Source organism: Amycolatopsis sp. NPDC004378 (assembly GCF_053602455.1).
The window spans coordinates 1-56737 of sequence record NZ_JBSGDR010000004.1 but is presented as its reverse complement, the minus strand read 5'-3'; the positions used below and the strand labels follow the sequence as shown (position 1 = coordinate 56737).

Below are 56737 nucleotides of genomic sequence, written 5' to 3'. Positions count from 1 at the left end.
CTCCCTGGTCAGGTCGGTCGCTCCTGACCACTGGGCGCTGCCGACGGCGTGCGCCGACTGGGACGTGCGCGCGGTGGTCAACCACCTGGCGCACGGAAACGCCAAGGTGGCGTTCTGGGCGGGCTCGGGCCCACCCGCCCCGGACGGCGACTACCTGGGCGCCTCCCCGGCGGCGGCCTTCACGGCTTCGGTGGCAGCGGCGCGTTCGGTGCTGGCCGCCCCGGACCTGTTTTCCCGCACGGTGACCACCCCGCTGGGCGAGGTACCGGGGGTGTTCCTGGTCCACATGCGCGTGAACGAATACGTGGTCCACGGCTGGGACGTCGCGGACGCCACGGGAGCGCCGACGGACCTGCTGCCGGAGCTGGCGACGCAGGCGTTGGAGCAGTGGCGCTCCCGGTTCGGTTCGACACCCCGGGCCCCGGGCGGCCCGTTCGGGCCGGAGCTGGAGGCACCCGAAGGCGCGACGGCGGCGGACCGGCTGGCGGCGTTCTTGGGCCGGAAGGCGGTGAGCGGCTGACGGGGTGAAACGGTGGAGCGTGATTCTGGCTGCGGCTGGCGGGGGTGAAACGGTGGAGCGTGATTCTGGCTGCGGCTGGCGGGATTGGACGGTGGACCGTGATTCTGGCTGCGGCCGGCGGGGGTGAACGGTGGAGCGTGATTCTGGCTGCGGCTGGCGGCTGTAGTCCCCTCGAGGCGGCCGTCTCCGGTGCTGCGCGCCCGCGTCAGCCTGCCCGGCGGACCGCGAACGCCGCGGCCAGGCCGGTCGCCGTCATCGCGAGCCCCGATGCCAGCAGCACCCACGAGCCCGCTCCCGGCACGATGCGGGCCGCCGGCTGGAGGCGGGTCACTCCGGGGAGCGTCACCACCAGGTGCCGCAGGACCACGCCCGTCACCACCAGGCCCGGGAGGCTCGCCATCGCCAGGGGCTCGTCCTGGCGGCGGGCGAACGTCAGGTACGCCAGCGTGGCCGCGATCAGGACCGCCGCCGCGCAGACCAGGCGCAGGCCGAGGTCCAGCTCGGGGTCCGGGGTGCCCGGCGGGAGGATGCCGGGGTAGTCCGCGGTCCGCAGGGTCAGCCCGGCGATCACGCCGACGCCGGCCAGGCCCACCAGCACGGCGCGCGGTCCCCGGAACCCCCGTCGCTGCTCCACCCCGGCCTCCCTGCGTCGCGGTCGACGTCGCCGTGGACGCAGCATAGGACGCCGGAAACGGCTTTCCGACCACGTTTCCGGCGCTGGGCCGTTCGGCGGATCCCGATCGGGCGACTCAGCCGGCGAACCAGCGCTGCGGTGCCGGGCGCAGGTTCTGGTAGATGTGCTTCGTCTCGGTGTACTCGGCCAGCCCGGTCGGGCCCAGCTCGCGGCCGAAGCCGGACTGCTTGTAGCCGCCCCACTCCGCCTGGGGCAGGTACGGGTGGAAGTCGTTGATCCACACCGTGCCGTGGCGCAGCCGCCCCGCCACCCGTTGCGCGCGCCCGGCGTCCTGCGTGAACACGGCCCCAGCGAGGCCGTAGTGCGTGTCGTTCGCGATGCGGACCGCGTCGTCCTCGTCGGTGAACGTCTCGACCGTCAGCACCGGCCCGAACGACTCCTCGACGACCGCCGACGAGCCCTGTTTCACCTGGTCCAGGATGGTCGGCAGGTAGTAGAAGCCGTCGGCCAGCGCGGGGTCGCCGGGCCGGCGGCCACCGGTCCGCAGCACCGCGCCCTCGGCCAGCGCCGCCGCCACGTACGCCTCGATCTTCGCCCGGTGCGCCGCCGAGATCAGCGGCCCGGTTTCGGCGTCCGGGTCGAACGGCCCGCCCAGCCGGATCCGCTCGGCGCGCCGCACCAGCTCGGCGACGAAGTCGTCGTGCCACTCCCGCTGCACGATCAGCCGCGCGCCCGCCGAGCACACCTGGCCGGAGTGCAGGAACACCGCGGTCAGCGCGTAGTCGACGGCCGTCTCGAAGTCGGCGTCGGCGAACACCACGTTCGGGTTCTTCCCGCCCAGCTCGAGGGCCACTTTCTTGACCGTCGCGGCCGCCGCGGCGGCGATCGCGCGACCGGTCGCCAGCCCGCCCGTGAACGACACGAGGTCGACGTCCGGGTGTGCCGCCAGCGGCGCGCCCACCTCGGCGCCCGCGCCGAGCACCAGGTTCGCTACCCCGGGCGGCAGGCCCGCCTCGGTGAGCAGCTTCAGGAACAGGATCGACGTGTGCGGGGTCAGCTCGCTGGGCTTGAGCACGAACGTGTTGCCCGCGGCCAGCGCCGGCGCGATCTTCCACACCGTCTGCAGCAGCGGGTAGTTCCACGGCGTGATCAGCCCGCAGACCCCGGCCGGCTCGTGCACGATCCGGCTGAACGCGTCCGGGTTGCCGGTGTCGACGACGCGGCCCGCGTCGTTCGCCGCGAGCTTGCCGAAGTAGCGCAGGCAGGCGGCGATGTCGGCCATGTCGTAGCGGCTTTCGACCAGGCGCTTGCCGGTGTCGAGCGACTCGGCCCGGGCGAACGCCTCCGCGTCGCGGTCCAGCAGGTCGGCGGTGCGCAGCAGCAGGTCGCCGCGCAGGTGCGCGGGCGTGCCGGGCCACGGTCCGCTGTCGAACGCCCGGCGCGCCGCCGCGATGGCGGCTTCGGTGTCCTTCGCGGTGCCCTCGGCGACCGTCGCGACCAGGGAACCGTCGGCCGGGCAGCGGATCTCCCGGCGGCCGCCGCCGATCGCGTCCACCCACTCGCCGCCGATGAAGAAGTCCGCCATGTGCCCCATTCTCGTGGCCACGCCGCGTGACCGCCACAGCACCGCGGGGAGACGAGGTTCACCTCAGGAGATGACGGGCCATCGCGCTCCGCCTGTGACGCCGGACGCGGCGGGCGGAAGGCCGGTCGCCGTGCTCCGTAGACTGGGCCGGACGCGGGGCGTGCCGAACGAGTGAGGTGGAGACGAGTGACGTTGCTGGAGTCCGTGAACGGACCGGCGGACCTGAAGCGCATGAGTGTCGAGGACCTCGGCGAACTGGCCGCGGAGATCCGGGACTTCCTCGTCGACAAGGTCCGCCGCGCCGGCGGGCACCTGGGGCCGAACCTCGGCGTCGTCGAGCTGACACTGGCGCTGCACCGCGTGTTCGACTCGCCGCGCGACGCGATCGTCTGGGACGTCGGGCACCAGGCCTACGTGCACAAGATCGTCACCGGCCGCGCGGGCGGCTTCGACCGGCTACGCCAGACCGGCGGCGTCACCGGTTACCCGTCGCGCGCGGAGAGTGACCACGACTGGGTGGAGAGCAGCCACGCGTCGTCCGGACTGTCCTATGTGGACGGCCTGGCGAAGGCGTTCCACTTGGACGGTGGCGGACGGCACGCGATCGCCGTCGTCGGCGACGGCGCGCTCACCGGCGGCATGTGCTGGGAGGCCCTCAACAACATCGCCGCGCACCGCGAGCGCCCGGTCGTCATCGTCATCAACGACAACGGCCGCTCCTACTCGCCGACCATCGGCGGCCTCGCCGACCACCTGGCCGCGCTGCGCCTGCAGCCGGGCTACGAGCGGCTGCTCGACGGCGGCCGCGAGATCCTCAAGCACACCCCGGTGGTCGGGAAACCGATCTACGCCGCGCTGCACGCCGCGAAGGCCGGGCTGAAGGACGCGCTGAGCCCGCAGGCGATGTTCTCCGACCTCGGCCTGAAGTACCTCGGCCCGGTCGACGGCCACGACCAGGTGGCGCTGGAGAAGGCCCTGCACAGCGCGAAGGCGTTCGGCGGCGCGGTGATCGTGCACGTGGTGACCGAGAAGGGCCACGGCTACGCGCCCGCGGTCAACCACCAGGCCGACCAGATGCACCAGACCGACCCGATCGACCCGGAGACCGGCCTGCCGCCGGTGAAGGGCCCGAGCTGGACCGGCGTGTTCGGCGACGAGCTGGCGAAGATCGGCGCCGAGCGCGAGGACGTCGTCGCGATCACGGCGGCGATGCTGCGCTCGACCGGCCTGGAGAAGTTCGCCGAGGCGTTCCCGGACCGCTGGTACGACGTCGGCATCGCCGAGCAGCACGCGGTCACCTCCGCCGCGGGGCTGGCGATGGGCGGGCTGCACCCGGTGGTCGCGATCTACTCGACGTTCCTCAACCGGGCGTTCGACCAGGTGCTGATGGACGTCGCGCTGCACCGCCAGCCGGTGACGCTGGTGCTGGACCGCGCGGGCATCACCGGCCCGGACGGCCCGAGCCACCACGGCATGTGGGACCTCTCGCTGCTCGGCATGGTCCCGGGCATGCGCGTGGCCGCGCCGCGCGACCCGGCGACGCTGCGGGAAGAGCTGCGCGAGGCCGTCGCGGTCTCCGACGGCCCGACCGCGCTGCGGTTCTCGAAGGGCAAGGTCGGCACGGACGTCGCCGCGGTCGAGCGCCTGGGCACGGTCGACGTGCTGCGCCGCCCGGTCGAAGGCGCGGACGTGCTGCTGGTGACGGTCGGCCCGTTCGCGACGCTGGGCCTGGCGGCGGCTGCCCGGCTGGCCGACCAGGGCATCGGCGTGACGGTGGTCGACCCGCGCTGGGTGCTGCCGGTCCCGGCGGAGCTGGTGGCGCTGGCGTCCCAGCACAAGCTGGTGGTGACGGTGGAGGACAGCGGCCGCCACGGCGGCTTCGGCTCGGCCTTGGCAGCGGTCTTCCGCGACGCCGAGTGCGACGTGCCGCTGCGGGACCTGGCGGTCCCGCAGACGTTCCACGACCTCGGCAGCCGTGACGAGGTGCTGGGCCGCATCGGCCTGACGGCGCAGGACGTGGCCCGCCGGGTGACGGAGTGGGCGTCCGGCCGGCTCGGGTCGGCTTCGGAAGCCGAGCACAAGGACGTCAACCGCCGCTGAGCGGGCCCGACATCGGTGGGCACCGAAACTGTCGGTGCCCACCGGTAAAGTGGAAAACGGGGGGCGCCCCCGGGCGAGGGGGCCGCGGTCAGGTTTCGGCGGGCACCGTGAGGACGGTCGCCGGGGCGGGCACCGAGCCGAAGACCTCGGGTGGCTCCGGGAACAGCTTCACCAGCGCCGGATAGGCCAACGCCGCCGTCAGCAACGTGACCAGCAGGCTGATGTCCACGCCGCCGGCGATGTCGCGCAACGGTCCCGCGATCATCGGCGTGTTCGCGCACAGCAGGCCCAGCGTCGTCGCCGGGATCCAGGCCGCCATCGCGCGCCAGTTGACGCCGCGGGCGAACCAGTACCGGCCGCCGCGGCGGCCTTCGTTGAACACCTGCAAGTCCGCCACGTCGTAGAAACCGCGGCGCTGGACGAAGCCGATCATCATGATCACCATCCACGGGGACGTGCACAGCACGATCAGCGTCGCGAACGCGTTGATGCTCGACACCATGTCCAGCACGAAGTTGCCGACGAAGATGAACGCCACGCTCAGCGTGCCGATCAGCACCGTCGCCTGCACCCGCGACAGGCGCGGGAAGATCGAGCTGAAGTCCAGGCCGGTGCCGTAGAGCGACGTCGTGCCGGTGGACAGGCCGCCGATCAGGGCCACCACGATCAGCGGGATCGCGTACCACAGCGGGGAAATCGCCGTCAGGCCGGTGATGTAGTCGGCCGGGTCCGCCACCAGCGTCGCCGTCGCGATGCCGAAGCCGAACGGCAGCAGCGTCGCCACCTGGGCCAGGAACGGCGCTGTGAGCAGAGAGCGCTTGCTGAACGACGACGGGATGTAGCGCGCCCAGTCGCCCAGGAACGCGCCGAAGCTGATCGGGTTGGCCAAGGCGGTCAGTGCGGCCAGGGTGAACGTCGGCCAGAACGTGCCCAGCGCGTACGTTCCCGTGCCCGCGTAGCCCGGGTCGAACGTGCCGCCGTAGGCCAGGACGCCCAGCAGCATGATCACCGTGCCCAGCACCACCGCGATCCGGTTCACCAGCAGCATGAACCGGTAGCCGTAGATGCACACGACCAGCGTCGCGATCGCGATGACGCCGTACGCGACACCGCGCAGCACCTCGCCGCCGTCGAAGCCGAACAACCTTTGCGCCGCGCCGGCCACCGCGTCGCCGCTGACCCAGACCGAAATCGCGAAGAACGTGATCGCCGTCAGCAGCGACAGGAACGACCCGACGCACCGGCCCACCACGCCGAAGTGCGCGCCGGACGACACCGCGTTGTTGGTGCGCGTCCGCGGCCCGAACAACGCCATCGGCGCCAGGACCAGGCCGCCGACGACGACGCCGAGCGCTGTCGCCAAGGCCGCGTCGCGGAAGCTCAGGCCGTACGCGATCGGCAGCGTGCCCAGGATGATCGTGGCGAACGTGTTCGCGCCGCCGAACGCCATCCGGAACAGGTCGCGCGGGCGTGACGTCTGCTCTTCCGGCGGGATCGGCGCGATGCCGTTGTGCTCGACCTCCGTCACGCGCGCGCTCATGCGAACCTCGTCATGACGTGCTTGACGCGCGTGTACTCGGCGAAGCTGTACCCCGAGAGGTCCTTGCCGTGCCCGGAGTGGCCGAACCCGCCGTGCGGCATCTCGGCGACCAGCGGCCCGTGCGTGTTGACCCACACGCAGCCGAAGTCCAGCCCGGCCGAGACCCGCGCGGCGATCGCCAGATCGCGAGTCCAGACCGACGACGCCAGTCCGTACGGGACGCCGTTGGCCAGGGCCACACCCGCGGCTTCGTCCGAAAAGGACTGGACGGTGACGACCGGGCCGAAGATCTCCTCCTGGACGATCTCGTCGTCCTGGCGCAGCCCCGAAACCACGGTGGGGGAGAAGTAGAACCCCTTCGCACCGAAGCGTGACCCGCCGGTCTCGACGCGGGCGTGCGCGGGCAGGCGCGAGATCAGGCCCTCGACGCGCGAGAACTGCGCCGCGCTGTTGAGCGGCCCGTAGTCGACGCCCGGCGTCTGTGCGGCAGCCGTCTTGGCCAGCGCGGCGACGAAGTCGTCGTGGATCGACTCGTGCACCAGCACGCGGCTGCCCGCCGTGCAGTCCTGACCCGCGTTGTAGAAAGCCGCGCCCACGATGCCCTCGGCGGTCGCGGCCAGGTCGACGTCCGGGAAGACCAGCAGGGGCGCATTGCCGCCCAGCTCCAGGTGGGTGCGCTTGAGGTCGGCCGCCGCCACGGTCGCGACGTCGATGCCCGCGCGCGTCGAGCCGGTGATCGAGACGAGGTCCGTGATCGGGTGCTTGACCAGCGCGCGGCCGGTGTCGCGGTCGCCGGTCAGCACGGTGAACGCGCCCTCCGGCAGGAACTCCGCCGCGACCTCGGCCAGCAGCACGGCCGTGGACGGCGTCGTCTCGGCCGGCTTGAGCACCACGGTGTTGCCCGCCGCCAGGGCCGGCGCGATCTTCCAGACGGCCATCATCAGCGGGTAGTTCCACGGCGCGATCTGCGCGCAGACACCGACCGGCTCACGGCGGATCACCGACGTGTGGCCCGCCGTGTACTCGCCGGCCGCGGTGCCCTCCAGCTGCCGCGCGGCGCCCGCGAAGAACCGCAGAGCGCTGACGCACTCCGGGATTTCCTCCTCCAGGACGACCGAACGGATCTTGCCGGTCTCGCGCACCTCCAGGTCGGCGAACTCGGCCGCCCGTGCTTCGAGCGCGTCGGCGATCTTCAGCAGGGCCAGCTGCCGCTGGGCGGGGGTGCTGCGCCGCCAGACGTCGAACGCCTTCGCGGCCGCTTCGAGCGCGGTGTCCACGTCGGCCTGCGAAGCGATTTCGCTGGTGCCGAACACTTCGCCGGTCGAGGGGTCGGTCAGGTCGAGCGTGCGGGTCATGCCTTCTCCAGGTGGGTCGGCGCGAACAGCTTCAACAGGGCAGGCAGGACGACCACGGACGGGCCCGGCGTGCGCAGTGCTTCGGCGAGGTCCTCGCCTACCGTGTCCAAAGTGGACAAGACTGCGGGGACGCCGAAGGAGGACGCCAAAGCCACGAAGTCGGGGCGAGTCAGCTCGGTCGCCGTCGTGTGGCCGAAGGCGTCGGTGAGGTACTCGCGCAGGACGCCGTAACCGCCATCGTCGACGACCAGCCACGTGACGTCCAGGCCGTGCTGGACCGCGGTGGCCAGCTCGGCGACGCCGTACATCGCGCCACCGTCCCCCGACACGGCGAGCGTCGGCCGCCCGGCGACGGCGCCGCCGAGCGCGCCCGGCAGGCCGTAGCCCAGCCCGCCCGCGCCCTGCGCGGTGTGGATCGGCGCGCCCTCGGGGTTCCACGCCGACCACGCCCAGTACGCCGCGATCGTCATGTCCCAGAACGTCTGCGTGCCCTCGGGCAGCGCGGCACGGATGTCGTCGATCAGCTTCCGCTCGACGGCCAGGTCCTGACCGTCCAACCGCGACTCGACCGCCGCCAGAAGAGAGGAAACCGCGGCCTCGGCCCGCCCGTCGGACGCCCGCATCGGCACCCACTCCAGCAGCGCCTGCAGCGCGAGCTTGACGTCGGCGTGGATGCCCAGGCCCGGGTAGTTCGACTCCAGCTTGCCGAGGTCGGCCTCGACCTGGATCACCTGGCCGCGCGGCGCGAACTCGCGGTAGTTGCTGGACAGCTCGCCGAGCCCGGACCCGAGCACCAGCAGCACGTCGGCGTCCGCCAGGAACTCCGTCGTGTGCCAGTCCTCCATCCACGAGCGCCCGGACAGCTCGTGGTCCCAGCCGAAGACACCCTTGCCGCCGAAGGTCGAGATCACGGGTGCGCGCAGCGCCTCGGCCAGCGCCTTCAGCTCGGCGTGCGCGCCGGACCGCACCGCGCCGCCACCGGCCAGGATCACCGGGTTCGCCGCCGCGGCCAGCAGCTCGGCCGCCGCGGTGACCAGCTCCGGCAACGGTTCCAGCACCGGGGGAGCGGCCGCCACCGACGTGATCGGCGGGACGCCGGCCGGGCCGAGCAGCACGTCCTGGGAGATCTCGACCCACACCGGGCCGTAGGGCGCGGTCGCCGCCGCCGTCCACGCTTCGCGCAGCGCCGAAGGGATCTGGCTCGCGCGCCGCACGACGTGCACCGACTTGACGACGTCGCGGAAGCTCGCCTGCTGGTCGGGCAGCTCGTGCAGGTAGCCGTGGCGGCCGCCGCCGAGCCCGGGCACCGGGACCTGGCTGGAGATCCCGAGCACGGGCACCGAAGCGGCGCGCGATTCCTGCAGGGAAGCCAAGGTGAGCAACGCACCCGGGCCGGTCGACACGACCAGGGGCGTCACCGGCACCGGGCCGTCGGGGTTCGCGGCGAGCCGCGCACGGGCGTACCCGTCGGCGGCGAACGCGAGGTTGTTCTCGACGCGCCCGCTGATCACGCGCACGTCCCCGGCCCGCCGGAGCGCTTCGAACACGCCCAGCGCGTGCTGGCCCGGCAGCCCGAACACCGTGTCGGCGCCGAGCGCCCGCAGGGTTTCGACGACGACGTCGCCGCCGATGCGGGTCATTCGCCCTTCCCCAAGGTCAGCAGGCTCACCAGGTCGTAGGCGACGTGGGAGGCCGCGATGGCCGTGATCTCGGCGTGATCGTAGGCCGGGGCGAGCTCGACGACGTCCGCGCCGACCAGGTTGAGGTCGCGCAGCCCGCGCAGGATCTCCAGCAGCTCGCGGCTGGTCATCCCGCCGGCCTCGGGTGTGCCGGTGCCGGGTGCGTGGGCCGGGTCGAGCACGTCGATGTCGACCGAGACGTACAGCGGCCGGTCGCCGATGCGCTGCCGCAGCGCGTCGACGGTCTCGGCGACGCCGCGGCGCAGGACGTCGCCCGAAGTCACGATGCCGAAGCCGAGCCGGCGGTCCTCTTCGAGGTCCCGCTTGCCGTACAGCGGGCCGCGGGTGCCGACGTGCGACAGCGCGCTCGTGTCGAGGATGCCCTCCTCGGACGCCCGCCGGAACGGCGTCCCGTGGGTGTACGGCTCGCCGAAGTAGGTGTCCCAGGTGTCGAGGTGCGCGTCGAAGTGCAGCAGCGCAACGGGTCCGTGCTTCTTCGCCGCGGCCCGCAGCAGCGGCAGCGCGATGGTGTGGTCGCCGCCGACGGTCACCAGCCGCGTCCCGGTCGCTTGCAGCGCTTCGGCTTCCTGCTGCAGCGTCTCGATGGCTTCGCCGATGTTGAACGGGTTGATCGCGATGTCCCCGGCGTCGACGACCTGCCGCTCCTCGAACGGTGAGACGTCCAGCTCCGGGTGGTACGGCCGCAGCAGGCGGCTCGCCTCGCGCACGGCTGCCGGGCCGAACCGCGCGCCGGGCCGGTAGGACACGCCGGAGTCGAACGGGACCCCGACGACGGCGACGTCGGCGCGCTCGACCTGGTCGATCCGCGGCAGCCGCGCGAAGGTCGCGAAACCGGCGAACCGGGGAACGCGCGACGAGTCGAGGGGTCCGAGGTTAGGCACTGCTGGGCTCCTGTTCGCGGGTCGGGATTTCGGTGTCTTCGCCGTTGAGCCGGCGGGTCCAGGTGGACAGGATCGAGTCGGCCGTCCGCGGGGTCGCGAAGCTGACGGCCAGGTAGACGACCAGGCTCGCGCCGAGGCCCCAGTAGATCGGGGAGTTGGCGTCGACGCCGTCGATGATCATGAAGGCGACCACGGACACGGTGCCGGCGATCATCGACGCGTACGCGCCCTGCCGGGTGCCGCGCTTCCAGAACAGCGCGCCGACGATCGCGACCAGGAGGCCGCCGACCAGGATGTCGTAGGCGATGGTGAGCGCGTTGACGACGTCGTCGACGACCATCGCGATGCCGATCGCGACCAGGCCGAGCACGAGCGTGGTGATCCGGTTGCGGCGGACCTCGCCGCCCTTCTTCAGGCCGATCTTGGTCAGCAGGTCGGACGTCGTGGTGGTGGAGCAGGCGATGAGCGCGCCGCTCGCCGTCGACATCATCGCCGAGAGCGCGGCGGCCAGCACCAGGCCGCGGACGCCGGTCGGCAGCAGGCGTTCGACGATCGTCGCGAAGGCGTCCTGCGCGCTGGCGAGGTCCGGGTACAGGGCGTGCGCCGCGGTGCCGATCAGGGCCCCGGCCAGGCCGTAGACCAGGCAGTAGACGCCGGAGGTGATGCCGCCGGACGTCGCGATCCCCGGCGTGCGGGCGGTGAACACGCGCTGCCAGATGTCCTGGCCGATGAGCAGGCCGAAGGTGTAGATGACGAAGTACGTGATGATCGTGTCGGTGCCGATCGAGGTGAAGCTGAAGAAGCTCGCGTCGAGCTTTTGGCTCATCCCGGAGAAGCCGCCCGCCGAGGTGATCGCGACCGGCAGCAGGATCAGCAGGATGCCGATGGTCTTGATGACGAACTGGGCGATGTCGGTGAGCGTGATCGACCACATGCCGCCGAGCACCGAGTAGAGCACGACGATCGAGCCGCCGATCGCGATGCCGGCCCAGTTCGGCAGGTCGAACAGCACCTTGAAGATGGAGGCGAAGGCCAGCGTCGAGGTGACCGTGAGCATCAGGGTGTAGCCCCACATGACGACGCCGGACACCGCGCTGGTGCGGCCGCCGTAGCGCAGGTCGAGCATCTCGCCGACGGTGTAGACCTTCAGCCGGACCAGCCGCCGCGCGAACAGCGCGTGCAGCACCAGGATGCCGACGCCGATGGTGACGACCAGCCACATGCCGGAGATGCCGTAGGTGTAGCCGAGCTTCACCCCGCCCACGGTGGACGCGCCGCCGAGGACGACGGCCGACATCGTGCCGGAGTACATGAACCAGCCCAGCCGCCGCCCGGCGACGAGGTAGTCGGACTTGGTCTTGGCGAGCCGGAGGCCGTACCAGCCGACCCCGAGCATGCCCGCGATGTACAACGCGATCACGGCGTAGTCCCCGGTCACGGTGTCCTCCTCACGTCGTTTCGGGTCACCGTAGGTTCGGCCGCCACCCTTCCGGCATGGGATGATTCATCCCCAAGTCGACTTGTTCGGGGATGTGATGACCCAAAACCTGGAATCGTTGTCCGCCGAAGTGAATGTCCCGTTACGGGACGTGGTCGGCAACCGGGAGCTCGCCCTGGAGGTCGTCCGCGAGACGCTGCGGCCGGGCGCGCTGGACCTGCCCGTGCGCTGGGCCCACGTCAGCGAGCTGCAGGACCCCGCGCCCTACCTGGTGGGCGGCGAGCTGATCCTCACCGCGGGGGTGAACCTCCCGGAGCGGATCGACCGGTACGTGCGCGGCCTGCGCGAAGCCGGGGTGACGGCGCTGGGGTTCGGGCTCACCCCGACGGTGTTCGAGACGCTGCCCGAGCCGTTGCGCCGGGCCTGCGCGCGGCACGGGCTGCCGTTGCTGGTGGTGCCCGCGCGGACGCCGTTCCTCGCGGTCAACCGGGCGGTGTCGGTCGCCCTGACCGAGGCCGGGCAGCGCGAGCAGCGGCGGATCACGGTGGCGCGGGAGGCGTTGACCCGCGCGGCCGGTGGCGGGCTGGGCGAGCTGACGTCGTCGCTGGCCGGGCAGCTGCGGTCGTGGGTCGCGCTGGTCGGGGCCGGAGACGTCCTGGCCTCGGCGCACGACGCGCCCACGCCGTTGCCGCCCGAGGTCCGCGAGCTGGTGGCGACCGTGCGGGCGGGCAGCGGCATCCGCAGCGCGACCACCGAGCTCGGTGCCGGGTTCGTGGTGGTCCAGCCGGTGTACCCGCAGGCGACGGCGTCGCACCTGGTGGTCGTCGGCCGGTCCCGGCGCTTCGACGGCGCCGAGCGGGCCATCCTCGCGGTCGGCGCGGCCCTGCTGGGCCTGGTGGGCCGGGCGGGGTCGGACGCGGCCGAGCTGGGCGCGGCGGCGACCGGGCTGCTGCTGGGCCGGGCGGCGCCCGGGGATGTCGCCCGCGCGCTGGTCGGCTCGGACGTCGTCCGGCTGGTCGCCGGGGTGGCCCACCGGCGGGGACCGGACGAGGCGGCCCAGCGACCCGACTGGCTGCGCGCGCGGCTCGACACGCCGCTGGTCTCGGTCCGGCCCGGCCGGTTCGTGGCGATCGCGGGGTCCGCGCCGCCGCTCCCGGCGCTGGAGGACCTGCGCGCCCACGGCTGGCTGGCGGCGGTGGGTTCCCCGGCACCGGCCGCACGGCTGTCCGAGAGCGAGGTCGACTTGCTGCTGGCGCGGGCGCAGGCGCTCGGCCGTCCGGTGGTCGCGGGGGACTCGCCCCTGGACTTCGACGCTTTGGTCACCCCGGGCGCCGCGGCGGGGTTCGCGGCGAAGGCCCTGGAACCGCTGGTGGCCTTGGACGCGGCGGGGGACCGGTTCTTGGTGCGCACCTTGCGGACGTGGCTGGCCCACCACGGCGGCTGGGAGCCGACGGCCGCGGAACTGGGCGTGCACCGCAACAGCGTCCGGCACCGGATCGCGCAGGTGGAGAAGGCGCTGGGAGTGGATTTGGCGGATCCCGAGGCCCGGATGCGGCTGTGGTTCGCCCTCCGGTGGGCTTCACCGGATCCACAAAGTCCTTAAAGGGCACTCTCAGGAAAATATGGGATTGTGGGCTCGTGCGAGTTTTGGTAGTCGAGGACGAAGAACCCCTGGCCGATGCGATCGCGCGCGGGCTGCGCCGGGAGGGCATGGCCGTGGACGTCGCGCTCACCGGGGACGACGGGCACGAGAAGGCCGCCGTCACGCGGTACGACGTCGTGTTGCTGGACCGGGACCTGCCCGGGATGTCCGGGGACGAGCTGTGCCGGGAGATCGTCGCGTCCGGGGAGCTGACCCGGGTGCTCATGCTCACCGCGAGCAGTTCGGTGTCCGACCGCGTCGACGGGCTGTCGCTCGGCGCCGACGACTACCTCGCGAAACCCTTCGCCTTCCCCGAGCTCGTCGCGCGGGTGCGGGCGCTGGGCCGCCGTGCCACGCCGGCCGCGCCGCCGCTGCTCACCGCCGGCGACGTCGAGCTCGACCCCGCCAAGCGCACCGTGCGCCGGGCGAGCGGGCCCGTCGAGCTGACGCGCAAGGAGTTCGGTGTGCTCGAGGTCCTCCTGCAGGCCGCCGGGTCCGTGGTCAGCAGCGAGGAACTGCTCGAACGCGTCTGGGACGAGAACGCCGACCCGTTCACCACGACGGTCCGGGTCACCGTCATGACGCTGCGCAAGAAGCTCGGCGAGCCGGGGATCATCGAGACCGTCGTCGGCTCCGGGTACCGGGTGCCGGAGCCCGGCGTACAACGCGCGTGAACCTGCCGGGCACCCGCAGCCTCCGCGCCCGGATCACCCTGCTGGCGACCGTGCTGGTCGCCGCCGTCAGCCTGCTGCTGCTGTGGCTGGCCTGGACGCTGGTGCGGGACTCGCTCGACGCGGTCCCGCAGATGCCGCCCGGCAGCGTGGTGGTCGTCGACGGCGTCCAGGTCGACGCGTCGACGCTGGCCGAGCACCTGCGCGTGCACGCCCGCGACCGGATGCTGCTGTTCGGCTCGATCGCGTTCCTGCTGGTGGTGGCGGCCGCGGCGATCCTCGCCTGGACGTTCACCTCGCGCGTCCTGCTGCCGCTGCGCGAGATCACCGGCACCGCGCGGCGGCTGTCGGTCGAGTCGCTCGGGGAGCGGATCGGCGAGGTGCGGTCGCGTGACGAGCTGGCGGAGCTGGCGAGCACGTTCGACGACATGCTCGACCGCCTCCAGGCCGCGTTCGACGCGCAACGCCACTTCGTCGCGAACGCGAGCCACGAGCTGCGGACGCCGCTGTCGGTGATCCGCACCGAGCTGGACGTCACCCTGGCCGACGACGCCGCCGACGAGGCCGAGCTGCGCCGGATGGGCGGCGTGGTCCGCGACGCGACCGAGCGCGCCGGGCAGCTGGTGAACTCGCTGCTGCTGCTGGCCCGCACCGACGGCGCCGGGCTCGGCGTTCGCGAGCCGGTCGACCTGGTGGTCGTCGTCGACCGGGCGTGGCGCGCGGTGCGGCTCGAGGCCGAGAAGCGCGGGATCCGGGCGTCGTTCGCGATGGCGCCGGCGCCCGCGTTCGGCGACCCGGCGCTGCTGGAGCGGATCGCGGGCAACCTGCTGGAGAACGCCGTCCGCCACAACGTCGAGGGTGGCTGGCTGGAGGTCGCGACCCAGGCCGGGCCGCAGTGGTCGACGCTGCGGGTCCGGTCGTCGGGCGGGCTCGTCGACCCGGCGGCGGTGGCCGAGCTGTTCGAGCCGTTCCGCCGGGCCGGGGTGGCCCGCACGGCCCGGCACGGCGCCGGGCTCGGGCTGTCGATCGTCCGCGCGGCCGTGGCGGCCCACGGCGGAAGCGTGGCGGCAGAACCGATCGTGGGCGGCGGCCTCGGCGTGACGGTCCACCTGCCCGTGCGCTAAGGGCCTGCCGCGGCTGTCCCTCACGACCGGCTGAGCGCGAGGCCGGCGCGGAGGACTCCGGCCGCGTGGAGCATCGCCGCGCGGGCGTCCGGGTCTACGCCAACGCGGTTCGCGAAGCCGTGTAGCTGGCCTTCGTGACGGCGGTGGACCACGGGAACTCCGGCTGCGGCGAGGCGGCGAGCGTAGGCCTCGCCTTCGTCGCGCAGCAGGTCGAAGCCGCACGTTGCCACGTACGTCGGCGGGAGGCCGGCCAGGGCGTCGTCGTAGAGGACCGAGGCTCGGGGGTCCTGGTAGGAACCGGGGTCGCGCAGGTACTGCGAGCGGTACCAAGCCCATTCGTCCCGGTCGAGGCGGAAGCCGGAGCCGAACCGGCGGTGGGACTCCGACGAGCCGAGCGCGTCCGTCGCCGGGGTCAGCAGCAGGCTGAACGCCGGGCGTGGCAGCTCGCCGCGGGCCGCCGCGTGGGCGACCACCGCCGCGAGGTTGCCGCCGCTGCTGTCGCCGCCCACCGCGAGCCGGGCCGGGTCCACGCCGTAGTCCTGAAAATGGGACGACACGTGGGAAAACGCCGCCACGGCGTCCGAAGCCGCCGCCGGGAACGGGTGTTCCGGCGCCAGCCGGTAGCCGATCGACAGCACCCGCACGCCGGCCTCCTCGGCCAGCAGCCGGCACGCGCCTTCGTGCGTGTCGAGACTGCCGAGCACGAACCCGCCGCCGTGGAAGTACACGATCGCCGGACCCGGCGACGGCAGCCCGGCCGGTTCGTACAGCCGCAGCGGCAGCGGCCCGCCCGGCCCGGGCCACGACGAGTCGCGCGTCCGGACGCCCGGGCAGATCCCGGCGCCGGCCAGCGCGCCCGCCAGGTTCAGCTCCGCCCGGGCCCGCGCGAGGCTGCCGTTCTGGTGCGGCGCGTCGAACGGCGCGAGCCGCGACACCCGCATCAGCACCCGGGCGGACAGCACCGGCGCCCGCCCGTCGACCACCACCGGGGGGCCGGCGACCACGCGCAGCACCGGCTCCGGCAGCCGCAGCAGGAGCCGCAGCCCGGTCATCACCGCCTGGACGAGCAGTCGTCTCACACCGAGTACATCGGACGGTCGACGCCGGGGGTTTCAGCGCACGTCGACGAAAACCGGGTTCGCGTACAGCCAGAGGTCCTCGAACGGGTTCGCCTGCCCGAGGACGTCCGGCGTCGGCTCGCCGGCACCGGACGTGCCGCGGACCCGCGCGTAGAACGGCGCCCGCACGTTCCGGAAGGTGTGGCGGTACACGACCTGCCGTCCGGGCGCCCACCGCGGCTCGAACGACTCGACGACCCGGGTGCCCGGTGCCGTCATCGTGTCGGGGTCGGCCACCGGGCCGGTGACGGGCCCCGCGATGACGTCCAGCCGGGCCAGCCGCGGGATCGAGCCGCCGCCGTTCGGCCGGGACGCCAGCCGCGCGGACACCACGAGCGTGACGTCCGAACCGCGCCGCACCCGCAGCCGGCCGCCCAGCGTCGCCGACGAGCCCCCGCCGTACACGCCGACCTGCAGGTCCTGCGCCAGACCGCCGTGCGTCAGCCAGATCCGCCCGGCCCGAAGGCCCTCGAGGACGCCTTCGAGGCTTCGCCGCGTGACGCCGACGTACGTGCGGCTGAACTCGCCGGGGTAGAAGTCGGCGTAAGGCGCGAGCAGCTGCGGCGAGCCGGTGTCGACCGGGTCCGGGAACTTCCCGTGCGTGTCGTACCAGTCGCCCGGCACGTCCGGCCGGACCAGCGTGTCGCCGCGGTTGTAGTGCGAGTCGGAGTTCGTGGTGATCCACCACGGCTTGCCCTCGGCGAGCATCGAGTCCCACAGGCCGCCGACCTTGGCCGTGGCCCAGTCCCAGCCGCCGAACGTCCGGTACGCCTCGGCCGGGAAGCCCGGCCACGAGTTCGGGCCCGGGCTGTTGGCGTAGCCGCCGCGGGCGCCGCCGTTGCCGAGCGGCTTCGGGAAGCCGTCGGCCTGCGCGCCGGGCGCGCCTTCCATGCCGATCACGATGTCCGGCGCGGCGTCGCGGTAGGCGCGCAGCTCGTGCGGCGCGACACGGCCGTTGCGCAGCGGGTGGTTGACCAGCACGACCGGCGCGTGGATCCGCCACGCGCGTTCCTCGTCGGAGAGCCAGCGCAACGCGCGCAGCGCCAGGGCCTCGTTCGCCGGGCTCGACGCCTCGGAGTTCGTCAGCCGCCAGTCGAAGGTCCGCTCGAACTCGCGCAGCTTGGCCGCCTGTGCCGGACCGGCCTGGAAGAACACCGTGGCGTGCTCGGCGCCCGGGACGTTCCACTCCATGCCGTGCCACAGCAGCAGGTCCGGGTACTTGCGCCGCGCGGCGAGGAAGTCCGCCTCGGTCGGCTCGACCGACACCTTCTCGTGCTCGGCGTGGCCGTGGTCGGTGAAGACGATCCAGTCGGCGCCGTGCGCGCGCCCGCCGCGGGCGATCTGGTCGATCCGGTACATCGCGTCGTACGAGTACTGGCTGTGCGTGTGGTGGTCGCCGACCAGCCACTGATAACGGCCGCACAGCCGGTCGAGATCGAGGTTTTCGGAGGCGGGGAGCGGAATGCCCGCGGCGGCGGCCGCGAGCCCGGCGCCCTTGAGGAACCGGCGTCTGTCGGAGGTCACGGCGGGACGCTAAGCCGTGCCGGTGAACGAAGGGTGTCCCGGCGGCCAACGTGTGCTGTGATCTTGGACGTGGACGACAAGCCCCTGGCCCGCGTGCTCGCGCCGGTGATCGCGCTGGCCCTGGCCGCCGGCGTCGGGCTGGCGTTCTTCGTCGCCGCGCTGAAGCGCCCGCCGGACCTGCCGGTCGACACGAACCCGGCGCCCCTGGCGGGCCATTCGCTGTGTGCGGCGGTCGTCCTGGTCTTCCCGACGGACGACGAGATGCGGGCGGCGGCCCGCTCCTTCCACGACGACCCGAAGGCGCGGCGGGTCTTCGTGGACCCGCCGTCGGTCTCGCTGCTCGCCGTCCCGGGCACCGACCTGAAGGCCTGGGCGCAGGAGCTGCACGCCCGCTTCCGGACCGCCGAGCGCGTCACGGTCATCGACGCGGACGCGACGGCGGCGCAGCTGAAGCTCAGTGCGCCGCCGCCGAAGTGCCCCCGCGAGGGCGAGTACTAGCTCGCCGGGACCGAAGCCACGCCCGGGGCGAGGAACGGCTTGCCGTTCACCCGCTCGGAGACGCCGGAGCGGTCCAGGTACGGCGTGATGCCGCCGTTCCAGAACGGCCAGCCCGCGCCGAGGATCAGGCACAGGTCGATGTCCTGCGCCTCCGCGACCACGCCCTCGTCGAGCATGATCCGGATCTCCTCGGCGATCGCCGCCAGGGCCCGCTCGCGCACCTGCTCCGAAGTGGACGGTTGGTCGCCCTGCGTCCACAGCTCGACGACCTCGGGGTCGGGGGACTGGTTGCCCTGGTCGTCCCAGACCCAGACGCCCTTCTTGCCCGCCTTGACGAACTTCGCGAGGTTCTCGGACACGGTGAACCGGTCCGGGAACGCCTCGTGCAGCGTCTCGCCGACGTGCAGCGCGATGGCCGGGCCGACGAGCTGCATCAGCGTCAGCGGCGACATCGGCAGGCCGAGCGGCTCGAGCGCGCCGTCGGCGACCTCGAACGGCGTGCCTTCGTCGACGGCCACCAGGACCTCGCCGAGGAAGCGCAGCAGGAGCCGGTTGACGACGAACGCCGACGCGTCCTTCACCAGCACGCTGGACTTCTTCAGCTGCTTGCCGACCGAGAACGCCGTCGCGAGCGACGCGTCGTCGGTCTTCTCACCGCGGACGATCTCCAGCAGCGGCAGCACGGCGACCGGGTTGAAGAAGTGGAAGCCGACGACCCGCTCGGGGTGCTGCAGCTTCGACGCCATCGCGGTGATCGACAGCGACGACGTGTTCGTCGCGAGGATCGCCTCGGGGGAGACGTGCTGCTCCAGCTCGGCGAACACCTGCTGCTTGACGCCCAGCTCCTCGAACACGGCCTCGATGACGAAGTCGGCGTCGGAGAACGCGGCCTTGTCGAGCGAGCCGGTCACCAGCGCCTTGAGCCGGTTCGCGCCGTCCGGCGAAAGCCGCTTCTTGGCCAGCAGCTTGTCGATCTCGGCGTGGACGTACCCGACACCCTTGTCGACGCGCTCCTGGTCGACGTCGGTCAGCACGACCGGCACCTTGAGGCGGCGCACGAACAGCAGCGCGAGCTGGCTGGCCATCAGGCCGGCGCCGACGATGCCGACCTTGTTCACCTTGCGGGCCAACGCCTTGTCCGGCGCGCCGGCCGGGCGCTTGGCGCGCTTGTTGACCAGGTTGAACGAGTACAGCCCGGCACGCAGGACGTCGGACAAGAGCAGCTCGGCGAGGCCGTCGGTCTCGGCCGCGTAACCGCGGTCGAGGTCGTTCTCGCGGGCCAGCTCCAGCAGCTCGACCGCCTTGGTCGCGCCCGGCGACGCGCCGTGCGTGCGACCGTCCACAAGGGACTTGGCGCGGGCGATGGCGGCGTCCCAGCCGGAGCTGCGGTCGATCTCGCGGCGGGCCGGGGTGATCTCGCCGTTGACCACCTTCGCCAGCCACAGCAGCGACTGCTCGAGGTAGTCGGCCGAGCCGAAGACCGCGTCGACGATGCCGAGCTCGGCCGTCTGCTTGACGTTCAGCATCTTGTTCTGCGCCAGGGCGTTCTCGATGATCACCGTGACGGCGGCGTCCGCGCCGATGAGGTTCGGCAGCAGCTGCGTGCCGCCCCAGCCCGGGAACAGGCCGAGGAAGACCTCGGGGAACGCGATGGCGGCGGTGTTCTCCGAGAGCGTCCGGTAGTGGCAGGACAGCGCCAGCTCCAGGCCGCCGCCCATGACCGCGCCGTTGATGAAGCCGAACGTCGGGATCTCGGTCTCGGTGAGGCGGCGGAAGACGTCGTGCCCGGTCTGGGCGATCTCGCGCGCCAGCTTCGGGTCGCTCACGGACTCGACGCCGGAGAGGTCAGCGCCGACGGCGAAGATGAACGGCTTGCCGGTGACCGCGATCGCGGCGGGCTCGGCCTCGAACGCCTTGTCCAGCGCGGAGTTCAACGACACGAGACCCTGGGGGCCGAAGGTGTTCGGCCGGGTGTGGTCGTGGCCGTTGTCGAGCGTGATCAGCGCGACGGGCTTGGTGAGCCCGGGCACCTTCACCAGCCGCGTCACGGCGTGGGTGACGACCTCGTCCGGGAACGCGGCCTTCGCTTCTTCAGCGGTGAAAGTCATTACTTCGCCCCCTCGAACGCCGGGTTCTCCCAGATCACGGTGCCGCCCATGCCGATGCCGATGCACATCGTGGTCATGCCGTACCGCACGTCGGGCCGCTCGGCGAACTGGCGGGCCAGCTGCGTCATGAGCCGGACGCCGGAGGAAGCCAGCGGGTGGCCGCACGCGATGGCGCCGCCCCACTGGTTCACGCGCGGGTCTTCGTCGTCGATGCCGAAGTGGTCGAGGAAGGCCAGCACCTGCACGGCGAAGGCCTCGTTGATCTCGAACAGGCCGATGTCGTCGATGGACAGGCCGGTGCGCTTGAACAGCTTCTCGGTGGCGGGCACCGGGCCGATGCCCATGACCTCCGGCTCGACGCCGGCGAAGGAGTAGCCGACCAGCCGCATCGCGACGGGCAGGCCCAGCTCGCGGGCGGTCTCCTCGTCGGCGAGGATCGACGCGGTGGCGCCGTCGTTGAGGCCCGCGGCGTTGCCCGCGGTGATCCGGCCGTGCGGGCGGAACGGCGTCTTCAGCCCGGCGAGCTGCTCGATCGTGGTGCCGGGGCGCGGCGGCTCGTCCTCGGTGGCGAGACCCCAGCCGAGGTCCTTCGACCGGGTGGCGACGGGGACCAGCTCCGGGCCGATCTTGCCGGTCTTGACGGCTTCGGCGTAGCGCTCCTGGCTGCGCGCGGCGTAGGCGTCGGTGCGCTGCTTGGTGATCGCGGGGAAGCGGTCGTGCAGGTTCTCCGCGGTCTGGCCCATGACGAGCGCGGTCGGGTCGACGAGCTTGTCGGCGATGATCCGCGGGTTCGGGTCGACGCCCTCGCCCATCGGGTGGCGGCCCATGTGCTCGACGCCGCCGGCGATGGCGATGTCGTAGGCGCCGAAGCCGATGCCGGACGCGGCGGTCGTGACGGCGGTCATCGCGCCGGCGCACATGCGGTCGATCGCGAAGCCGGGCACCGACTTGGGCAGCCCGGCCAGCAGCGCGGCCGTGCGGCCGATGGTCAGGCCCTGGTCGCCGATCTGGGTGGTGGCGGCGATGGCCACCTCGTCGACGCGCTCGGGCGGCAGCTCCGGGTGCCGCCGCAGCAGCTCGCGGATGGCGTTGACGACGAGGTCGTCGGCGCGGGTCCCGGCGTAGATGCCCTTGTCGCCGGCCTTGCCGAAGGGGGTCCGTACCCCTTCGACGAAGGCGACGTTGCGCACGCCCCGCGCGTTCGGCGCGAGCGGCGTTGCTGGTGCGGCCACGAATGCTCCATTAGTAGACGTCTGCGTTCGTTCGGGGGTCCGGGTGGCGGAGCCCCCGGCCCGGGGCCAAGCCCCGGTTGTCACTGCCCGCACGATAGCCCTTGTTACCCGTCGGTAACCAGTGGTGTGGCCCGGTCGAGTGGGCTACGGCACACTCTTGGGCGTGAGCGTCCCGCCCTTGACGAGCCACGCGACGCCGAATGCCCACACCGCGGCGCTCTCCAGCCACAGGGCCGGGTGCATCTCGGGCACCAGCTGCAGCCGGCTCGTCACGGCGATGAGCACCAGGGCGGCGAGGATCACGACACCGCAGACGCGGTAGACGACGCCGACGCCGGGCGGCTGCTCGCCGTCGTGGGGGAACAGGCGCAGGCAGAAGTAGGCGAGGGAGAGGAAGAACACCGCGGCGAACACCAGGTGCAGCACGCCCGAAGTGCGGTCCCAGCCCGTCACGGTCCCGCCGGGCGTGGTCGGGAAGAGCGCGAGCCCGATCGCGCCGAGCCCGGCGACGGTGCTCGCGATGTTGTCGACGCGGTCGTGGCCGTAGTACGCGAGCAGGAACACCCCGGCCGCGCACATCGCGCCGACGAAGACGTCCCGCAGATCGCTGTAGTAGTAGCCGCTGAGGGACCCGATGAGGTCGCCGCCCTGCACGAGCTGCTTGCCGAAGATCAGGACGAACGGCAGCGCGAGGCCGATCAGCCCGATCGCCCGGCGCAGGTAGAGGTAGGAGTGGACGAGCGGGGTTTCGGTCGCCGTGGTCATGGCCGCCTCCGGGGAGTTGTTACCGGGTACATCGGCAGGCCCGGCGCGGTCGCTGAAGGCTCGTTACCGCGCCGGGCAGCTGATCGTTACCCGCCGAGGTGCGCCCGCCAACCGCCCTTGGCGGAAATGTCTTCCGCGCCCTCCGTCGCCGCCGGTTCGCACAGGAACCCGGACACCCTCGAGCCGTCCGCCAGTTCCACCTTCCCGATCGCCAGGGGCGCCGGGATCCGCGAGACGAACTCGCCGAACCCGCGGGCCGGCAGTTCCCAGACCTCGGCCGCGATCGGGACGCCGCCGGACGGGACGCGCACCAGCCCCGGCTTCGGCGGGACCGTGTCCAGCGCGTACAGCCGGTACGACGCCGAAGTGGACACCTCCGAGACGAACCGGCCGCCCCTCGACGTCAGTTCGTGGTTCAGCGGCTGCCCGCGCAGGTGCGCGCCGACCACGACGATCGGGACCCGCTCGCCGCGCAGGCCCGCCAGCGCCGCCAGTTTCAGGTCGTCGTGCGGGGCGCCGACCAGCATCACGCCGAACGGGCGCCCGGCCACCGGGTCCGCCGGGACGGCGAGGGCGGACAGCCCGAACAGGTTGGTCGAGTTGGTGAACCGGCCCAGCCGCGCGTTGACCGCCACCGGGTCCGCGGCGACCTCGGCGATCGTGGGGTGCTCGGTCGTCGTGGGGACCAGCAGCGCGTCGACGCCGGCCAGCGTCGCCAGTGCTTCGGCGCGCAGTCCGGTCAGCTTCGCCTGGTCCGCGAACAGCCGGTGGGCCGGGATGTCCCGGGCGCCGGTGATGATGCCGTGCACGACCGGGTCGCAGTCGTCCGGGTGCGCGTCCAGGAACTCGCCGACCGCCGTGTACCGCTCGGCGACGAACGCGCCGCCGTACAGCAGTTGGGCGGCCTCGAGAAAAGCCGATATGTCCACAGTGGTCACTTCGGCGCCGGCCGCGGCGTAGTCCTCGACGACGGCCGCGAAGGCCGCCGCCCAGCCGTCCGCGAGGGGGCCGAGGTGGTCGGGCACGCCGAGGCGGAACCGTCCCGTGTGGACCTGCGCGGGTTCGGCCAGGCAGGTCAGGGCGAACGACGCCTCCTCGACCGTCCGCGCGAACAGGGACACGCAGTCGATGCTCGCGCACGCCGGGACGACGCCCTCGGTCGGCAGCAGGCCGGGTGTCGGCTTGAGCCCGACGATCCCGTTGTACGCCGCCGGGATCCGGCCGGACCCCGCGGTGTCCGTGCCCAGCGCCAGGTCCACGATGCCCAGCGCGACGGCCACCGCCGAGCCCGAGCTGGACCCGCCCGACACGTACGCCGGGTCGACGGCGTTGCGCACCGCGCCGTACGGGCTGCGCGTCCCGACCAGCCCGGTCGCGAACTGGTCCAGGTTCGTGGTGCCGAGCACCAGCGCCCCGGCGGCCCGCAGCCGCGCGACGACCGGCGCGTCCGCCTCCGGCTTGTACGCGTACGCCGGGCAGCCCGCCGTCGTCGGCAGGCCCGCGACGTCGATGTTGCCCTTGACCGCGACGAGCTTGCCGTGCAGCGGCAGCCCGCGTTCCCCCAGCGCCGCGGCTTCGGCCAGCACCTCGGCTTCGGGCCGCAGGTCGATCCAGATCTCCGGCCGGTCCACCTGCTCGATCCGGCGGTACGCGGCCCGGACGCGCTCGACGAGGCTCATCCGAGCACCACCAGGGGCGTGCCGGGGGCGACCTGGTCGCCGGGGGACACGAGCACTTCGACCACCTCACCGCCGGCCGGCGCGGGGATCCGCGCCTCCGTCTTCATCGCTTCCAGCGTCACCAGCGACTGGGCGTCTTCGACGCGCTCGCCCGCCGCGACGTCGACCCGCCACACCGTCGCCGCGAACGGCGCCTCGACGACGTGCCCGCCCGGCGGCGCCTCGACGCGCTTCGGCGGCCGCGTCACCGGTTCCGGTTTCGGGTCGAACTCGCCCGCCGCGGCCCACGCCCGCCGTTCGGCTTCGAACGCCGCCGACTGCGTCGCCCGGAATCCGGCGATGCTGCCGTCGTTGTCCGCCAGGAACTTCTGGTAGTCGGCCAGCTTGAACTCACCGTCGCGGGTGTCGAGCGCGAGCTGCCCGGACGAGCTTTGCGCGCGCAGCTCCAGCAGTTCGTCCGCGGACACCGGGTACCAGGAGATCCGGTCGAAGAACCGGAGGTTCCACGGCTGCTCGCCGCCGTGCCAGCTGTTCCACACCTGGACCGTCCGGCCGACGAACTGGTAGCCGCCCGGGCCTTCCATGCCGTAGATGCACAGGTACGCGCCGCCGATGCCGACGGAGTTCTCCGCGGTCCACGTGCGCGCCGGGTTGTACTTCGTCGTCACCAGGCGGTGGCGCGGGTCCAGCGGGGTCGCGACCGGCGCGCCGAGGTAGACGTCGCCGAGCCCGAGCACGAGGTACTCCGCGTCGAACACCGTGCGGTAGACGTCGTCCACACTGGACAGTCCGTTGACGCGGCGGATGAACTCGATGTTCCACGGGCACCACGGCGCGTCGTCGCGCACGCCGGTCATGTACCGCTCGATCGCCTCGCGGGTCGCCGGGTCGTCCCACGACAGCGGCAGCCGGACGCTGCGGCTCGGCACCACCAGGTCCGCGGTCGGCGGCAGGTCCCGCTCCAGCTCGCGCACGAGCCCCAGCGCCTTGCCGACCGGCAGCGCGTCCGGGTCGACGTGCACCTGCAGCGACCGGATGCCCGGGGTCAGGTCGACTATCCCCGGCACGCCCTCTCCGGCCAGCCGCTCGGCGAGCGCGTGCACGCGCATCCGCAGAGCGAGGTCGAGCTTCATCTCGCCGTACTCGACGAGGAGGTTGTCGTCGCCGCTGCGGCGGTAGGTGACCGACGGCTCTTCGTCCGAAGAGGACTGCCGCCCGAGGACACCGCCGTCGTGGCGGCCGTCCCTGGTGGACGTCACGGCCGAAGCGGGCCGCCGCCGCAGCGCCGCCGCGTGGTCGGTGTCGATCGGCACGAACCGCACGGTGTCGCCCGGGCGCAGTTGCCCGAGCTTCCACCGCTCGCCGGTGGCGACCGTCGCCGGGCAGACGAACCCGCCCAGGCTGGGCCCGTCCGGGCCGAGCAGGATCGGCAGGTCGCCGGTGTAGTCGACGGCGCCGATCGCGTACGGCGTGTCGTGGATGTTCGACGGGTGCAGGCCCGCCTCGCCGCCGTCCGCGCGCGCCCACTTCGGCCGCGGCCCGACGAGCCGGACGCCGGTGCGCGCCGAGTTGAAGTGCACCTGCCAATCGGTGGCGTAGAACGTGTCGACGTCCTCGGGCGTGAAGAACTCGGGTGCCGCGTGCGGTCCCTCCAGGGCGCCGATCGTCCAGCGGGACGCGAACTCCGGGCGTTCGGCCACCGGGCCGACCACGGGGTCCGCGGGTTCCGGCCCGGGGTGGAGGACGTCGCCCGCGGCCAGCGCGCGGCCGCCGTGCCCGCCGAACCGGCCGAGGGTGAACGTCGCCGTGCTGCCGAGGAACCGCGGCACGTCGACCCCGCCGCGGACCAGGACGTAGCTGCGCAACCCGGCCGTGCACGCCCGGACGTCGAGCGTCGCGCCGGCGGGCACCTCGACCGGTGTCCACAGGGGAACCTCGCCGCCGTCGACGAGCACGGCGGTCGGCGCACCGGTGACGCACACCCGCGTGGCGTGCGAGAACCGCAGTGTCACCCCGTCCACAGTGCACTCGAGGCCGGGCGCGCCTTCGGGGTTGCCCAGCGCGAGGTTGCCCAGCCGCAGCGAAAGGTCGTCCATCGGGCCGCTCGGCGGGACGCCGACGTGCCAGAACCCGGTGCGGCCCGGCCAGTCCTGCACGGTCGTCATCGTCCCGCCGCGCACGACGTCGATCCGCGGTTCGGCATCGTCGATGCCGTCCAAAGTGGACGTGTCGTGCGCGGCCGCCCCGAACGCCGCGTCGGCGGCCGCCGCGCGCAGCTGGCCGAGGTTGGTGCGCACGCCGTCGACACGGGTCGCGGCGAGCGCTTCCCGCAGGTTCTCCAGGGCCCCGGCGCGGTCGGTGCCGGTGCAGATCACCTTGGCCAGCAGCGGGTCGTAGTGCGTGGTGACGGTCGTGCCCGGCTCGACCCAGGTGTCCACCCGCGCGTCCGCGGGGAACGCGACGTGCGTGACGAGGCCCGCGCTCGGCCGGTGCCCGGCGCTCGGGTCCTCGGCGTACACGCGCGCCTCGACGGCGTGCCCGCGCGCGACCGGCACCGCGCGGAACATCGCGCGGTCGCCCTGCGCGAGCCGCAGCATCCAGGCGACCAGGTCGACGCCGTACACGGCTTCGGTGACCGGGTGCTCGACCTGCAGCCGCGTGTTGACCTCGAGGAACGCCGCCTCGCCGCGTTCGGGGTCGTAGACGTACTCGACCGTGCCCGCCGAGCGGTACCGCACCGACGAGCACAGCGCGACGGCCGAGTCCACCAGCCGGCCGCGGACCGCGTCCGGCAGGTCCGGCGCCGGGCACTCCTCGACGACCTTCTGGTTGCGCCGCTGCAGCGAACAGTCACGCGTGCCCAGCGCCAGGACCTCGCCGAAGCCGTCGCCGAACACCTGGACCTCGACGTGCCGGGCGTGGCGCACCAGCCGTTCGAGGAACACACCGGAGTTCGCGAAGCTCTTGGCCGCGATGCTCTGCACGGATTCCCAGGCCGCGCGCAGCTCGTCCGGCGTCGCGCAGGCGCGCATGCCGATCCCGCCCCCGCCGCCGGTCGCCTTGAGCATCACCGGGTAGCCGATGGCGTCCGCCCGCGCCAGCGCTTCGTCCACATCGGACAGGAGGCCGGTGCCGGTCAGCAGCGGCACGCCCGCCGCGACGGCCGCCTCGCGCGCGGTGTGCTTGCTGCCGAACACCTCCAGGTGCTGCGGGGCCGGCCCGGCGAACGCGAGCCCGGCGTCCTCGCAGGACCGCGCGAACGCCGCGTCCTCGGACAGGAACCCGTACCCGGGGTGCACGGCGTCGCAGCTGGTTTCGAGCGCGGCGGCCACGATCGCGTCGGCCCGCAGGTAGCTTTCCGCGGCCGGTGCCGGGCCGAGCCGCACGGCCCGGTCGGCGAGCCGGACGTGCGGGGCGAGACGGTCGGCGTCGGAGTGCACGGCGACGGTCTCGAGCCCGAGTTCCCGGGCCGTGCGCAGGATCCGGACGGCGATCTCGCCGCGGTTGGCGACGAGCAGCCTCACTCGCCGCCTCCGGGGGACGTCACGACCATGCGCACCGGCGTCGGGTCGAACCCGTTGCAGGGGTTGTTGATCTGCGGGCAGTTCGAAACGAGCACGAGGACGTCGGTCTCGGCGCGCAGCCGGACTTCGAGGCCCGGCGCGGAGATCCCGTCGACGATGCCGAGGGTGCCGTCCGCCTCGACCGGCACGTTCATGTACCAGTTGACGTTGCTGACCAGGTCGCGCTTGCCCAGCCCCCACTTCGCGCCTTCGCTGAGGAAGTTCTCGACGCAGGCGTGCTGGAAGCGGGTGTGCTGGCCGTAGCGGAGGCTGTTGGACTCCTTGCTGCACGCGCCGCCGAGCGTGTCGTGGCGGCCGCAGGTGTCGGCGACGACGGTCAGCAGCGGTGCGCCCTCCTGGGTGCGCAGCACGCTGCCGGTGGTGAGGAAGATGTTCCCCTGCGCGGCGATCGTCGCCGCGGCGCTGTAGCGCTTCGCCGTGTCGTTCGCGTCGTAGCAGAGGAAGTCGACGGCCTGGTTGCCGCCGAGGTCGATGATCGCCAGCTCGCTGCCCTGCTTGAGTAGGGTGGAGAACGGCGCTCGCGCCGGGACGTCGAAGGTCAGCTCCAGCCGGGACTCGTACGCCGTGCTCATGCGATCCCCCGGGCGGTCAGGTAGTCGGCGGTGTTCTCGAACGCGCGCTGCGCCTCGGGTGTGTGCGTCCATTCGGGACTGTCCGGTGTGGACGGTGTGTCGCGCCAGGCGAGTACCTCGAGGTTCGTCGCGGTGTAGCCCGGCCGCGGGTCCACCGGGTGCGGCACGTTCGCGATCAGCACGACCGACGGGATTTCGATCCGCAGGTCGACGGACTTCCCGGCCCCCGCGGAGCCGGTGAATTCGAGACCGCCTTCGGGCTGGACCCGCACGCCCTGGAAGAACGACAGGCTGGGCGGGATGTCCCGCGGCCCGAGGCCGTTCTTGGCCGCGGCCAAGGTGAACAGCGGCAGCCCGGCGGGGGCGGGGCCCTGGGGCGCGCCGTCGCCGTAGCGCTCGGTGTTGCCGTCCACAGTGGACGTCCCGCACAGCGCGTCGTGGTGCCCGCTGGAGTCCGCGACGATCGTGGCCAGCACCCGCGCCTGGTCCGACAGCAGCGCCACCTTTTCGCCGAGGTAGGCGTTCCACTGCACCTTCACGGTGTCGGCGACGTTGAGCCGCTCCCACGGCTGGTCCGCGTTGAACAGCAGCAGGTGCGCGCAGGCGTCGCCGTCGACGTCGGTCAGCCGCAGCCGCGTGCCGCGGGCCAGGACCTTGTGCGTGTAGCCGCCCCCGGCCACGGTCTCGGCCCAGGTGAGCGCCTCGGCCGCGACGCCGGGCGGCGGCGACGGCCAGCTGCTCGCCGGGATCGACGGCATCGTTTCGACCACGGTGCCGGCCTGGGCCCGGGCGTGGTCGCGGGCGCCGTAGGTGGTGGCGGTGGTGCTCATGGACGTCCTCTCTCAGATCGCGGGTTCGAGGGCGGGAGCGGGGCGCAGCCGCAGCCAGCAGAGCCAGCCGATCACCAGTGCGCCGCCGACGAACTCTATCGGGAACAGGAGCATCCAGGGGGAGCCCGAACCGGACAGGTCGTAGATCTCCGGGCGCGGCCACGCGATGTCGACGATCATCGCGATCCCGTAGAGGACGGCTGCCCCGTTCACCGGAACACCCCACCGCCCCAGGGAGAACCGGCCGGGCTCGGCGGGGAACCGCCCGCGGAGCCGGTTCACCAGCAACGGGCCGGTGACCAGCAGGTACGCCAGGTAGACGACGACCACGGACGTCCCGGTGACGGTGCTGAACAGGGTCGGGTTGCCGACGTTGAGCAGCAGCAGCGCGATCGCGAGCCCGCCGGACAGCAGCGCGGGCGCGACCGGCGTCCCGGTGCGCGGATTCACCGACGAAAGTCGGGTGGACGCGGGGAGCGCGCCGTCGCGGGCCATGGCGTAGACCAGCCGGACGGTGCCGGTCTGGATGGTCAGCGTGCAGACCACGACGGCGATCGCGACGTCGGCGAGGAAGACGCGGCCGAGGGTGTCGCCGAAGACGGCCGTGATCACGTACGGCAGGCCGTGGCCGGCGAGCTGCCCGTCGGTCAGGCTCGGCGCGGCCATCAGCGCGGTGACGACCACGGCGAGCCCGCCGATCCCGGACACCAGCACGGCCCGCAGCACGGCGCGGGGAGCGGTGCGCCGCGGGTTCTTCGTCTCCTCCGCGACCGACGCGGCGGTGTCGAAGCCGTAGAGGACGTAGGCGGCCATGAGCGCCGAGGCGAGCACGCCGCCGACGCCGGCCCCCGTGCCCGGCGCGTCGTGCAGCACCACCTGCGGGCCCCGGACGGCGAACAGCCCGAGCCCGGTGATGAGCACGACGACCCCCAGCAGTTCGGCCGCGACCCCGACGTCGTTGATCCGCGCCATCAGCCGGACCCCGCCGGCGTTGACCGCGGTGGTGAAGAAGAGCAGGAGCGTGCCGAGGAGGACGGCGTTCGCCGCGCCGCTCGGGGTCGTCACCGACGGGTCGCCGCCGACGAGCTGGAAGCCGTCCCACACCGAAGGCAGGACCACCTGCAGCGCGATCGCCGCGGCCGCCAGGGCGACGACGCAGCCGAGCAGCATCATCCAGCCGGCGAGCCAGCCGAGGAAGCCGCGGGTGAGCTGTTTCGCCCACTGGTAAACGGATCCCGCGAGCGGGTAGCGCGCGGCGAGCTCGGCGAAGGTGAGGGCGACGAGCAGCTGGCCGGCGAGGACGGCCGGCCACGTCCAGAAGAAGAGCGGGCCGCCGAAGGTGTAGCCGAAGCCGAAGAGCTGGAAGACGGTCGTGAGGATCGAGACGAACGAGAAGCCGGCGGCGAAGGCGGAGAACCCGCCCAGCGACCGGCGGAGCTCCTGGCGGTAACCGAAGGCGGCGAGATCGTCGGGCATGCGCACTCCTTTTTTCGGTCGCTTGACAGAAATTAGGGCCGCGCCGGGACTGCCCGATCTCCGGCGCGTTAGGAGCTCGTTAACGGCCGGGCCGACCGGACGTCAACGGCGACATGTGGGGGTAACCGCACCGCGGAGTACGTGCCCGGGCCGCCGACCTGGCAAGATCACGGCCGTGGTGAAAGCGGGGGTCGGCAGGCCCAGAGCGAGTGGCGCGGCGGCCAACCGGCCGGACGCGCGCCAGGCCGTCCTCGACGCGGCGGGCGAGCTGTTCACGGGAGCCGGCTACGCGGCGACGACGACCCGCGCGATCGCCGAGCGCGCGGGCCTGCGGCAGGCGTCGCTCTACTACCACTTCCCGGCGAAGGAAGACATCCTCGCGGCGCTGCTGGCCGAGACGGTCCGCCCGTCCCTGGCCCTGGCGGCGCGCCTGGTAGCGGAATCGGCGCCGGTCGCGGTCCGCCTGTGGGCGCTGGCGTACGCGGACATCCGCCTCCTCGGCGGCGCGCGGCACAACCTGGGCGCGCTGTACCTGCTGCCGGAGGTGGCCTCCCCGAACCTGGCCCGCTTCCGCGTCGAGCGCGCCGACCTGAAGGCGGCTTACGGCCGCCTGGTGGCGGCTTCCGGCGTCGAGCCGTCGTCGGTCCCGATCCGCACGGACCTGGTGTTCGGCCTGGTGGAGAGCATCGCGGTGATCCGCCGCGACGACCCGGAGCTGGACGTGGAGGCCCACGTCCGCGAGGGCGCGGACGGCGTGGTCCGGCTGGTCGGGCTACCGGAGCCGACGGACGGCCTGCGGGCCGAGGCCCACACCCTGCTGGCGACGCTCACCGGCGCATGACGACGCCGGCGCAGCTGCGCGAGGAGGTCAAGCGGCTGCGCGCGAAGCTGGCACGGCAGCGCCGCGGGAACAGCACGGCCGCACTGGACCTGCGGCGCCGGATCGGGGACCGGCTCGCCGCGTTGCGGGACCAGGGCGCGGAGGCGTGGTTGCGCGAGCTCGCCGCCGACCAGGCCCGCGTGCTGGGCCCGCGGCACGGCACAACGCTGGAGTCCTGGTACCTCGTCGCCACCTGCTGCTCGGCGGCCGGCCGGGTGGACGAGGCGCTGGCCCTGTTCGCCGAGGTGCGCGCCGCCCTGGTCTACGTCAGGGGCGCGGACCACGACTCGGTGGCCCGCTGTGATGCGGGCGTGGCGACCGCCCTGCTGCGCGCGGGCCGCTACGCGGCGGCGATCGAGGTCTACCGCACGCTCGGCGACGGGTTCCGGATCGCGATCGCCCAGCTTCTGGTGCAGCTGGGCCGGTTCGACGAGGTGGAGCAGCTGCTGCGGCAGCTGCCGGACGGGCAGCCGGCCGATTTCGTCCGCAAGACGATCCAGGCGGAGCTGGGTGCGCCCGGCCCGCTGCTCAGAGCCGCGCACGAGCTGGTCGATGCGGCCGGCGACGGCGGTGCCGGATCCGCGGGACAGGCGTGGGTGGCCTACGCGTTCCTGCTCTCCGGCCGGCTGGAGGAAGCGGTGTCGGCGGCGGAAAAGCTGCTGGCCGCCCGCCTGGCGCACCCCGGCCCGGAGGACCCGGCGACGTGGGACGCCCGGCTGCTGCTCGCCCGCGCCCTGGTGGAGACCGACCGGACGGCGGATGCGGACCACTACGCGCGGGCCGCGCTGGCGTCGGCGCCTTGGCCGCCGGGGCATCCGCAGCTGGTGCGCGCCCTGGCCACGGTGGCGCGGGTCCACTTCCGCCGCGGGGAGTGGGCGGATGCGGTGCAGGCCTACGAATACGCGGTCGAGGGGTTCGAAGAGGTGCTGGGAGCGGAGCACCCGGAGACGCGCAAGGCGGTGGCCGGGCTTGGCTCGGCCCGGGAAGCGGCGCGAGGCTGAGCGCCCGGCCGTTCAGGAAGCCGTGCTCTGCAGGGCCTTGCTCAACGCCGTGGCGGTCAGCTCGATCTGCCACGGCCGCGCGCCTCCGGCACGCAGCACCGCGGCCACCGAGTCCTCGTCGGTCTCCGCCGGGGGGCGCCAGCACGTGCGGCGGACCAGGTCCGGCAGCAGCAGGTTCTCCACCGGCAGCCGGCGGTCCTCGGCGATCGCCGTCAGGGCCGCGCGCGCCGCCGAGAGGCGGGCGGCCGCGTCCGGGTCCTTGTCCGCCCAGCGGTTCACCGGGGGCGGGCCGTCCGTCGGCTGGGATGCGGCCGGCAGTTCGGAAGACGGCAGCGCCCGGGCCGCCTGGAGGTGGCGGAGCCAGCTCGCCGTGTACTTGCGCTGGACCCGGCCGCTGAACACCGGGAGCGCCTGGAGCTCCTCGACCGTCTTCGGGTCGGCCGTCACCGCGTTGATGATCGCGCTGTCCGGCAGGATCCGGCTCGGTGCGCGGTCGCGTTTGCGGGCCAGCTCGTCGCGGGCCTGCCACAGCTCGCGGACCGCCGCCAGGCCGCGGGGGCTGCGGATCTTGTGCACACCCGACGTCCGGCGCCACGGCTCGGCCCGCGGGGCGGGCGGCGGCGCCAGCCGGACGTTCTCGAACTCCTGCTGCGCCCACTCCAGCTTGCCCTGGGCGCCCAGCTCCGCTTCCAGCTTTTCGCGCAGCTGGACGAGCAGCTCGACGTCGAGGGCCGCGTAGTTGAGCCAGTCGACCGGCAGCGGCCGCTTCGACCAGTCCGCCGCGGAGTGCCCCTTCTCGAGGGTGTAGCCCAGCAGCAGCTCGACGAGCGTCCCGAGCGCGACGCGTTCGTAGCCCGCCAGCCGGCCGGCCAGCTCGGTGTCGAACAGCGCCGCCGGGTGCAGGCCCAGCTCGGCGAGGCAGGGGAGGTCCTGGGAGGCGGCGTGCAGCACCCACTCCAGGGAGTTGAGGACTTCGCGCAGCGGGGCGAGGTCGTCGGCCAGCGCGATCGGGTCGATCAGCACCGTGCCGGAACCCTCGCGGCGCAGCTGCACGAGGTAGGCCTTGGGCCAGTAGCGGTAGCCGGACGCGCGTTCGGTGTCGACGGCGACCGCGCCGCTGCCGGCGGCCAGCCGCGCACAGGCTTCCGCCAGCGCGACCGGATCGGCGACCACCGGGGGCGTGCCCTCGGCGGGTTCGCGTAGCAGCACAGGGCCGCCCGTGGACTCGATCTCCATCCCGGTGTCCTCGGCCTCTGCACTTCCCATAGCTGACGACCCTACGGGACGGGCGTACCGCGCCTGGTCCGCCCGCCCCGCAGGGAGGTTCGCCTTTGTCAGCGGATCACGCCGGCCCGCATGGCCAGCGCCACCATCTGCGCCCGGTCACCCGTGCCGAGCTTGCGCCCGATCCGGGAGAGGTGGGACTTGACGGTGAGGGCGGAGAGCGAAAGCTCCTCGCCGATCTCCTTGTTGGACTGCCCGTCGGCGACCAGCTGGAGCACCTCCACCTCACGAGCGGACAGCTCGCGCGGGGTGTTGTCGGTGCCCGCGACGCGGGTCCCGGTGGCCAGCACCGGAGCCACGCTCGGGTCGGCGTACACGCCGCCCTCGAGCACGCGCCGCACGCCGTCGGTCACGACGACCGGCGACGCGGACTTCAGCAGGTACGCCTGGGCGCCGGCCTGGAAGGCCGACCGCACCGCGTACGGATCGTCCGAGGACGCGAGGACCACCACGCGCGGCCAGCCGTGGCTACGGAGTTCCGTAACCAGCTCGATGCCGCTGCCGTCGGGCAGCCCGAGATCGAGGATCGCCAGGTCACAAGGCCCGGTGGCCTGTGCTCGCGCCCTCGCCTCGGCCACCGTGGCGGCCTCGTGGACGGTGCCCGCACCCATCTGTGCGAGTCTTGCTGCGATTGCCTCCCTCAACAGCGGGTGGTCGTCGACCACCAATACCGAAAAGAGCTCTTCCCGCGGGTGCGGAACCATGCTCGCCGGCAACGCGCCGGCTGGCGTGGATCGGACGGCCTGAGAAATGCCGACGGTAGCCACGTCACTACCTCCCTGGAGTCGGTCGTGCCCCCCGACCGGCACCGGGACCTTCGGCCGTTCAGCCGCGCCAGCTTTAGACCGAAAGTGGTGTCGTCGAAGGCACTGTAGCCGCCCGGAGCCCTTCGCGGGGGGATCGAATGGGTATCTATCTCAAACGAACAGTCACGCAGGGCTGTCGGAGTAACACGATCGGGCTAGTACACGGCCGGTTGCTAACGGATAGCCCAGCGAACACGATGCAAAGAAGTTACCGGCGCCCAAATGGCCGTGCAGATGAGCCGTGCAGCTTCCGGTGCGCGTAGTGACGAGGGGCCGGATGGGGGTCTCCGCGGGGTGGAATGTGGCTCCGGCCGGGGCATGATCAACTTTGCGGCGGGGTGCTCGCGCGGGCTCCGGACGCGCGGAATCGTGACTGTCCGTGTCGTCCGGCGGTGATCTCCGGAGCCGTCACGGCAAGTTGATCTTGTTGCGGTGTGTGACTGCACTGCGTCACGAACGGGGCACTCTCGCGGACGTGAAACGGCCTCAGGAACGCCGGAGGCGGCTCGCTGGGGTCGCCCGTCGTCCGGGCGGTCCGGCGGGCGTGGAGCGGCGCTCAGCGGCCGACCGGGGGTTCCCGGTGGGTTGGACGGCGTTCAGCGGACGTGAGAATTGCTCACATTCCAACAAGGTGCCCGGTGAGCGACGCGGCCGGTCGGCCGCCGTTGCCGATTCGTTGCCGACGATCGCCCGAACGCCACCGCCCCGACCACTCACGACAGCCTGGGGAGTCAGGAACTCTGGCGCTGCCCGAAGAGCGTCACGCCGACCGGCGGCAGGCCCACGACGCTGGCCATGACCTGGCAGAACGCCTGCCCGTGCGGCAGCAGGCCGGCGTCCGTCGGGGTCCAGGACGCCCGCAGCTCCAGGTCGTCCGTCCGCGCCGGGCCGGAGATGTCGCCGAAGCGGGCCGAAGACGTCTCGGTGACCGTGCCGCCCAGGGCCGTCCAGCTCGCTCCGGACACTTCGAGGGCGTCGGTGAGCCACGACCAGCCGACCGCCGGCAGGAACGGGTCGGTCGCCAGTTCGCGGTCCAGCTCCGCGCGCACGTACATGACCAGGCGCAGGACGCCGTCCCAGCCTTCCTGGCCGTCCGGGTCGTGCAGCAGGACCAGCCGGCCCGAAGCCAGCACGTCCGCGGGCCCGGAGACCTCGCAGCTGACCGCGTACGACCACGGCGCGAGCCGCTGCGGTGCGCGCATCGGCTCCAGCAGCACCTCCCGGCGGGGCCGGACGGACTGCAGCGCCGAAACTGCTTCGCGGAAGAGCTCGGGCACTGGCGTCATCGCGGTCACGCATCGACTTTAGGGCGGGCACGCCCCGTTGCGGGCGCAGGCGCGCCGAGGGAAGGGCCCTCCCGGGCACGTGGCACGATTGACGGCGATGTCACCGACCACGCCCCTGCCGCAGCAAGCCGCCCCGTCCGGCCGCCGCGAGCTGCCCGAAGCCCCGTTCCTGGCCGCCGCGCGCGGCGAACGCCCGGCCCGCACGCCGGTCTGGTTCATGCGCCAGGCCGGGCGTTCCCTGCCCGAGTACCGCGCGCTGCGCGAGGGCGTGCCGATGCTCGACGCCTGCTTCGACCCCGAGATGCTCGCCGAGATCACGCTGCAGCCCGTCCGCCGCCACGGCGTCGACGCGGCGATCCTGTTCAGCGACATCGTCGTGCCGCTCAAGGCCGCGGGGGTGGACATCGACATCGTCCCCGGCACCGGCCCGGTGGTCGCGACGCCGGTGCGCGACCCGGCCGCCGTCAAGGCGCTGCCCGAGCTGGCCGCCGAGCAGGTCTCGAAGGTCGTCGAGGGCGTCGGGCTGCTGGTCGAGCGGCTCGGCGAGACGCCGCTGATCGGCTTCGCCGGCGCGCCGTTCACCCTGGCCAGCTACCTCATCGAGGGCGGGCCGAGCCGCAACCACGAGCACACCAAGGCCCTGATGCACTCGGAGCCGGCGCTCTGGCACGAGCTGGCCGGGAAACTGGCCGACACCGCGCTGACCTTCCTGCGTGCCCAGCTCGACGCGGGTGTCGACGCCGTCCAGCTGTTCGACTCCTGGGCCGGCGCGCTGTCCGAGCGGGACTACCGCGAGTTCGTCCTGCCGCACTCGGCGAAGGTCCTGGCGGGTGTCGCGGAGTACGGCGTGCCGCGGATCCACTTCGGCGTCGGCACCGGCGAGCTGCTGGCCGCGATGCGCGACGCGGGCGCGGACGTCGTCGGCGTCGACTGGCGCATCCCCCTCGACGAAGCCGTGCGCCGCCTGGGCGGCCACGCGGTCGTCCAGGGCAACCTCGACCCGGCGCTGCTCCACGCGTCGTGGCCGGTGCTCGAGGCCGAGGTCCGCCGGATCGTCGACGAAGGCAAAGCGGCCGACGGCCACATCTTCAACCTGGGCCACGGCGTGCTGCCGGGCGTCGACCCCGAGGTGCTGACCCGCGTGGTCGGGCTGGTGCACGGGCTGTGACGCGCGTCGCGGTCGTCGGCGGCGGTCTCTCCGGGCTGACCGCGGCGTACCGGCTGCGGCGCCTGCTCGGCCCCGGCGCCGAGATCGTCGTGTTCGAGAAGACCAAGACCCCCGGCGGCAAGCTGCGGACGGCCGAGCTGGCCGGCGTGCCCTACGACGTCGGCGCGGAGGCGTTCCTCGTCCGCCGTCCCGAGATGCTCGGGCTGGTCCGCGAGCTGGGCCTCGACGTCGTGCACCCGACCCAGGCCCGCGCGAAGATCCACGCCGGCGGCGGCGTCACCGGGCTGCCACCGGGCACCGTGATGGGGGTCCCGGCCTCGGCCGAATCGGTGGCCGGGGTGCTGTCGGAGGCGGGACGGCGGGCCGTCGAGGCCGAGCCGTCGCTGCCCGAGCTGCGGCTGCCGAGCGGCGACCTGCCGCTGGGGGCGCTGCTGCGCGAACGCTTCGGCGACGAGCTGGTCGACCGGCTCGTCGACCCGCTGCTCGGCGGCGTCTACGCGGGGGGCGCGGACGGCCTCGGCCTGCGCGCGACCATGCCGGGCCTGGCCGCGGCGGTGGCCGCGGGAGCCGGTTCGCTGACGGCGGCGGCCGCGGCGCAGCTGCCCGCGAACCCGTCGACGGCACCCGTGTTCGGCACCGTTCCGGGCGGCCTGGGCACGGTGATCGACCGGCTCACCGAGCGGTCCGGCGCCGACCTGCGCACCGGGCTGCCGGTCTGCGACGTCGAACGCCTCGGCACCGGCTGGCGGCTGCGCATCGGCGCGGCGCCGACCGCGCACGCGCCCGCGGACAACACGATCGAGGCCGACGCGGTCGTGCTCGCGGTGCCGGCGCCCTCGGCCCGGCGGCTGCTGGCCGAGCTGGTGCCCGCCGCGTCGGTGGCGTTCGGCGAGGTCGAGCTGGCCTCGATGGCCGTGGTCGCGCTGGCGCTCCCGCCCGGCACGCGGCTGCCGGAGGCGTCCGGGATCCTGATCGGCCACGGCGAACGCGACGCTTCGGGCAAGCCGTACGCGGCGAAGGCGTTCACGTTCTCCTCGCGCAAGTGGGCCCACTTCGGGACTGGCCCGGTGCTCGTCCGCGGCTCGGTCGGGCGCTTCGGCGAGCTGGGCGCGTTGCAGGCCGACGACGTCGAGCTGGTCCGGGTGGTCCGCGACGACCTCGCCCGGCTGACCGGGATCACCGCGGCGCCGATCGAGACGCTGGTGACGCGCTGGGGCGGCGGGCTGCCGCAGTACGGCACCGGGCACCTGGAGCGCGTCGAGCGGATCGAGAAAGCCGTCTCGGAAGTGCCCGGGCTGGCCGTCGCCGGGGCGACCCTGCACGGCGTCGGGCTGCCCGCCTGCGTCGCGACGGCGGAGGCCGCCGCGCACCGGATCGCGGCGCACCTCGCTTCGTGAGTGCTCTCACGTGCCCCGTGGCGGCGACGCCGCGGGCGCGGTGACAGGATGGATGCATGGCGCGGGTCAACCACAAAGAGCTCAACGACACCATCCGCTACACCACCTGGTCGGTCTTCCGGATCGAGCCCGGCCGGCTGGGTGAGGACCGCGGGGCCGCGGGCCGCGAGACGACCGAGTTCTTCGACGGTCTCGAGGCCAAGGGTGTCGTCGTCCGGGGTGTCTACGACGTCTCCGCGCTGCGTGCCGACGCCGACTTCATGATCTGGTGGCACGCCGAGGAGATCGAGCAGGTCCAGGCCGCCTACTCCGCCTTCCGCCGCACCCCGCTCGGCCGCGCGGCGACGCCGGTCTGGAGCCAGACCGCGCTGCACCGGCCCGCCGAGTTCAACAAGAGTCACATCCCGGCGTTCCTCGCCGGGGAAGAGGCCCGCAAGTACGTCTGCGTCTACCCGTTCGTGCGCTCCTACGAGTGGTACCTGCTGCCGGACGACGAGCGCCGCAAGATGCTCGCCGACCACGGCAAGGAAGCCCGCGACTACCCGGACGTGCGCGCGAACACCGTCGCGTCGTTCGCGCTGGGCGACTACGAGTGGATCCTCGCCTTCGAGGCCGACGAGCTGCACCGGATCGTCGACCTGATGCGCCACCTGCGCGGCACCGAAGCGCGCCGGCACGTGCGCGAGGAGATCCCGTTCTACACCGGCACCCGGGTGCCGCCCGCCGAGCTCGTCGCGGCCCTCCCGTAGTGCGCGAGGCAGTCGAGGGCGTCTGGGCCGCCCTCACCGGTTCGCAGCCGGGGCCGTTCGAGCTGACCGGAACCGAAGACGTCCTGCCCGGGCCGTACCGGGTGGCCGAGGCGGCTTCCGCGTCGATCGCGGTGGCCACCCTGGCCGCCGCGGAAATGCTGAAGCTGCGCGACATCGACCCCGGCGTCGTCACGGCGGACACCCGCCACGCGGCGGCGGCGTTCCACAGCGAGCAGCTGCTGCGGGTGGACGGCGTCGGCGCCGAGTCGATGTGGGCGCCGCTGTCGGGCAACTACCGCGCGGCCGACGGCTGGGTCCGCCTGCACTGCAACTACCCGCGTCACGAAGCGGCGGTCTGCTGGGGCCTCGGCGTGCCGGGGAGCCGGGAAGCGGTCGCGAAGGCCGTCGCCGGACGCCGTGCGCGGGAGGTCGAGCACGCCGTCGTCTCCGCCGGGGGAGCGGCCGCCGAGCTGCGCTCGCCCGAGGACTGGGCCGCCCACCCGCAGGGCGCCGCCGTGGCTTCGCTGCCGCTGGTGGACCTCGCGCCGGTCGGTGCGGCGCCGAAGCGGACGTTGTTCTACTCGGACCGTCCCCTGGGTGGGGTCCGGGTGCTGGAGCTGACACACGTGCTCGCCGGGCCGGTCGCCGGCCGGGTGCTGGCCGCGCACGGCGCCGACGTCCTGCACGTCGGCGCGGCGCACCTGCCGCGCGTCGAGGCGCTGGTGCGCGACACCGGCCAGGGCAAGCGTTCGGCGTTCGTCGCGCTGGACACCGAGGGCGGCCGCGCGCGGCTGAAGAAGCTGATCAGCCGGGCGGACGTGCTGGTGCAGTCGTTCCGGCCGGGCGCTCTCGAGCGGATCGGCTTCGGCGCGGAGGAGCTGGCCGAGCTGCGGCCGGGCTTGGTGATCGCGGACCTGAGCGCGTACGGCTGGGCAGGCCCGTGGGCGCGGCGCCGCGGGTTCGACAGCCTGGTCCAGATGTCCGACGGCATCGCGTTTTCCCCGGACGGACCATCGCCTTTGCCGGTCCAGGCGCTGGACCACGCGACGGGCTGGCTCGCGGCGGCGGCGATCATGACGGCCCTGCGCCACCAGGTCACCGACGGCGGCACCTGGCGCGCCCGGCTGTCCCTGGCGGGCACCGGCCGGTGGCTGGATTCACTGGGGCGCAAGGATCCCACGGCGTCCGAAGTGGACTACAGCGACCTGCTGGAGGAGGCGGACAGCGGCTACGGCCGGCTGACGCGGGTCCGGATGGCCGGCGGGCTGCCGGGCGCCGAGCCGCACTGGGACTTCGGGACCCGGCTGCCGGGTGTCGACAAGCCGACCTGGAACCCCTGACGCAACCCCCGCCACTCCCAAGGGGGTGCCCCTATGCGGTTGTCCAGCCGCAGCAGGGGCCTCGTCGGTCGCGGGTGCCGTTTCGGAGCAGGGCGTAGAGGACGTCGCAGCGGTGGCGGCCCAGGCAGATGAGGGCGGCGTTGTGTTCCTTGCCCTCGGCGCGTGTGCGGTCGTAGTAGGCCCTGCTGATCGGGTCGGGACGGGGCTCGCAGCCCTATCAGGGGCCCTCGGTGCCACCAGACCCGGTGATACCACCCCGGATCATGGGTTCGACCGGGGCGGCCGACGAAACGCCTCGTCCGAGCCTGGTTGTCCACAAGGCGGCGCAGTTGTGGACTAACGGCGGCGGAGGCGGGAAACCAGGCTCCGCCGCGGCTTCGGCAGGTGCCCGCGCGCGACCAGCCACGTCACGAACTCGTCCGCGTAGGCCCCGGACCGTTCGGTGTCGCGCTTCGGCCGGGCCGCGTTGAACTCCGCGAACAGCGGCCCGAACCGTTCGCCGAGGGCCTCGGCCAGCTCGGGGCGCTGGTAGGCCAGCACCTTCCCGTGCTTGCGGCGCAACACGTTCGCCTCCACGCGCAGCCGGGACGCGTCGAAGCCGGCCGGTGCCGGGCCGTCCGCCAGCAGCGCCTGCAGCAGCTCCGCCTGCCGGCGGGCCAGCTCCTCGCGGCTCACCCCGTCACCGCCGCCCGCAGGGCCGCCAGCTCCGCGGCCAGCTCGTCGTCGGTCGGGTAGTCGTCGTCGCGCTCCAGGAGCACGCCCGGCGGGTCCGTGCGGCGCCGCAGTTCCGCCAGCAGTGCCAGGACTTCCGGCAGCACCGGGTGGGCGTGCGTGTCGTGGTAGACGCCGTCACGCTCGATGCCGCCCGCCATGTGCACGTACGCCAGCCGTTCCCACGGGATGCCGTCGAGGAACGCCACCGGGTCGGTGCCGATGTTGCGGGCGTTGGCGTACAGGTTGGCGACGTCGATGATCAGCCGGCAGTCCGTGCGTTCGGTGAGCTCGGTCAGGAACTGCTCTTCGGTGAGCTCGGCGTCCGGCCAGTCCAGCACCGCGGCGATGTTCTCCAGCGCCAGCGGGACGTCCACGATGGACTGGGCCAGCCGGACGTTCGCCACCAGCACGTCCAGGGCTTCGCGGGTGCGGGGGAGCGGCATCAGGTGCCCGGAGTCGAGCCCGCCCGCGCGGACGAAGCACACGTGGTCGCTGACCAGCGGCGCGTCCAGCGCCCGCGCCACTTCGGCGAGGTGCTGGACGCGCCCGGTGTCGAGGGGTTCGGCGCCGCCGAGCGACAGCGAGACGGCGTGCGGCAGCACCGGCAGGCCGCGCTTCCGCAGCGCCACGAGCGTCTCCGGCAGGTGGTCGGCGTGCAGGTTCTCGGCGACGACCTCGACCCAGTCGACGCCCGGCAGCCGCGCGATGGACAGGTCCAGCTCGTGCCGCCAGCCGATGCCGATGCCGAGCTCACCCACCGCAGCCCCCTCCACCGCAGCCGCCGCCACCGCACGAAGAGCCGCTGCTGCACGACGAGCTGCTGCAGGACGACCCGCCCGACGACCCGCCACCGCCGAAGGACGTCACCGGCGGCATCAGGGCCGCGCTCAGCTCCTCGTCCGGGTACATCGCCCAGCCGCCCAGGGCGACCGCGGCCGCGGCCCCGCCGAGCAGCACGCCGCCCGCCAGCATCCCGGCCGGCACCGGCCCGCTCGCCGCGGACCGTGCCTGGCCGAGCAGGCGGTGCCCCGCCGCCGACGGCTGCCGGGCCCCGGTCTTCGACCGCCGGACCGCGGCCACGAGCGTCAGCACGGCCGCGACCACCACCAGGAACACCAGGATCCCGACGGGACGGCCCAGGGAGATGCCGTTGGCCAGCCGGACCACGCCGAGGACCAGCACGGCCAGCTGCAGGACGAGCCCGAACGTCCGCGCCTGCCGCTTCGGGGCCGCCGAGGCCAGCAGCCCCCGCTGCTCGAGGCCGTCCTCCAGGGCACGCATGGTCGCGGAGCCGCGGACCTGCGCGCGGATCGCCGAGGTCGTCTTCAGCTGCGCGACGTCGAAGACCGCCTGCTCCAGCGGCTCGGATGGCCGCGTCCCCGCCTGGCTGATCTGCTTGTAGCTGTTGACGCGCAGCTGCCCGCGGTCCACCAGCGCGGCGATCGCCGTGTCGACGGCCCGGTCGGGGCCGCCGGCGAGGAACGCGAGCTGGTAGACGGTCGGCTGCGGGCCGGGCAGCGCGGAGTCCGCGCGGGCCGCACGGCTGTTCGCGACGCCCGAGACGACGACGCGGACCAGCAGCACGGCGATGAGCAATGCGATGTAGAGGACCACGAAATCCGGTCCGGAGATGCCCCACGGGTCGTCCATCGCCCGTCTCCCCTCAGTGAGTTGCCGTTACCGTAGCTGTGAGACGCACGCGCTCGCGTCGGCGTTTCAACCGCCGCACCCCCCGCCGCCACCGCCTCCGCAGCCGCCGCCCCCGCCACCGCAGGAGCTGCCGCCACCGCCGCACGAGCTGCCGCCGTAGTAGCCGACGGCTGCCCCGCCCCCGGCTCCGGCGAAGCGACTGCGCGGACGGTGGGCGTAGGCCCGCGCCGCCTGCTGCGTGGCCCGGCCGACGGCCAGCCGGACGTCCTTCTCGGGGTGCGCTTCGAAGCCGCCCGCCGCGACCGCGCCGGCCGGCCCCGCGACGAGCGTGCCGGCGCGGCGCGCCTCTTCGACGGCCGCCCGGCCGGCCGCGGTGGCCTTGACGGGCGGGGAGTTCCGGGCCTTGACGGTCACGGCGACGGCCACCACGACGCCGACCGCGAGCAGGCCGAGCAGGTACCCCACCGGGTGCCCGGTGCTCGCCCCGGCGATCAGCCGGACCACGCCGAAGACCACCAGCAGCCAGTACGCCACCGCGGTGCTCACCCGGGTCGAGCGGACCTTCCGCGCGTCGGCGAGCAACCCCCGGCCGGTCAGCGCGGTCTCCAGCTCCCGCAGCGCCGGGTGGTCGGCGACGGTCGCGCGCACCCGCTCGACCGAGGAGCCGTGCTTGCCGACCTTGAGCACCGCCGCGCGGCCCAGGTCGTCGGAGGCCGAGCCCTTGACGCGGGAAAGCCGGCCGGTGCCGTCGATCCGGACGGTCTGCTGGTCCAGCAGCCGCGCGATGACGACCTCTCCGGCACGCGTGCGGCCGCCGGTCAGCATCGCGAGCTCTTCGGCCGACTGCGGCGAGCCGCCGCCCCGGCGGCCGCGCCGCAGAACGAGCGTGCGCAGCGCGGCGTACAGCGCCGGCAGCACCAGCAGGCCCAGGTAGAGGCCCGCGAAAACCGGTCCGGGAATGCCCCAGGTGTCGGTCATGACTCCGCCCTCCCTCGTCCGTGTGCGGAGACTACGTTCGAGGAAGGGCGGTGGTTGTCGGCTTGAGGTGGATTTAGGCTGCTGGTTCTTACGCCTCGGGTACCAGTTTCAACGAGATCGAGTTGATGCAGTAGCGCTGGTCGGTCGGGGTCGCGTACCCCTCGCCCTCGAAGACGTGCCCGAGGTGGCTGTGGCAGGAGCCGCAGAGCACCTCGATCCGCTTCATGCCCATCGTGCGGTCCTCGCGCAGCAGCACGGCGTCGGAGTCGGCCGGGTCGTAGAACGACGGCCAGCCGCAGTGGCTCTCGAACTTCGTGTCGCTGCGGAACAGCTCGGCACCGCACGCACGGCACTCGTAGACGCCGGTGGTCTTGGTGTCGGTGTACTCACCGGTGAACGGCCGTTCGGTCCCCGCCTGGCGGAGGACGGCGTACTCGTCGGGACTCAGCTGCGTCCGCCACTCCTGCTCGGACTTCACGACGCGCGGGGTCGCGCCGACAACGGGTTTCATACCTTTCACCCGATCCACGTTACGCCGCGAGCCACGCGAGGGCGTGCACCACGATGTCCCATGCGGCGACTATCACCCCGAGGACGATGAGGACCACGATCAGGGCCGACACCCAGTAGCGCAGCCCGCCGAGCCGGTTGCTGGAGTCGGCGAAATCGGCCACGCCGTCCAGCGCGGCCTCGATCGTGTAGTTGGGTCCGCAGCGCTCGATCCGGTCCAGGTGCTCGGCGAACGCCCGCGCTTCGGGGTCGTAGGGGTCCAGGCCGACCAGGTCCTCGTGGAAGCGAGGATTCTGGCCCGGCAGCGAAGCTCCGTCTCCGGCCATGCCTCCACGGTAAGCCATCGGTGTCCCCCAGCCCACCAGCGGCGCGTTAAGTCTCAGAGGCCGGTGTCGGGGTTCGCGTCGAGCTTGGTGTTGCTGTCGATCATCAGCTGCCCGTTCATCAGCACGATGTGGTACGCCCGCCGGGTGCCGTTCAGCTCCATCGTCAGGTTGAGCGAGCCGTCGGCGCCGCTGCCCGCCGCCTTGGCCTGCTTCCAGCCGCTGAGCTCGCCCTTGTGGTCGTTCCAGTAAGCCGTGTACTCGGCCTGCGAGCCGTAGACTGCCTGCGCGGCCGGCGTCAACATGCTCCAGCCCGCGCCCGGGTTCGGGTAGTAGCTGTCGGTGAGCAGGCGGCCGGCCTGGCCGTAGTCGGTGATCTTGCCTTCGGACGGCGTCTGGCCCAGCTTGGCCGACGCCGGTGCGTCGTCCGAACCAGTGGACTTCGGGGGCGTCTGCCCGGCCGTGGACTGGTTCGGCGACTGCGCGTTCGTGGTGCCGCCGGTGCCGCCGCTGCTCGAGTTGAGCACCAGGAACACGATGACCGCGACCACCACGACCGCGGCACCCGCGCCGGCGAAGATCGCGTACTTGCGCTTGTTGTCCGGCTTCGAAGCGTTCGACGAGTACTGCGGGGCCCTGGCCGACGGCGCGGCCGCGGGCATCGGTCTCGGCGGGGTGTTCGGCGGCGCGGCCGGGGACCGCATCGGCATGAACGCCGCGGTCGGGCGCGGCGGGTTCGACGGCGCCTTGCCCGCGGGCACCGGCGTGCCGACCGGCGGCGACGAGGGGGCGGGCTGGTCGGTGCGCTGCCACGGCGGGCGGTCGCCGCCGTCGGCGGGGGGCCCGGCGGGCTTGCGGCCCCCGACACCCCCGGCCAGCAGCGGCGGCGACGCCGAAGCGCCGCCGGGCTCGGTGCGGGCCAGCGCGGCCAGCCGCTCGCGGGCCTCGGCCATCGACGGCCGCTCGCCCGGCTCGCTGCGCAGCAGGCTCATCAGCAGCGCGGTGGCGCCGCCCGCCTGCACCGGCGGGTTGATCTGCCCGTTCGCCGCCGCGTAGAGCAGCGCGAGCTGGTTGGTGGTGTTGCCGTACGGCGTGGTGCCCTCGATCGCCTGGTAGAGGGTCGCGCCGAGGGCGAAGACGTCGGAACTGGGCACCGGGTCGGCGCCGCGCGCCAGCTCGGGCGCCAGGTACGCCGGGGTGCCGCCGATCAGGCCGGTGGCCGTCAGCGTCATGTCGCCGGCCGCGCGCGAGATGCCGAAGTCGGTGATCTTCGCGGTGCCGGTCTCGTCGATGAGGATGTTGCCCGGCTTGACGTCGCGGTGCACGATCCCGGCGCGGTGCGCGGCGACCAGCGCGGAGGCGACCTGCTCGCCGATCCGGGCGACGCGCCCGAGGGGGAGCGTGCCCTCCTCGGCCAGGATGGTCGAGAGGCTCGGCCCGTTCAGGTACTCCATGACCAGGCACGGGTCGCCGTTGTGCTCGGCGATGTCGAACACCACGATCGCGTTCGGGTGCTGGAACCGCGCCGCGTTCTTCGCCTCGCGCATCGCGCGCTGGCGCATGTTGTCGCGTTCGGTCTCGGAGACGCCCGGCTGGGGGAGGATCTGCTTGATCGCGACGGTGCGCTCGAGGCGCACGTCGGTGGCGCGCCACACGACTCCCATGGCACCGCTACCAATGTGCTCGACGAGGCGGTAGTGCCCCGCGATCAGCTGACCGGTGTCGATGGCGACTGCTCCTGACGAAATTCCCGGTGATTGGTGGCCCTGCTCAGCGCGTTTCCGCTTCGCGCACCCGATCGAGTGTAGCGGTCGGCCGTGTGCTGTTCGCGTCAGCCAGCCGGTCGGGCGGGCTCCGGTTCGGGGACCGGTGCCGCCGGTGCCCGTTTCTTGAACACCTTGACCAGCCCGATCGCTCCGGCCAGCGCGAACACGCCGTAACAGACGAGCAGCGCGGGCGGCGTGTCGCCGGTGAGCGCGTCGCCGAGGACGACCACGGCGACGGTGCCGGGCACGCTGCCCAGCAGCGTACCGGCCAGGTACGGGCCGAGCCGCACCGAGGACACCCCGCAGAGGTAGCTGAACGGCGCGAACGGCACGACCGGGATCAGCCGCAGCGAGGTGACCGCCAGGACACCGCCGCCGGAGAGGCGGTCGTTGACCGTCTTCACGGCCGAGCGGTGCAGGTGCCGGGTGACCAGGTCGCGGCCGAGCAGGCGCGCCAGGCCGAACGACAGGCCGGCCGCGATGGTGGTGGCGACCAGCCCGATCGCGATCCCGGCCGCGGTGCCGACCAGCAGGCCGGCGGCCAGGTTGAACACCGTGCGCGGGATCGGCGCGACGGTGAGCAGGGAGTACGCGACGAGCAGCACGAGCGGGGTGGCCGGGCCGGTGGCCGCCGCCCACGCGCGCAGGTCGGCCGGGCCGGGGATCGGCAGGAGCACCGCGGCCGCCACGAAGAGGGCGAGCACGGCGAGCGCGACGATCAGCTTGGTGCGGCCGGACACCCGCTCCAGCCTACAGACGACGGCACGTCGCCGGACGACGGCGGGCGCGATCGCCGCTAGGTTGGCCGCATGCCCAAGCACGGTGACCCGGTCGAGTACGAGGTGGGCGGGCGCACGGTCCGCGTCTCGAGCCCGGACAAGGTGTACTTCCCCCAGCGCGGCATCACGAAGCGGCAGGTCGTCGAGCACTACATCACCGTCGGCGGACCGCTGCTGCGCGCGATCGGCGAGCGGCCGACGACGCTGAAGCGCTACGTCGACGGCGTCGAAGGGGAGTGGTTCTACGCCAAGCGCGTGCCGAAGGGCGCGCCGGACTGGCTCGAGACCGCCGAGATCACCTTCCCGTCGGGCCGCAAGGCCGCCGAAGTCTGCCCGACCGAGCCCGCCGTGTTCGCGTGGGCGGCGAACCTGGGCACGTTCGACTTCCACCCGTGGCCGGTCCGCCGCGCGGACGTGGACCACCCGGACGAGCTCCGCATCGACGTCGACCCGCCGGACCGCGCCGGGTTCGCCGACGCGGTCGAGGTCGCCCTGGTGGTCCGCGAAGTGCTGGCGGACGCCGGCCTGACGGGCTACCCGAAGACGTCCGGGGGCCGCGGGGTGCACGTGCTGGTGCGGCTGCGGCCGGAGTGGGACTTCGTCGGCGTCCGCCACGCGGTGATCGCGCTCGGCCGCGAGGTCGAGCGGCGCGTCCCGGACAAGGCGACGATCGCGTGGTGGAAGGAGGAGCGCGGCGGCCGCGTCTTCCTGGACTACAACCAGGCGGCCCGCGACCGGACGGTGGCCTCGAGCTGGTCGGTCCGCGGCACCCCGCGCGCGACGGTGTCGACGCCGCTGACCTGGGACCTGCTGCCCGAGGTCGACGCGGACGACTTCGACGTGCTGACGATCCCGGAGTTCCTAGCCGAGCACGGCGACCTGCACGCCCCGATGGACGCGGAGGCGTTCGGCCTGGAGAAGGCGCTGGAGTGGTACGACCGCGACCTGCGCGACCACGGGCTCGGGGACATGCCGTACCCGCCGGATTACCCCAAGATGCCGGGCGAGCCCAAGCGGGTCCAGCCGAGCAAGGCCCGCAACGACTGAAACGGACCGCGTCACTCAGCGGCACCGGAATGCCCGTGATCGACACGAGCTGTAATGGACGCCACAGCCGTGCCGATCGTCACCGGCCGGTCCGAAAACGCCCGAATACGCGCTCGTGCAATGCGCGGCGTAAACCCGGAGTGAGCGATCAAGCGCGTGCTGTCGCCTTTCGGGTCACGAATGCCGCACGGCCGCCGCCGGGATCACGATCTTCGGCTTCGAGCGCGTAACGTGCGGTCCCGAATCGACGACTCCCCGGGGACATGTCCCGGGGGCGAGTCCGAGGGAGGCCGTGCGTGGACGACCTGATCGCATTCCTCGCCGCGCGGGTGGGTGCCCGGCAGGCGATGATCATGCAGGCCGTCAACAAGTCGAAGGCCGGCGACGCGATGAACCGCGGCGAGACGAAGGTCGCCGTGGAACAGAAGATCCGCGGGCTGACCGACCTCGACCTCGACGCGGTCAACCAGATGATCAACGAGATCGAGGCGACGCGGCGGATCCTGCTCGCGCACCGCACCACGGTGTCGGAGAAGGTGCCCGGTTTTCCGCTCTACGGCAGCGAATACTGGTGTGAGACCTGCCACGTGCCCGCCGACGAGGCCGGCTCCAACTGGTGCCTCACGCTGCGCCTGCTGGCCCTGCCCTACACCGACCACCCGGACTACAGCGAGCGCTGGCGCCCCTGACGGGAATCCCGTCCCGCGCCGGGCGTTGCACCCGGGGTGAGGTTCTCCGTGCTCGACCGTTCGCCCGTGCGGCGCGGCGGCGGGACCGCGCAGGCACTGCGGGACACCGTCGGCTTCGCCGCCGACGTCGAACGGCTGGGCTACCACCGGTTCTGGGTGTCCGAGCACCACGGCGTGCCCGGCGTCGCCGGGTCCGCGCCGACCGTGCTGGCCGCCGCCGTCGCGAGTGCGACGTCGCGGATCCGCGTCGGCACCGGCGGGGTGATGCTGCCGAACCACCGCCCGCTGGTCGTCGCGGAGCAGTTCGGTGTCCTGGAAGCCCTGTACCCGGGCCGGATCGACGTGGGGCTGGGACGGTCGGTCGGCTTCACCGCGGGCGTCCGCGAAGCACTCGGCCACGGCAAGGAAGCCGCCGACGACTTCGGCGCGCAGATCCGGGAGCTGCTCGGGTTCTTCACCGGCTCGTCCCCGTACCCCGGGGTGCACGCCTACCCGGCCGAAGGGCTGCGCGTACCGCCGTTCCTGCTGGCCACCGGGTCCGGCGCGGACCTCGCCGCGGAGCTCGGGCTGCCGCTGGTGATCGCGCCAGTGCGCGGCGAACGCGCGCTGGCCGAAGCCGTGACGCGCTACCGCGACGGCTTCCGGCCTTCGGAGTGGGCGAGCGAGCCGTACGTCGTGGTGTCGTCGGCGATCGCCGTGGCGGACTCGGCGGCCGACGCGCGCCGGCTCCTCGTTTCCGAGGCGTGGGCGACGGTCTACTCGCGCTCCCACGGCGTCTTCCCGCCCCTGGACCCGCCCGCGGAAGTCTTGGCGCTGCCGATGACCGACCGCGAGCGCCGCCGGCTCGACGAGACGCTGGCCGGTCAGATTTCCGGCACGCCGTCCGAAGTGGAGGGCCGGCTCGGGACGCTCGTCGAGGCCGCGGGGGCCGACGAAGTCCTCGTGACGACCGCGGCGTACGACCAATCCGCGCGCCTCGATTCTTTCGCGGCACTCGCCGATCTCGCAGGGCTTCGCGTCCCCATTTCGTGATTCGACACCGAATTGCCGACCTACCCGGTGGGAATATTACGGCGCATATTTCCCCGGCCACCGGGGTACGGTTTCCGGGTGACTGCCGGGTCGGCCTCGAGCCGTGAGCAGACGGGGTACCCGGCCGAGCCGTGACCTCCGGGCGGGCCCGTGGTCCGCCGCCTCCGCACGTACTTCCGTCATCGGGACGTGCGCGGGAAGGAGGTGAATCGCATGTCCGATTTCTCGGAGTTCGTCGCGGCCCACGCCGAGGGCGGGGTGCTCGACGGCGTCGTGGCGCGGGTGCTGCCCTTCGGCGCGTTCGTCGAAGTCGCCCCCGGCGTCCACGGGCTGCTGGTGACCGAAGCCGCCCCGGAGCCGGGAACCCGGCTGAGCGTCCGCATCGACCGCGTCGACGTGGAACGCCGCCGGTTCAGCCTGGTCAGGGCGTGAGGTGAGCCGGGTGAGGCAGGGCGCCCTGCCTCACCCGAGCACCGCCGCGGCGATCTCCGCCGCCACTCCGGCGGGCGGCTTCTCGTGCGTGTCGACCACGGTCGCGGACCGGCGCAGCCACGGCAGGGCCTCGCCGTAGCGCTCGATGTGGTCGAGCCGCCATTGCCGGGCCACGGTGTCTTCGGAGCCGTCGATCCGTCGATCCGGCGGCGCAGCTCGTCAGGCGAGGCGTGCAGGAAGGACTGCTTCACCCAGGGTGCCCGCGTGCTCGTGGATCCGCGCGGTGTTCTCGACGACCAGTTGCCGCCACAGCGGCAGGTGCTGGAAGTCGCCGGCGGGCTCGGGGAACGCCGTGCGCAGCAGGTAGCCGACGAACTCCGTGTCGAACGTCCTGGCGCCGAGCAACGCCGCCAGTGCGCGCGCGGTCGTCGTCTTGCCCGCGCCGAACGTGCCGTTCAGCCAGACGATCACCCGAGCACGAACGGCAGCCGTGCGGCCAGGTCGCCCAAAGCCTCGCGCTCGTCTTCCGTGGGAGCACGACGGCCCGTCGCGACCAGCAGTGCGTCCGTGTCCGAGAACGACTCCGGGAACGCCTGGCCCGCGATCTTCTCCAGCGTCTCCCGGGACCGCGCGAGTCCCTCCGCGGGCGGACCCGGCACCGACGTCACGTGCGCCACCAGGTCCAGGTGGTGCAGCGTCCACTCCAGCACGTACGCCGCCAGGTAGTCGCCCGCCGTGAGGACCATGTCCTGCGTCGACACCCGCGTGGCCGGGTCGGCCAGGTCCGCCGCCCGGCCCGCCGCCGCGCCGACGTCGTCCAGGTGGAACTTCAGCAGCGCCGGGTCCTCGTAGGCCGCCGCGAGCCGGACGATCAGGGCGTCCAGGGGGTCTTCGCCCGAGGGGAGCGTGTTGGCGAGGGCCCAGTACGTCACCGAGTCGTGCGTCACGGCCGAAGAAGCCGGCGTGACCAGCGTGATCAGGACGTCCTGCGCGTCGATCACCAGGTGGCACACCAGGTCCCGGACCAGCCAGCCCCGGCAGCCCGACGGCTTGGCGAACTCCGATGAAGGCAAGGACTCGACCGCGGCGCGCAACGCCGCCCACGTGCGCGAAAAGAGATCCACCACGGCGAAGCTAGCAGGGTCGGAGCCGCAGCTGCAGCTGAGTGAGGATGCGCTGCGCGGGGTCGTCGAAGTCCACACCGGACACTTCGGCGGCCCGCCGGACGCGGTAGCGCACGGTGTTGGGGTGGATGTTCAGCGCGCGGGCCGCCGCCCGGACGTCGCCGAACGCATCCAGCCAGGCCAGCACCGCCGGCACCAGGATGCCGCCGTGCTCGGCGTCGTGCTCGGTCAGGGCCGTCAGCCGCGGGTCGCGGATGCGCGGCTGCCCGCCCAGGAACGCCAGGACTTCCGAGAGCAGCACCTCCGCGCGGACGTCGGCCAGGGACGCGACGTCGGCGGGCCAGTGCCCGCGGGCCATCGCGGCCAGGACGCGGTCGGCGTCCCCGCGGGAGGCGGCGGCGTCCGACAGCCGGGGCACGACGCCGCCGAGGGCCGCCCGCACCGGGACGTCCAGGTGCCGCCGGGCCGTGCCGGCGATCTCGCGGGCCAGGGCCAGCACCGCCGCGTCCGAATGCTCGGGCAGGTCCGGCAGCAGCGCGTAGACGCGGCCGCCGACCACGCTCACCAGCGCGCTGCGCCGGTAGGCCGCGGTGTGGACGGCGATCAGGTGCACCAGCTCGGCCCGCCGCAGCTGCCGGTTGTCCGGGCGGTCCAGGGAAAACGCCAGCACCTGCGCCGGCCGGGACGGGTCCGCGCCGATGTCGTCGGCGACGCTCTCGGCGTCCAGCCGCCCTTCGAGCAGGCTCGCCAGGAGGTCTTCGCGCAGCCGCAGCTCGGGACTGGGCAGTGTGCGCGCGCGGATCAGCTGGGGTGCCAGGGCTCGGCTCGCGCCCAGCAGGGCCGTCTCGGCGCGTTCGGTGAGCGGCTGGGTGCCCTCCTGGACCCAGATCGTGCCGAGCGGCTGCTTGCCCGCGTGGATGCCCGCCGCGATGCGCCGGCGGATGCCCAGCTCGGGCCGCTCGTCGATGCGCACGATCCCCTCGCCGGCGCGAAGCCGCTGGTAGACGCCCCATTCGCGCAACATCGCGAGGTAGCGTTCCGGGCCTTCGCGGCCGAGGATCGACAGCCGGCGCAGCTCGTCGACCTCGTCGCCCGCGCGCGAGTAGGCCAGCACGCGGTTGGCCGTGTCCTCGATGCTGACCAGGCCGCCGGTGAGCGTCGCGATGGTCTGGGCCAGGGCGAACAGGTCGCCGAGGACCTCGCCGCTGGCGGCCTCGCCGCCCGCGCGGGCCGCCTCGACGACGCCGCGGGCCAACGATTCGACCTGCTCCCAGCGGGCCTCCGCGCCGACGGTCAGCAGCGCGACACCCGCGTCCGCGGCGACGTCCGCGCCCGTCGCGCCCTTGACCGCCACCGCGGCCGCCCCGCCGCGCCCGGCCGCCCGGATCGCGGGCGCCGCCGCCCGGCCGCGGGCGCCGATCACCAGCACCAGGTCGCCGGGGGAGGCTTCGAGGGGGTCTTCGGGGTCGAGGATGACGACGTCGTCGACCGGGACGCCGAGGCCGTGCGGGGCCACGACGACCTCCACCAGGGGCTCGCCGAGCGTCGCCAGCACGTGCCGCAGCGAGGTCATCGTCGAGTTATCCGATCGGCCAAGATCATACGGGCGATTTTAGCCGCTCGAACAAGCCGCTGGGCGGTGTCCGGAGTTACCGTTCGGGCATCCAGCCGGAAAGCAGAGGAGCCGCCGTGGACGCCGTGACCCAGACCCCCGCCCCGAAGAACGAGCCGGTGCTGACGTACGCGCCGGGCAGCGCCGAGCGCGCCGAACTCGAGGGTGCGCTCAAGCGGCTGGGCCAGGCGGAACCGATCGACCTGACCGTCACCGTCGGCGGCGAGCAGCGCCCCGGTGGCGGCGAGAAGATCGACGTCGTCCAGCCGCACAACCACCAGCACGTGCTGGGCACCATCCACAGCGCCACGCAGCAGGACGCCACCGACGCCATCGCGGCGGCCGCGAAGGCCGCGCCGGAGTGGCGCGCGCTGTCCTACGACGACCGCGCCGCCATCCTGCTGCGCGCCGCCGACCTGCTCACCGGCAAGTGGCGCGCCACGCTCAACGCCGCCACCATGCTCGGCCAGTCCAAGACCGCGACCCAGGCCGAGATCGACTCCGCCTGCGAGCTCGCCGACTTCTGGCGCTTCAACGTCGAGTTCGGCCGCCGCGTCCTCACCGAGCAGCCGATCAGCTCGCCCGGCGTGTGGAACCGGATGGAGCACCGCCCGCTGGAGGGCTTCGTCTACGCGATCACGCCGTTCAACTTCACCGCGATCGCCGGCAACCTGCCCACCGCGCCCGCGCTGATGGGCAACACGGTGCTGTGGAAGCCGTCGCCGACGCAGTCGTTCGCCGCGCACCTGACCATGCGGCTGCTGGAAGAGGCGGGCATGCCGCCGGGCGTCATCAACCTGCTGCCAGGTGACGGCAAGGCCGTCTCCGAGGTCGCCCTGACCCACCGCGACCTGGCCGGCATCCACTTCACCGGCTCGACCGCGACGTTCCAGCACCTGTGGAGCACGGTCGGCGCGAACATCGCGGGCTACCGCTCCTACCCGCGGCTGGTCGGCGAGACCGGCGGCAAGGACTTCGTCCTGGCGCACCCGTCGGCCGACCTCGACGTCCTGCGCACCGCGCTCGTCCGCGGCGCTTTCGAGTACCAGGGCCAGAAGTGCTCCGCCGCTTCGCGCGCGTACGTCCCGCGCAGCCTGTGGAACCAGCTGAAGGACGGCCTGGTCGCCGAGACCGAGGCCCTGTCCTACGGCGACGTCACCGACCTGTCGCACTTCGGCGGCGCGGTGATCGACGCGCGTGCGTTCGCCAAGCACACCGCGCTGTTCGAGCGCGTCGCGTCCGACGACTCGGTCGAGGTGCTCACCGGCGGCACGGCCGACGACAGCGTCGGCTACTTCGTCAAGCCGACGATCCTGGTGTCGGACAACCCGAAGCACGAGATCTTCTCGACCGAGTACTTCGGCCCGATCCTCTCGATCCACGTCTACGACGATGCCGACTTCGACGCCGTGCTCAAGCTCGTCGACGAGACGGCCGCGTACGCGCTGACCGGCGCGGTCATCGCCAACGACCGCGCGGCCGTGGCGAAGGCGTCCGAGGCGCTGCGGTTCGCCGCGGGCAACTTCTACGTCAACGACAAGCCGACCGGTGCCGTCGTCGGCCAGCAGCCCTTCGGTGGCGCGCGGGCCTCGGGCACCAACGACAAGGCGGGCTCGATCTTCAACCTGCAGCGCTGGACCAGCCCGCGCTCGGTGAAGGAGACGTTCGTGCCGCCGACCTCCGTGCGCTACCCGCACCAGGGCTGAGAGGGAGACCGTCATGTTGCGTGCCCCGTTGCTCGCCGCCGCCCGGTCGCGGCGCATCCGAGCGCTCGTCGAAGCCGTGCCCGCCACGCGATCCGTGGTGCGCCGGTTCGTCGCCGGGTCCGAGACCGCCGACGCCGTCCGTGTCGCCCGGGAACTGGCCGCGGACGGCCGCCGGATCACCCTCGACCACCTGGGCGAGGACACCACGGACGCCGCGCAGGCCGCGTCGACCGTCGCGGCCTACGAAGCCGTGCTGTCGGCGCTGGCGGCCGAAGGGCTGGCCGAGGGCGCGGACGTCTCGGTGAAGCTGTCGGCGGTCGGGCAGTTCCTGCCGTCGAACGGCGAGGACGTCGCCTTGGAGAACGCGCGGAAGATCTGCGCGGCGGCCGAGGCGGTCGGCGCGACCGTGACGCTCGACATGGAGGACCACACCACCACGGACTCGACGCTCGGCATCCTGCGCGAGCTGCGCGGCGAGTACCCGTGGGCCGGCGCGGTGCTGCAGGCGTACCTGCACCGGACCGAGGCGGACTGCCGCGCGTTGGCGGGCCCGGGCTCCCGGGTCCGGCTGTGCAAGGGCGCGTACGCCGAGCCGGAGTCGGTGGCGTTCCAGGAGAAGTCCGAAGTGGACAAGTCGTACGTCCGCTGCCTGCGCGTCCTGATGGCGGGCCAGGGCTACCCGATGGTGGCTTCGCACGACCCGCGGATGATCGAGATCGCCGGCGCGCTGGCGATCGAGAACGGGCGCAAGGACGACGACCACGAGTTCCAGATGCTCTACGGCATCCGGCCGGAGGAGCAGGCGCGGATCGCGGGTGCGGGCTCGCGCATGCGCGTCTACGTGCCCTACGGCGACGAGTGGTACGGCTACTTCATGCGGCGGCTGGCCGAGCGTCCGGCGAACCTCGCGTTCTTCCTGCGCGGACTCGCGACCCGGTCCTGAACCACGACGAAGGCCGCCCCGGTTGCCCGGGGCGGCCTTCGCTGCTTCGTGGTGGGAAGTCGTCAGGCCTGTTCGGCGGCCTCGGCCTCGGCGGCCTTGCGCTTGACCTCGTCCATGTCGACCTCGCGAGCCTGCTTGATGAGCTCTTCGAGGGCGGGCTCGGGCAGCGCGCCCGGCTGGGCGTAGATCAGCGTCCTGTCGCGGATGATGGCCAGCGTCGGGATGGAGCGGACGTCGAAGGCGGCGGCGAGCTGCTGCTGCGCTTCGGTGTCGACGCTCGCGAACACGAGGTCGTCGTGCTTCTCGGACGCCTTTTCGTACACCGGCGCGAACTGGCGGCACGGCCCGCACCAGCTCGCCCAGAAGTCGATCAGGACGAACTCGTTGTCGTTCACGGTCTGGTCGAAGTTCTCGGCGGTCAGCTCCACGGTGCTCATGCCCAGGTCAACGACGCGGGCGCGGCGGGAATTCCCGGGGCCGGGGTAGCGTCTGCACGAGCACAACCGGCACGAGGAGGAAACGATGGCCGACGGCGAGATCCTGGGCCGCATCGACGAGCTGATCGCGGAGGAGCACGAACTCCGGTCGCGCTCGGTGGGCGTGGGCCTGAGCGGCGGCGACAAGGATCGCCTCACCGCGGTCGAGCAGCAGCTCGACCAGTGCTGGGACCTGCTCCGGCAGCGGCGCGCGAAAACGGAGTTCCACGAGAACCCGGACGACGCGTCGGCCCGCCCGGTCTCCGAGGTGGAGTCCTACCGCCAGTAAGGCGTGCGCCAAGAGGCATCACGCGTGTCTGGAGAGGCATCACGCGTGATTGAAGGGGCATCGGCGTGATGCCCCTTCAATCACATGGAGTTGCCCCGTGGGGCCGGACACCTTGATTCCAGACAGTGGTCTGGAGGGAGGATGTCCTGGTGTCTCGCAGGTCGAAGTATCCGGAGCAGT

Annotated in this window: 52 protein-coding genes (1 of these 52 cut by a window edge); 19 read left to right on the top strand and 33 right to left on the bottom strand. The window is 73.0% G+C overall.

Features of this window, described 5'->3' with window-relative positions; translation table 11 throughout:
- Window positions 1-520, top strand: partial view of a TIGR03086 family metal-binding protein gene (locus ACWEN0_RS15225; RefSeq protein ID WP_451973425.1) — the 3' portion only. 44 nt of this gene lie to the left of the window's left edge; the window shows 520 of its 564 coding nt (coding positions 45-564); its start codon lies off the left edge, out of view; its stop codon occupies window positions 518-520.
- 205 nt (window positions 521-725) lie between these two features.
- Here the strand turns inward: ACWEN0_RS15225 and ACWEN0_RS15220 are convergent, their stop codons facing one another.
- Window positions 726-1154 carry a hypothetical protein gene (locus tag ACWEN0_RS15220; protein WP_451973423.1) on the bottom strand — a complete coding sequence of 143 codons (429 nt, stop codon included), beginning with the start codon at window positions 1152-1154 and terminating at the stop codon, window positions 726-728.
- Window positions 1155-1269: 115 nt separating this feature from the next.
- Window positions 1270-2739: an aldehyde dehydrogenase family protein gene (locus tag ACWEN0_RS15215; protein WP_451973421.1), complete on the bottom strand. Its 1470-nt coding sequence runs from the start codon at window positions 2737-2739 to the stop codon at window positions 1270-1272.
- Between the two features lie 186 nt (window positions 2740-2925).
- Between ACWEN0_RS15215 and dxs the strand changes: the two genes are divergently transcribed.
- A complete protein-coding gene (gene dxs, locus ACWEN0_RS15210; RefSeq protein WP_451973419.1) occupies window positions 2926-4839 on the top strand; it encodes a 1-deoxy-D-xylulose-5-phosphate synthase in 1914 nt (637 codons plus the stop codon).
- A gap of 88 nt (window positions 4840-4927) precedes the next feature.
- Here dxs and ACWEN0_RS15205 read toward each other — a convergent pair whose 3' ends face one another.
- The 5 genes from ACWEN0_RS15205 to ACWEN0_RS15185 are packed head-to-tail and all read right to left on the bottom strand — an operon-like array spanning window position 4928 to window position 11753.
- Window positions 4928-6379, bottom strand: a complete 1452-nt coding sequence (locus ACWEN0_RS15205) for a purine-cytosine permease family protein (RefSeq protein WP_451973417.1) — start codon at window positions 6377-6379, stop codon at window positions 4928-4930.
- Window positions 6376-7734 carry an aminobutyraldehyde dehydrogenase gene (locus ACWEN0_RS15200; protein ID WP_451973415.1) on the bottom strand — a complete coding sequence of 453 codons (1359 nt, stop codon included), beginning with the start codon at window positions 7732-7734 and terminating at the stop codon, window positions 6376-6378. Before ACWEN0_RS15200 ends, ACWEN0_RS15205 begins: the two co-directional genes overlap by 4 nt.
- Window positions 7731-9374, bottom strand: a complete 1644-nt coding sequence (locus ACWEN0_RS15195; protein WP_451973413.1) for a thiamine pyrophosphate-binding protein — start codon at window positions 9372-9374, stop codon at window positions 7731-7733. The genes ACWEN0_RS15200 and ACWEN0_RS15195 overlap by 4 nt, the downstream gene beginning before the upstream one ends.
- Window positions 9371-10315: an agmatinase gene (gene speB, locus ACWEN0_RS15190; RefSeq protein ID WP_451973411.1), complete on the bottom strand. Its 945-nt coding sequence runs from the start codon at window positions 10313-10315 to the stop codon at window positions 9371-9373. Before speB ends, ACWEN0_RS15195 begins: the two co-directional genes overlap by 4 nt.
- A complete protein-coding gene (locus ACWEN0_RS15185) occupies window positions 10308-11753 on the bottom strand; it encodes a sodium:solute symporter (protein WP_451973409.1) in 1446 nt (481 codons plus the stop codon). The genes speB and ACWEN0_RS15185 overlap by 8 nt, the downstream gene beginning before the upstream one ends.
- Before the next feature lie 118 nt (window positions 11754-11871).
- On the opposite strand from ACWEN0_RS15185, the gene ACWEN0_RS15180 reads away from it, so the two are divergent.
- Genes ACWEN0_RS15180 through ACWEN0_RS15170 form a run of 3 tightly spaced genes read left to right on the top strand, consistent with a single transcriptional unit; the run spans window position 11872 to window position 15190 of the window.
- Window positions 11872-13356, top strand: coding sequence for a PucR family transcriptional regulator (locus ACWEN0_RS15180; RefSeq protein ID WP_451973407.1), 1485 nt, complete (start codon window positions 11872-11874; stop codon window positions 13354-13356).
- 35 nt (window positions 13357-13391) lie between these two features.
- Window positions 13392-14069 carry a response regulator transcription factor gene (locus tag ACWEN0_RS15175; RefSeq protein ID WP_451973405.1) on the top strand — a complete coding sequence of 226 codons (678 nt, stop codon included), beginning with the start codon at window positions 13392-13394 and terminating at the stop codon, window positions 14067-14069.
- On the top strand, window positions 14066-15190 hold the full coding sequence (locus tag ACWEN0_RS15170; RefSeq protein ID WP_451973403.1) for a sensor histidine kinase: 1125 nt from the start codon (window positions 14066-14068) through the stop codon (window positions 15188-15190). The genes ACWEN0_RS15175 and ACWEN0_RS15170 overlap by 4 nt, the downstream gene beginning before the upstream one ends.
- A 20-nt stretch (window positions 15191-15210) precedes the next feature.
- On the opposite strand, the gene ACWEN0_RS15165 is transcribed toward ACWEN0_RS15170, so the two are convergent.
- Together ACWEN0_RS15165 and ACWEN0_RS15160 are read right to left on the bottom strand one after the other, a co-directional pair.
- Window positions 15211-16269 (bottom strand): alpha/beta hydrolase, encoded by a 1059-nt coding sequence (locus ACWEN0_RS15165; protein WP_451973401.1) that lies wholly within the window; start codon window positions 16267-16269, stop codon window positions 15211-15213.
- 33 nt (window positions 16270-16302) lie between these two features.
- Window positions 16303-17832, bottom strand: a complete 1530-nt coding sequence (locus ACWEN0_RS15160; RefSeq protein ID WP_451973399.1) for a twin-arginine translocation signal domain-containing protein — start codon at window positions 17830-17832, stop codon at window positions 16303-16305.
- A gap of 69 nt (window positions 17833-17901) precedes the next feature.
- Between ACWEN0_RS15160 and ACWEN0_RS15155 the strand changes: the two genes are divergently transcribed.
- Window positions 17902-18330: a hypothetical protein gene (locus ACWEN0_RS15155; protein WP_451973397.1), complete on the top strand. Its 429-nt coding sequence runs from the start codon at window positions 17902-17904 to the stop codon at window positions 18328-18330.
- On the opposite strand, the gene ACWEN0_RS15150 is transcribed toward ACWEN0_RS15155, so the two are convergent.
- From ACWEN0_RS15150 to ACWEN0_RS15115, 8 genes are all read right to left on the bottom strand, one after another.
- Complete coding sequence (locus ACWEN0_RS15150; protein WP_451973395.1) at window positions 18327-20438, bottom strand: 3-hydroxyacyl-CoA dehydrogenase NAD-binding domain-containing protein; 2112 nt, start codon at window positions 20436-20438, stop codon at window positions 18327-18329. The two genes, ACWEN0_RS15155 and ACWEN0_RS15150, sit on opposite strands and share 4 nt — an antisense overlap.
- Window positions 20438-21628: a thiolase family protein gene (locus tag ACWEN0_RS15145; RefSeq protein ID WP_451974277.1), complete on the bottom strand. Its 1191-nt coding sequence runs from the start codon at window positions 21626-21628 to the stop codon at window positions 20438-20440. The genes ACWEN0_RS15150 and ACWEN0_RS15145 overlap by 1 nt, the downstream gene beginning before the upstream one ends.
- Window positions 21629-21814: 186 nt before the next feature.
- Complete coding sequence (locus tag ACWEN0_RS15140) at window positions 21815-22435, bottom strand: DUF998 domain-containing protein (protein ID WP_451973393.1); 621 nt, start codon at window positions 22433-22435, stop codon at window positions 21815-21817.
- Between the two features lie 86 nt (window positions 22436-22521).
- On the bottom strand, window positions 22522-24114 hold the full coding sequence (locus ACWEN0_RS15135) for an allophanate hydrolase (protein WP_451973391.1): 1593 nt from the start codon (window positions 24112-24114) through the stop codon (window positions 22522-22524).
- Complete coding sequence (uca, locus tag ACWEN0_RS15130; RefSeq protein WP_451973389.1) at window positions 24111-27638, bottom strand: urea carboxylase; 3528 nt, start codon at window positions 27636-27638, stop codon at window positions 24111-24113. The genes ACWEN0_RS15135 and uca overlap by 4 nt, the downstream gene beginning before the upstream one ends.
- On the bottom strand, window positions 27635-28270 hold the full coding sequence (locus tag ACWEN0_RS15125; protein WP_451973387.1) for an urea amidolyase associated protein UAAP2: 636 nt from the start codon (window positions 28268-28270) through the stop codon (window positions 27635-27637). Before ACWEN0_RS15125 ends, uca begins: the two co-directional genes overlap by 4 nt.
- The gene (locus ACWEN0_RS15120) at window positions 28267-29100 is read right to left on the bottom strand and encodes an urea amidolyase associated protein UAAP1 (RefSeq protein WP_451973385.1); all 834 of its coding nucleotides are present in this window, start codon (window positions 29098-29100) and stop codon (window positions 28267-28269) included. Before ACWEN0_RS15120 ends, ACWEN0_RS15125 begins: the two co-directional genes overlap by 4 nt.
- Before the next feature lie 12 nt (window positions 29101-29112).
- Complete coding sequence (locus tag ACWEN0_RS15115) at window positions 29113-30582, bottom strand: amino acid permease (RefSeq protein ID WP_451973383.1); 1470 nt, start codon at window positions 30580-30582, stop codon at window positions 29113-29115.
- Window positions 30583-30751: 169 nt separating this feature from the next.
- Here ACWEN0_RS15115 and ACWEN0_RS15110 point away from each other — a divergent pair, with 169 nt between their 5' ends.
- Both ACWEN0_RS15110 and ACWEN0_RS15105 read left to right on the top strand, forming a co-directional pair.
- Entirely contained in the window at window positions 30752-31417 is a 666-nt protein-coding gene (locus ACWEN0_RS15110) for a TetR/AcrR family transcriptional regulator (RefSeq protein ID WP_451973381.1), read from the top strand.
- Window positions 31414-32457, top strand: a complete 1044-nt coding sequence (locus ACWEN0_RS15105; protein WP_451973379.1) for a tetratricopeptide repeat protein — start codon at window positions 31414-31416, stop codon at window positions 32455-32457. The genes ACWEN0_RS15110 and ACWEN0_RS15105 overlap by 4 nt, the downstream gene beginning before the upstream one ends.
- A 12-nt stretch (window positions 32458-32469) precedes the next feature.
- On the opposite strand, the gene ACWEN0_RS15100 is transcribed toward ACWEN0_RS15105, so the two are convergent.
- The 3 genes from ACWEN0_RS15100 to ACWEN0_RS15090 all read right to left on the bottom strand — a co-directional run bounded on the left by ACWEN0_RS15100 (window position 32470) and on the right by ACWEN0_RS15090 (window position 35842).
- Window positions 32470-33693: an HRDC domain-containing protein gene (locus ACWEN0_RS15100; RefSeq protein ID WP_451974275.1), complete on the bottom strand. Its 1224-nt coding sequence runs from the start codon at window positions 33691-33693 to the stop codon at window positions 32470-32472.
- Between the two features lie 98 nt (window positions 33694-33791).
- A complete protein-coding gene (locus ACWEN0_RS15095) occupies window positions 33792-34508 on the bottom strand; it encodes a response regulator (protein WP_033261886.1) in 717 nt (238 codons plus the stop codon).
- A 770-nt stretch (window positions 34509-35278) separates the two neighbouring features.
- Window positions 35279-35842 carry a DUF3000 domain-containing protein gene (locus ACWEN0_RS15090; protein ID WP_451973377.1) on the bottom strand — a complete coding sequence of 188 codons (564 nt, stop codon included), beginning with the start codon at window positions 35840-35842 and terminating at the stop codon, window positions 35279-35281.
- An 88-nt stretch (window positions 35843-35930) separates the two neighbouring features.
- Between ACWEN0_RS15090 and hemE the strand changes: the two genes are divergently transcribed.
- The 4 genes from hemE to ACWEN0_RS15070 are packed head-to-tail and all read left to right on the top strand — an operon-like array spanning window position 35931 to window position 40487.
- Entirely contained in the window at window positions 35931-37001 is a 1071-nt protein-coding gene (hemE, locus tag ACWEN0_RS15085; protein WP_451973375.1) for a uroporphyrinogen decarboxylase, read from the top strand.
- Entirely contained in the window at window positions 36998-38398 is a 1401-nt protein-coding gene (hemG, locus tag ACWEN0_RS15080; protein ID WP_451973373.1) for a protoporphyrinogen oxidase, read from the top strand. Before hemE ends, hemG begins: the two co-directional genes overlap by 4 nt.
- 56 nt (window positions 38399-38454) lie before the next feature.
- Window positions 38455-39147: a hydrogen peroxide-dependent heme synthase gene (gene hemQ, locus ACWEN0_RS15075; protein ID WP_451973371.1), complete on the top strand. Its 693-nt coding sequence runs from the start codon at window positions 38455-38457 to the stop codon at window positions 39145-39147.
- Window positions 39147-40487 (top strand): CoA transferase, encoded by a 1341-nt coding sequence (locus ACWEN0_RS15070; protein ID WP_451973369.1) that lies wholly within the window; start codon window positions 39147-39149, stop codon window positions 40485-40487. The genes hemQ and ACWEN0_RS15070 overlap by 1 nt, the downstream gene beginning before the upstream one ends.
- Before the next feature lie 336 nt (window positions 40488-40823).
- On the opposite strand, the gene ACWEN0_RS15065 is transcribed toward ACWEN0_RS15070, so the two are convergent.
- The 8 genes from ACWEN0_RS15065 to ACWEN0_RS15030 form a co-directional block, all read right to left on the bottom strand.
- Window positions 40824-41162, bottom strand: a complete 339-nt coding sequence (locus tag ACWEN0_RS15065) for a hypothetical protein (protein WP_451973367.1) — start codon at window positions 41160-41162, stop codon at window positions 40824-40826.
- On the bottom strand, window positions 41159-41959 hold the full coding sequence (locus ACWEN0_RS15060) for a DUF692 domain-containing protein (protein WP_451973365.1): 801 nt from the start codon (window positions 41957-41959) through the stop codon (window positions 41159-41161). The genes ACWEN0_RS15065 and ACWEN0_RS15060 overlap by 4 nt, the downstream gene beginning before the upstream one ends.
- On the bottom strand, window positions 41952-42851 hold the full coding sequence (locus ACWEN0_RS15055; RefSeq protein WP_451973363.1) for a TIGR04222 domain-containing membrane protein: 900 nt from the start codon (window positions 42849-42851) through the stop codon (window positions 41952-41954). Before ACWEN0_RS15055 ends, ACWEN0_RS15060 begins: the two co-directional genes overlap by 8 nt.
- Before the next feature lie 66 nt (window positions 42852-42917).
- Complete coding sequence (locus ACWEN0_RS15050; protein ID WP_451973361.1) at window positions 42918-43829, bottom strand: TIGR04222 domain-containing membrane protein; 912 nt, start codon at window positions 43827-43829, stop codon at window positions 42918-42920.
- 88 nt (window positions 43830-43917) lie between these two features.
- Complete coding sequence (gene msrB / locus ACWEN0_RS15045; RefSeq protein ID WP_451973359.1) at window positions 43918-44340, bottom strand: peptide-methionine (R)-S-oxide reductase MsrB; 423 nt, start codon at window positions 44338-44340, stop codon at window positions 43918-43920.
- Window positions 44341-44359: 19 nt separating this feature from the next.
- The gene (locus ACWEN0_RS15040; RefSeq protein ID WP_451973357.1) at window positions 44360-44665 is read right to left on the bottom strand and encodes a hypothetical protein; all 306 of its coding nucleotides are present in this window, start codon (window positions 44663-44665) and stop codon (window positions 44360-44362) included.
- 53 nt (window positions 44666-44718) lie between these two features.
- Window positions 44719-46326, bottom strand: a complete 1608-nt coding sequence (locus tag ACWEN0_RS15035; RefSeq protein WP_451973355.1) for a protein kinase domain-containing protein — start codon at window positions 46324-46326, stop codon at window positions 44719-44721.
- Window positions 46327-46493: 167 nt separating this feature from the next.
- The gene (locus ACWEN0_RS15030) at window positions 46494-47168 is read right to left on the bottom strand and encodes a TVP38/TMEM64 family protein (protein WP_451973353.1); all 675 of its coding nucleotides are present in this window, start codon (window positions 47166-47168) and stop codon (window positions 46494-46496) included.
- Window positions 47169-47237: 69 nt separating this feature from the next.
- Here ACWEN0_RS15030 and ACWEN0_RS15025 point away from each other — a divergent pair, with 69 nt between their 5' ends.
- The 4 genes from ACWEN0_RS15025 (at window position 47238) to ACWEN0_RS15010 (ending at window position 50407) form a co-directional block, all read left to right on the top strand.
- Complete coding sequence (locus ACWEN0_RS15025; RefSeq protein WP_451973351.1) at window positions 47238-48254, top strand: DNA polymerase domain-containing protein; 1017 nt, start codon at window positions 47238-47240, stop codon at window positions 48252-48254.
- 296 nt (window positions 48255-48550) lie between these two features.
- Window positions 48551-48943: a DUF6221 family protein gene (locus tag ACWEN0_RS15020; protein ID WP_451973349.1), complete on the top strand. Its 393-nt coding sequence runs from the start codon at window positions 48551-48553 to the stop codon at window positions 48941-48943.
- A 48-nt stretch (window positions 48944-48991) separates the two neighbouring features.
- A complete protein-coding gene (locus tag ACWEN0_RS15015; protein WP_451973347.1) occupies window positions 48992-49975 on the top strand; it encodes an LLM class flavin-dependent oxidoreductase in 984 nt (327 codons plus the stop codon).
- A 213-nt stretch (window positions 49976-50188) separates the two neighbouring features.
- Entirely contained in the window at window positions 50189-50407 is a 219-nt protein-coding gene (locus ACWEN0_RS15010) for a S1 RNA-binding domain-containing protein (protein WP_451973345.1), read from the top strand.
- Between the two features lie 30 nt (window positions 50408-50437).
- Here the strand turns inward: ACWEN0_RS15010 and ACWEN0_RS15005 are convergent, their stop codons facing one another.
- From ACWEN0_RS15005 to ACWEN0_RS14990, 4 genes are read right to left on the bottom strand one after another with little or no spacing between them, the layout of a single operon-like run.
- Window positions 50438-50581, bottom strand: coding sequence for a hypothetical protein (locus tag ACWEN0_RS15005; protein WP_451973343.1), 144 nt, complete (start codon window positions 50579-50581; stop codon window positions 50438-50440).
- A 45-nt stretch (window positions 50582-50626) separates the two neighbouring features.
- Window positions 50627-50878, bottom strand: a complete 252-nt coding sequence (locus ACWEN0_RS15000) for a hypothetical protein (protein ID WP_451973341.1) — start codon at window positions 50876-50878, stop codon at window positions 50627-50629.
- Window positions 50875-51531 carry a maleylpyruvate isomerase N-terminal domain-containing protein gene (locus tag ACWEN0_RS14995; RefSeq protein ID WP_451973339.1) on the bottom strand — a complete coding sequence of 219 codons (657 nt, stop codon included), beginning with the start codon at window positions 51529-51531 and terminating at the stop codon, window positions 50875-50877. Before ACWEN0_RS14995 ends, ACWEN0_RS15000 begins: the two co-directional genes overlap by 4 nt.
- Before the next feature lie 10 nt (window positions 51532-51541).
- Entirely contained in the window at window positions 51542-53104 is a 1563-nt protein-coding gene (locus ACWEN0_RS14990) for a PucR family transcriptional regulator (RefSeq protein ID WP_451973337.1), read from the bottom strand.
- A 116-nt stretch (window positions 53105-53220) separates the two neighbouring features.
- On the opposite strand from ACWEN0_RS14990, the gene pruA reads away from it, so the two are divergent.
- A complete protein-coding gene (pruA, locus tag ACWEN0_RS14985) occupies window positions 53221-54849 on the top strand; it encodes an L-glutamate gamma-semialdehyde dehydrogenase (RefSeq protein WP_451973335.1) in 1629 nt (542 codons plus the stop codon).
- A 13-nt stretch (window positions 54850-54862) separates the two neighbouring features.
- Window positions 54863-55792: a proline dehydrogenase family protein gene (locus tag ACWEN0_RS14980; protein ID WP_451973333.1), complete on the top strand. Its 930-nt coding sequence runs from the start codon at window positions 54863-54865 to the stop codon at window positions 55790-55792.
- 62 nt (window positions 55793-55854) lie between these two features.
- Here the strand turns inward: ACWEN0_RS14980 and ACWEN0_RS14975 are convergent, their stop codons facing one another.
- Window positions 55855-56229 carry a thioredoxin family protein gene (locus ACWEN0_RS14975; RefSeq protein ID WP_451973331.1) on the bottom strand — a complete coding sequence of 125 codons (375 nt, stop codon included), beginning with the start codon at window positions 56227-56229 and terminating at the stop codon, window positions 55855-55857.
- Window positions 56230-56314: 85 nt separating this feature from the next.
- Between ACWEN0_RS14975 and ACWEN0_RS14970 the strand changes: the two genes are divergently transcribed.
- Entirely contained in the window at window positions 56315-56557 is a 243-nt protein-coding gene (locus ACWEN0_RS14970; RefSeq protein ID WP_451973329.1) for a DUF2630 family protein, read from the top strand.
- The last annotated feature ends 180 nt before the right edge of the window (window positions 56558-56737 follow it).

Coding starts and splice junctions, on each gene's coding strand:
- msrB (WP_451973359.1), bottom strand. CDS start 44,340: ATGAAACCCGTTGTCGGCGCGACCCCGCGCGTCGTGAAGTCCGAGCAG.
- hemE (WP_451973375.1), top strand. CDS start 35,931: ATGTCACCGACCACGCCCCTGCCGCAGCAAGCCGCCCCGTCCGGCCGC.
- hemQ (WP_451973371.1), top strand. CDS start 38,455: ATGGCGCGGGTCAACCACAAAGAGCTCAACGACACCATCCGCTACACC.
- ACWEN0_RS15010 (WP_451973345.1), top strand. CDS start 50,189: ATGTCCGATTTCTCGGAGTTCGTCGCGGCCCACGCCGAGGGCGGGGTG.
- ACWEN0_RS15050 (WP_451973361.1), bottom strand. CDS start 43,829: ATGACCGACACCTGGGGCATTCCCGGACCGGTTTTCGCGGGCCTCTAC.
- ACWEN0_RS15120 (WP_451973385.1), bottom strand. CDS start 29,100: ATGAGCACCACCGCCACCACCTACGGCGCCCGCGACCACGCCCGGGCC.
- ACWEN0_RS15205 (WP_451973417.1), bottom strand. CDS start 6,379: ATGAGCGCGCGCGTGACGGAGGTCGAGCACAACGGCATCGCGCCGATC.
- ACWEN0_RS15025 (WP_451973351.1), top strand. CDS start 47,238: ATGCCCAAGCACGGTGACCCGGTCGAGTACGAGGTGGGCGGGCGCACG.
- ACWEN0_RS15040 (WP_451973357.1), bottom strand. CDS start 44,665: ATGGCCGGAGACGGAGCTTCGCTGCCGGGCCAGAATCCTCGCTTCCAC.
- ACWEN0_RS14970 (WP_451973329.1), top strand. CDS start 56,315: ATGGCCGACGGCGAGATCCTGGGCCGCATCGACGAGCTGATCGCGGAG.
- ACWEN0_RS15215 (WP_451973421.1), bottom strand. CDS start 2,739: ATGGCGGACTTCTTCATCGGCGGCGAGTGGGTGGACGCGATCGGCGGC.
- ACWEN0_RS15125 (WP_451973387.1), bottom strand. CDS start 28,270: ATGAGCACGGCGTACGAGTCCCGGCTGGAGCTGACCTTCGACGTCCCG.
- ACWEN0_RS15055 (WP_451973363.1), bottom strand. CDS start 42,851: ATGGACGACCCGTGGGGCATCTCCGGACCGGATTTCGTGGTCCTCTAC.
- ACWEN0_RS15035 (WP_451973355.1), bottom strand. CDS start 46,326: ATGGGAGTCGTGTGGCGCGCCACCGACGTGCGCCTCGAGCGCACCGTC.
- ACWEN0_RS14975 (WP_451973331.1), bottom strand. CDS start 56,229: ATGAGCACCGTGGAGCTGACCGCCGAGAACTTCGACCAGACCGTGAAC.
- ACWEN0_RS15100 (WP_451974275.1), bottom strand. CDS start 33,693: ATGGAGATCGAGTCCACGGGCGGCCCTGTGCTGCTACGCGAACCCGCC.
- ACWEN0_RS14990 (WP_451973337.1), bottom strand. CDS start 53,104: ATGACCTCGCTGCGGCACGTGCTGGCGACGCTCGGCGAGCCCCTGGTG.
- ACWEN0_RS15150 (WP_451973395.1), bottom strand. CDS start 20,438: ATGACTTTCACCGCTGAAGAAGCGAAGGCCGCGTTCCCGGACGAGGTC.
- ACWEN0_RS15140 (WP_451973393.1), bottom strand. CDS start 22,435: ATGACCACGGCGACCGAAACCCCGCTCGTCCACTCCTACCTCTACCTG.
- ACWEN0_RS15105 (WP_451973379.1), top strand. CDS start 31,414: ATGACGACGCCGGCGCAGCTGCGCGAGGAGGTCAAGCGGCTGCGCGCG.
- ACWEN0_RS15200 (WP_451973415.1), bottom strand. CDS start 7,734: ATGACCCGCACGCTCGACCTGACCGACCCCTCGACCGGCGAAGTGTTC.
- ACWEN0_RS15195 (WP_451973413.1), bottom strand. CDS start 9,374: ATGACCCGCATCGGCGGCGACGTCGTCGTCGAAACCCTGCGGGCGCTC.
- ACWEN0_RS14980 (WP_451973333.1), top strand. CDS start 54,863: ATGTTGCGTGCCCCGTTGCTCGCCGCCGCCCGGTCGCGGCGCATCCGA.
- ACWEN0_RS15135 (WP_451973391.1), bottom strand. CDS start 24,114: ATGAGCCTCGTCGAGCGCGTCCGGGCCGCGTACCGCCGGATCGAGCAG.